Origin of the sequence: Verrucosispora sp. ts21 (assembly GCF_002879555.1) — a bacterium.
In the GTDB taxonomy this organism is placed as follows: Bacteria; Actinomycetota; Actinomycetes; order Mycobacteriales; family Micromonosporaceae; genus Micromonospora; species Micromonospora gifhornensis.
In genome coordinates, this window is the sequence record NZ_PNOZ01000014.1 from 57030 (window position 1) to 110276 (window position 53247).

Genomic DNA, 53247 nt, shown 5'->3' on the forward strand with positions numbered 1-53247 from the left:
GTCGCCGGCGCACTGATCTTCGGCAGGGCGTCGAGATCGGAATTCATGTCCTTGATCCTAAGCTGGCGGACAAAACCCGCGAATCACTCGTCACCCGGTCCTGGCAACCGGCGGCGAACCTCGGCGAGGAGATCGACCTGTGCCCGCCAGTCCGGGCCGGACAATCCGATGACCACATGGTTCGCGCCGTGGGCGGCGTACTCCGCGAGGCGTGCGGCGGCCTCGTCCGGCCCACCGGTGACGGGAAGCTCCTCGGCGTCGCGGGCGGTGTGCCGGTACGCGCCGGCCAGCCCTGCCGCCAACTCTGTACGGGAGGGCGTGCCCGGGGCGTCGCCCAACGCACCGGTGGCACCGATGGTCACCGTCGGCACCGGTCGGCCGGCAGCGGCGGCCACCGCATTGAGTCGCTCCCGGCCCTGCGCCAGTGCCGTGGGAGTGATCAGTGACGGGAACCAGCCGTCGCCCAGCCGGGCTGCCCGGTCGATCGCCAGCGTCGAGGCGTTGCCCACCCACAGCGGCGGAACCTCGACACCGGGCGAGAGGGTGACCGCGCTCCCGTCCGGCATGGTCACCGACTCGCCCGCCAACAGTCCGGGTAGCAGCCGCAGCGCGGTGTCGGTACGCGGGCCGCGCTCGCGGAAGGCGACACCCGCCGCCGCCCACTGGGCGGCACCACCACCGGAGCCGACACCGAGCAGGAGCCGGTTGCCGGAGACCAGTTGCAGGCTCGCCACCTGCTTCGCGGCCCACACCAACGGGCGGATCGCGGGAATGAAGACGCTCGCGCCGATCCGGATGCGGGCGGTGGCGGTCGCGGCGACGGCCAGGGCGATCGTGCAGTCCACGGTGGGCATCCCGACGGCGAGATGATCGCCGTGCCACACGCTGTCCAGACCAGCGTCCTCCGCGTGGCGGGCGGCGGCGGCAAGGTCGAGGGAGTCTCGCCGTTGGATGGTCAGCGAGGGCAGGATCACGCCGACCTTCATCGGACCAGGACCACCTTGCCCCGGCCGTGGCCGGTCTCCACCTCCCGATGGGCGTCGGCGGCCTTCGCCATCGGATAGGTCCGACGGACAGGGAAGCGCAGGTCACCTGTGACATAGAGGGCGGCGAGAGCAGCGAGGCGGGCAGCGGAACGCAGGTTCGGGGTGGTCCGGATGCCGAGGTCGGCAGCGCGGGCGTGCTCGGTCAGGGTGAGGATCCGGGAGCGGTCGGCGCAGAGGGCCAGGGACGCGGTGAGCGCCTCGCCGCCGGCACCGTCGAGCACCAGATCGGCGCCGTCCGGCAACAGGCCGCGGAGACGGTCGACCAGGTCAGGGCCGTAGACCACAGGCACCGCGCCGAGGGTACGCAGATAGTCCTGGTTGGCAGCACCGGCCGTGCCCACCACACGGGCTCCGGCCCGCAGCGCGAGTTGCACCGCCACCGCGCCGACGGCACCGGCCGCGCCGTGCACGAGCAGGGTTTCGCCGTACGCGGGCCGGATCTGTTCGAGGGCGATGTGCGCGGTCTGGGCCGCGCCGCTGAACCCTCCGGCGACCTCCCAGGGCATGGCGGCCGGCTTGGCGGTCACCTGGTCGGCGGGTACCACGATGAACTCGGCCGCGGCGTTCATGAAGCCGAAGCCCAGCACCTCGGCACCGACGGCCACCCCGTCGACCCCGTCACCAACCTGGTCGACCACTCCGGTGAACTCGTTACCCGGCACCGCGGGCAGTGGGGCCCGCGCCCAGTCGGGCGTAAACCCGGCGCGTACCGCGCAGTCGATGGGCTGCACGCCGGCCGCCCGCACACTCACCCGGACCTGGCCGGGGCCCGCCTGCGGCGTCTCGACCTCAGCCCACTCCAGCACCTCTGGCCCGCCGACCTGTCTGAACACCACTGCCTTCATGTGTGGCCTCCCCGTGATCCGTCGCCGCAGGAGCCAGTCTCAAACCTCAACCACAGGTGAGGTCAAGAGACGATCGCCGACCGGGGGCGCGGCAGCGATTCCTCAGGCTGCCGGCTTGGCCAGGCAGGTGGTGCCGTCCGGGCTGGCGAGCGACACCTGTCGGTACCCCTCGCTGTGGTAGAGGTCGATGTTGCGCTGGCTCCTTGCCCCGGTGAACAGCACCATGCGACGGCAGTCGGGATCGGCGGCGGCTTCGGCGGTCCGCAGCAGCCACCGGCCCAGCCCCTGGCCGCGCAGGTCAGGAGCGACAGCGAGCCGGCCCACGTGCCAGTCGGTGTCGACGCGGCGGGACCGCACCATGCCCAGTAGTCGGCCGTCCCGCCACAGGCCGGTGGCGTGCCAGCTGGTCAGCCACTCTCGCACCTGCTCCGGCGACTCGTGCAGGGCCGGTATGTCCATTGTGTCGTTGGCGAGGGCCTCGTCCACCCAGCAGCACCGCTGGAGCACCGTCACCTGGCCCGCGTCGTCGGCCGTCAGTCGTCTGGCGTAGGAACCAGGCAGCGGACCGGGGCTGGATCCGACGTGCGCGCGTTCCCGCATCGGCCGCAGCGCGTGCGCGACCCGGACCAGTTCCTCCAGCAGGCCGACACCCGCCGCGTGGTGGGCGGCGTCCGGCCGCAATCGCCCGTCCTGCATTGCCGCGCCGATACGGATCGCGACGGTGGCACCGAGCGGGACCAGGCGCAACGTGGTGACCACCTGCTTGGCGTGCTGGACCGCCCGGGTGCCGGCCGAGGTGTGGCCGTAGCTGACGAACCCGAACGGCTTCCACGCCCATTCGCGACTGAGGTAGTCCAGCGCGTTCTTCAGGGTCGCCGGCATCCCGTAGTTGTACTCCGGGGTGATCGCGATGAAGCCGTCCGCAGCGTCGACGGTCTCGCTCCAGCGCAGCGTGTGCTCGTGCCGGTAGCTGCCCGACGCCGGATGCTCCTCCTCGTCCAGGAACGGCAGGTTCAGGTCGCCGATGGCGACCGGTACGAGCTCGACGCCGAGCTCCGCAGCCCGTGGGGTGAGCGTTTCGACAAGCCACTGCCCGACGACCGGGCCGAGGGCGCCGGGGCGGGTGCTGCACACCAGGGCAAGAACACGAATCGATCTCGTTGACATGGAAACGAATCGTAGGTGCTAGATTGATTACATGTCAACGAAGCCGGCAGCGAAGCCCGTACGCTGGTTGAATCCGGACGAGGAGCGGGCGTGGCGGGCGTACCGGCGGGTGATGGTCGCCGTCTCGACCGGCACCACCGGTGATCTCGCGGCGATCGGGCTCTCCGAACCCGACTACGAGGTGCTGAGCACCCTCTCGGAACGACCCGACCAGACAAGCGGCCTGGGCGAGCAGGCCGACAAGATGGGCTGGTCACGCAGCCGACTGTCCCGGCACGCCACCCGGATGGAGGCTCGCGGTCTGCTGCGACGCACCCCCGACCCGAACGACGGTCGCGGCTGCCTGCTCACCCTCACCGCCCAGGGTCTGGCCGCACTCGAAGAGGCCGCACCGACCCACGTCGAGTCGGTACGACGTCACTTCATCGACCGACTCGACACGGAAGACTTCAGCGCCATCGAACGGATCGCCCGAAAGCTGGAAGAACCCACAGCCGACAGCTGATCCGACGCGGCGATAATGACATTCCCGTCGCAGGCAATGACGAACGCCCGAACCAGCCCTCTCTTCGGATCAGAATGCCACTGATTGGCTCGTTGTCGATGAGCCGTACTGCTATTCGACAGACCGCGGAGATCGAATTCACGCGGTCCGCAAGCGGGTCGAGGCGCCTAGCCGGCAGCGAGTGTCAGCAGCTCAAGAGCATGATGCTGCCGGCTAGGACTCTCGGTGCGTCAGCGACAAGAGGCAATTCCTTGTCGCTGACGCCGGTTCACTGACCGTCACACCGCGTTGGCCACTCCACGAACGTCACCCTTCACCGTGATCACCTCCTAGAATTAGGGACCGCGTGATGGTGAATCAGCGTACGCGCATGCCTTCACGATCGACACACGCAGCGCACGTTCTTTTCTCAGTCCGTCAAGGGCACATCAGTTCCCCTTGCCAACAACCGAGCACAGAACAGCAGGTAATGCGCTGAATGGTCGCGCTCGTCAATATCGACGCGTTACAGTCCGAACTGGACACTGCCGCGAGCCTGCTCTCGGATCAGCGGTTGTCCAGGATCAGATCGGCCGCCCGCTCCCCGATCATGAGGGTCGGTGCGGCGGTGTTGCCGGCGGGCGTGACGGGCATGACCGAGGCGTCGGCGATCCGCAGCCCTGCCACGCCGTGCACGACAAGCTGAGGATCGACGACGGCCAGCGGGTCGGTGCCGATGCGTGCCGTACCCACCTGGTGCTGGCCGCTGTCCACCGACGCCCTCACGTAGTCGCGGAGCTCGCCGCGGCTCATGCGGTCGGGCCCGGGATAGACCTCGGATTTGATCCACGTGTCGAGCGCCGGCTGCCGGGCGACATCCCGCAGTGATTCGAGATGGTCGACGAGTGCGTCCAGGTCGCGGCGGTCGGACAGGATGCCGGGGTCGATCAGCGGCGCGTCGGCGGGGTCCGCGGAGCGCAGCCGCACCTCGCCCTGACTGTGCGGGTGCAGCAGCAGGGCCAGGGCGGTGAATCCCCGGTCCGGCAGGTTCTCCGTGATGGTGGAGTAGACGAAGGAGATGAAGACCGCCTGGCGGTCGGGCTGGATCGTCCCGGTGTCCGCCGAATCGGTGATCAGCTGCGCCTCGATGCCGGTCATCCGGGGCGCCGGAACGTCGAGACGGCTCTCCCACACCATGGGGCTACCCACGTGGTCGCGGAGGTTCCGCCCGACGCCGGGCAACTCCCGCACCACCTCGATGCCGTGCTGGCGTAGGTGCTCGGGGGCGCCGATGCCGGAGAGCATGAGAAGGTGCGGGGTGCCGAAGACACCGGCGGAGAGCACGACCTCCTTCTCGGCCCGGATGACGCGCCGCTGGCCGTCGCGGACGTACTCGACGCCGACCGCCCGGCCGTTCTCGATGACGATCCTCGTCACCAACGCGTCGGTGATGACCCGCAGCGACGCGGAATCGGCGACCGGTTGCGCGTACGCCCGCCATGCGGTCACCCGCTCCCCCCGGTGAAGGGTGGCCTGCGCGTAGCTCGCGCCCCGGCTGTCCTCGACGTTGTAGTCGTCGTTGTAGGGGTGTCCGGCCTGAACAGCCGCGTCGACGAAGGCGGTCACGAGCGGGTCCGGGTCGGTGTTGTGGTGCACCCGCAGCGGCCCGTCGGTGCCTCGGCCGGCCCGGCCCGGTCCGTCGTAGTTCTCGATCCGACGGAAGTACGGTTCGACCTCCCGCCACGACCAACCGGTGGCACCGGCGGCGGCCCACGCGTCGTAGTCGCTTCGCGCGCCGCGGACGTACAGCATGCCGTTGAGGATCGTGCTGCCGCCGAGACTCCGGCCGCGAGGCTGGTAGAGAACGCGGTTGTTGGCGTGCGCCTGCGGCACTGTGGACAGCTTCCAGTCCACCTCACTGGCGAACAGGGCTCCCGCCCCGAACGGGCTGCCGATCTCGGGCCGTCCGTCCGTCGGGCCGGCCTCCAGGACGGCGACGCGATGTCCCGCGTCGATGAGCCGCCGGACGACCACCGAGCCGGCCGTGCCGGCACCGACGACGACCACGTCACTGCTGTCGATGTTTGTCACTGTTCCCCCGTCTGGTCAGTTGTTGATCGGTTCGGCACTCGATCCGGGCGTCACGGTCGTCCCGTGTCCGCCCGTCGTGCCGGGGTAGGTGGTCGCCGGGACGGTGAGCTCCCGGCGGAGAACTGGGGCGACCTCGGTGGCCAGCCGCTCCACCGACGCGAGCAGTTGCCCCTGCGGCATCCCGCCGAAGCCGATGTGCAGCAGCAACCGGCTGATCCCGTACGCCTCGTGGTAGGCCGCGACCTTGTCGATGACCTCCTGGGCGCTACCGACGACGAGGGCTCCCTGCGGGCCGGTGAAGGCGTCGAACTTCTCGGGCGTGAGCACGAATCCCTGACCCCGCTTGTGGTTGTTGTCGCGGAATCCGGCGGTGAAGTACGGGTACATCGTCCGCCGCGCCTCCTGGCTGGTGCTGCCGACGTAGCCCTGCACGCCGACCCCGACCCGCAGGGTGGCCGGGTCGTGACCGGCCTGTTCGGCTGCGCGTCGGTACAGCTCGGTGATGCCGGCGTGACTGCCGACGGTGCCGAGCAGGACGCCGAGCATCATGGGCAGCCCACGGGCACCGGTCTGCACGGCGGAGGCCGGGGTGCCGCCGACACCGACCCAGACCGGCAGTTCGTCCTGCAGGGACCGGGGTGCGATGTCGGCCTCCCGTAGCGGCGCGCGGAAGCGCCCGCCCGACCAGCTGAGCGGGTTGGTCTCACGGATCCGCAGCAGCAGGTCGAGCTTCTCCCGGAACAGCTCCGCGTAATCGGCGAGGTCGTAGCCGAACAGCGGGAAGGACTCGGTGTACGACCCGCGGCCGGCGATGATCTCGGCACGGCCACCGGAGAGCAGGTCCAGGGTGGCGAACTGTTCCCAGACGCGGACCGGGTCCTCGGAGCCGAGCACGGTGACGGCGCTGGTCAAACGGAGTCGACTGGTGTGTTCGGCCATCGCCGCCAGCACCATCGGCGGCGCCGTCGCCACGAAGTCCGAGCGGTGGTGCTCCCCCACGCCCAGAACGTCCAGGCCGCCCTGGTCGGCGACCCGGGCGAGCTCGACGAGACTCCGCAGGTGCTGGCGCGGCTCAGGCAGCCGGCCGGTGGCCGGGTCGGCGGTGAGCTCCCCGAACGTGATCAGCCCGATCTCAAACGACATCGTCGACCTTCTCTCCGGCCTGCCGGGCGACTACGGCGTGGTTGGTCATCGCTCTTCCTCCTCAGGTCATCCTGCTTCTCCAAACAAGTTATGCCGGACAGATATTCGGTGTTACAACATATGTCGCCCTCGACACACCGCTGCCGCCGGTGGGCTGCACCGGGCATGAGCGGATCGAGCGCGCGAGAACCTCCACCGCCGGGCCTCGGCCCTCTGGCGACCACGAGGAACACCACCCCGCCGAGCTGCGTCGATGCGCGCCCGACCGGGTGAAGGTTCAGTGACGGAGCGAATTGTGATCTTCGCCTCAGTAATGAACCTTAACAAATGTCGAACAGTCGATTAACCATTCACCACTTGGGTGAGGACGCTGCCCGCAGGCGGGTCGCGACCAATCGTTGGAGCTCCACAAAGGAGCATTGAAAGGAGCCTCGTGGCCAACAGCACGAGCAGGAACAGGTGCCGAAGACTGGCGTTACCAGCGCTGCTCTTCGCCCTGGTCATCGGCGTCACAGGTGTCCCCGGATCGGCGGCACCCGCAGAGCCGAGGGATGACGGCAACGGCTACTTCACCGCCGACCGGACGGCCACTCTGGCCGGCGGGGCCGACCGTCGGCCCGGTGAGAGCCGGGAGACCGGCCCGCAGGCGGCCGTGGACGAGGCCGGCACCGGCCTGTACATCGTCGAACTGGCCGAGGAGCCCTTGACCAGGTACGCCGGTGGTGTGTCAGGTCTGGCCCGCACCCGCCCTGAAGCAGGCGACCCAATCGACACGACCTCGGCGCCGTCGCGGGCGTACCGCAAGCACCTCGACTCGCAGCGGACCGCCGTCGCCACCGCCGCCGGGATCCAGGTCAGCGCGGTCTACACCACCGCCTTCAACGGGTTCTCGGCACGACTGACCGCCCAGCAGGTGAGCACGTTGCGCGCGGACAAGCGGGTCCGGGCCGTCACCGCCTCGCAGGCGCTCGGCACCCGTACGCCGTCGACGCCGGCCGCCCTCGCCACCCCGCCGTCCGGCACCCCGGCCGACGCGGACCAGCCGGAGGCGACCGGCGCCGCCGGCCCGCCGACCAAGCCCGGCAAACCCGGCCCGCCGACCAAGCCCGGCAAGCCTGGCCCGCCGACCAAGCCCGGCAAGCCTGGCCCGCCGGTCAAGCCCGGCCCTGGCACGGGCGCGGGCATGGTGATCGGCGTCCTGGACACCGGCATCTGGCCGGAGAGCCCGTCGTTCGCCAAGCGGATGGCCGCCCCCTCGACCTGGCGGGGCACCTGCCAGACCGGCGTGGCCTTCGTGGCCGAGCACTGCAACGGCAAGATCGTCGGTGCCCGGTACTTCGCCGACGCGTGGGTCGCCATCCGAGGTTCGGTACCCGAGGGCGAGATGCTGTCCCCGCGCGACATGAGCGGGCACGGAACGCACGTCGCCTCCACCGCGGCCGGTCTCCCCCTGTCGAGCGTGACGATCGACGGCCAGCGCTTCGGTCCCGTCTCCGGCGCGGCACCGGACGCCCAGATCGCCGTCTACAAGGTGCTCTGGGCCGGTGCGGGCTACGACGCCGACATCATCGCCGGAATCGACGCGGCGATCGCCGACGGCGTGCAGGTGCTCAACCTCTCGATCGGCACCGAGTTCGGTGACTGGGAGGCCAACACCCCCATCGGCGTCGCCCTGCTCAACGCCTCGCTGGCCGGAGTCTTCGTCGCGGCATCGGCGGGCAACACCGGCATCGTGAGCGGAGCGATCAGCAACGCGTCGCCCTGGGTGACCACGGTCGGCGCTGCGGTGACGAAACTCGACGAGGCCACCATCAAGCTGCACGACGGCACGAAGCTGGTCGGCAGCTCGCTGGACGCCATGCCCGGTGGCGGCCCGCGGCCCATGGTCTTCGGCGAGCAGGCCGGCTCGCTGAACCTGGGAGCCTCGTACTGCGATCCCGGCAGCCTCGACCCCGCCAAGATCAAGGGCAAAGTGGTCGCTTGCGCCATGTACGACATCTTCGGCGCCGCCGCCGAGATCAAGGCCAAGGGCGGAGTCGCGATGGTGCTCTTCGATCCGGCGGGCAACTACCGGATCAACTCCATCTTCAACTTCCCGGTGATCTCCCTGCCGACCGCACAACAGGCCGGCAAGCTGTTCAACTATCTGATGCGCCACCCCACCACGGCGACGGCGTCACTGCACACCGGCGGTGACGGGTCCAGCGTCCCCGGCCTACCCAGCGTCGCGGACTTCTCCTCCACCGGCCCGAACCGGGTGGCCACCGGCGTACTCAAGCCGGACCTGGTCGCGCCCGGTTCGAACATCATCGCCGCGGTCGCACCGCCGGGGAACTTCGGACGGGAGTACGACGCGTACTCCGGCACCTCGATGGCCTCACCGTACGTGGCCGGAGCCGCAGCGATCCTGCGCGCCACGCACCCGCACTGGTCGCCCGGCGCGGTCGCCTCCGCGCTACGCACCACCGCCACCGACACCGTCGGCACCAGCAGCCCCCTCGACCAGGGCAGCGGCCTGGTCGACCTGGCCCGGGCCACCGACCCGGGACTGGTCATCGAGCCGACGGCGGCGGAACTGATCGAGTTCAGCGAAACGGTCGAACCCGACGGCAGCGAACTCAACCTGCCCGCCATCTCGCTGCGCGAGTACGACGGGACCCGCCCGGTGCGCCTCACCCGCACCCTGACCAACGTGGGCAAGGCCCGCGAGACCTACCGGTCCTCGGTCTCCGGCCTGCCCGGCATGAAGGTCACCGTGTCACCGGCATCGGTGACCCTGGCGCCCGGTGCATCCGCGTCGGTGACCATCACGCTGAGCCGCGGCAGCGCACCCTGGGACCGCTACGTGACCGGGTCGATCACCTGGCGCGGCAAGGCCCACAGCGCCCGGATCCCGGTCGCCGCCCGTCCGTGGGGCATCACCCCCCGGTCGTACGGTGACGACGGGGAGGAGTTCGGTCGGATCACCAACGGTGCCTTCGGCTTCTTCCAGCCCGGGTTCACCGGGCCACTCGCCGGCCGCAGCACCGGTTACACGCCGATGCGGCGCGCGTCGTACTCGATGCCGGCCGGGGTCGTCGGCGGTGTCTTCGACCCGAACGCCACCGGAGTGAAGAAGGTCGACTTCACCGTGCCGGCGAACACCGCCGGCATCATCGTGCAGACCGACACCACCAACCCGAACACCAACCTGGACCTCTACCTGTACAAGGGCGACACGCTGATCCACCGCAGCAGCGGCTCCTGGACCAGCGCGGAGCAGGCGTACAAGTTCATGCCCGAGCCCGGCCGCTACACCGCGTACGTGTTTGCGCAGATACCCGGTGGCCCGGTCGTCGACTTCGAACTGCGCCACGCCATCATCAGCCGTAACGCCACGTATTCGGATGCCACCTTGACCCTGCCCTCCACCTCGCAGCGCGGCGAAAGCGTGTTCTTCACGCTGGAGCCGAACAAGCCGCTGGCCGAGGGCGACGTCTGGGCGTACACCGAGTACCGCGTCAACGGCACGCCGGTCCCCGGCAACCTCGTCTACACCCAGCAGAGTTTCTGGCCGTAACCATCAGCAGGGGTGGGGCGGTGCCTGCCGAGCGCACCGCCCCACCCGGCGTGCATGATCCCTATGGCGTCCGGCGCATCTTCGCGTACGCCAGGATGGTGGCATGCTGCGATCGCCTCGTGCGCTTCTGCTGGACTTCGGTGGCGTCCTGGCCGACGCTCCGCGACAGTCACCGGCTCCACCGGACCTGGTCCGGCGGCTGGCCGACCTGGTCGGCGACACCGTGGCGGTCGCGCAGATCATCACCGATTTGACCGAGGGCAGCAGGGCGTACGCCAGGTGGCGCGACGACAGCGGCCACCTCGACGATCCCATCGAACTGCCCCACGCCCGGGTGTGGGCGGACTTCGTCACCCACTCCTGGCCCGCGCCGGCCCGCACGGCGGTCGAGGAGGCGGCGACCCCACTGGCGTACGCCTGGGCCTGGCGATCGGATTGGCAGGTCCGCCCTGGGATCCCGGAGGCGTTGCACGCCGCGGCGGCTGCGGGTCTGCCGATGGCCGTGGTCAGCAACGCGCTCTGCGGGGCCGCGCATCGCGACTTCCTCGCGGCCGCCGGATTGTCCGACCTGTTCGCCGCCGAGTTCTACAGCGACGAAGCCGGACTCCGTAAACCCAACCCGCGGCTGGCCTGGTTGGCCGCCGACGCCATGGGCGTACCGATCGGAGAGTGCTGGTTCATCGGCGACACCGTGCACCGCGACGTCGCCTGCGCCCGACGTGCCGGTGCCGCTGCCGCGATCCTCATGCGTTCCCCTCGCACCGACCACGAACCACCGCACCCCCAGCTGCGACCGGACGCCCGCATCGACGACGGCCACGGCCTGCTCACCCTGCTGCACCAGAGCCGGGGAACGACAGGGGAAGCGTCGGCCCGAACGTGACGATGGGTCTACTCGGCCCCGCCAGGCGCCGACACCTCGGCGATGGTGCGGAACCGGACGCCGCAGCGTCGGCGGCGGCCTGCCCCGGGGCCACCGCCGACGCTGCCCCGCCGTCAGACCCGGGACGTGAAGGTGGCCAGGAAACGGTGCGGGGTGACCATGCCGGCGTTGTCGAAGCAGATCACGTCGACCTCGGCGTCAGTGGTGTACGACCAGGGTTGGGTGAGGTGGCAGTAGTTGCTGCCCGGCCCCTGCGCCACGACCTGGGCGTGCGTCTCCCTGACACCGAGCTGCGGGAAGGTCGCCAGAAAGCGGCCGGTGGGCGCCAGCGGCACCACCGTGTTGGCACCGACACCGGCCATCGAGTTGTCGTTGGTCGGTCCGCCGACGGCGGTACCCAGGTATCCGATGTAGTTCGGCGGGCCGAAGGAGCCGACCACCGACCGTCGGCGGTGGTACGAGAGGACGAAGTCGGTGTTGGTGAACGCGCCGGCCTGGTCGTAGCAGAAGACCTCCACCTGCACGTAGGTGCTGACCGGGCCCCAGGAGTTGACCTTGCATCGGCGGGGATTGGCGTTCGGATGCACGGCGGTGACCTGCACGTTGCCGGCGAGCAGGTCGGGCAGCCCCACCCCGGGCAGCCGCACCGCGTACTGGCCGACGCCGAACGCCCCGGCCGCGTTCGCCATGCCCGTGGAGTTGTACGACTGCGTCAACGCGCCGCTAGCCCACTGCACGTATGCGTAGGAGTTGCCGGCCGGCAACACGCCCGAGCTGGTGGTCCAGAGCACGGTGAACGGAGTGTCGTCGGGTGCGCCGCCGGGCCGGTGGCACTGCACCTCAACGATCTGGTCGGCACCGGACTGGCCCCAGCGGACCACCTCGCAGTAATGCCCGCTCCGGTTCACCGGGGTCACGTGCGGCACGCCCCGCGGACCGGCGCCTACCTGCGGAAAGCGGACCTGGAACCGGCCAGGTGCAAGCTTGGCACCCTGGGCCCAGGCGGTCGGGAATGCCGTCTTCCAGCTGCCCCACTGCCGGGTGGTGTCGAGCACGGTCCAGGCCGGCACGGTGGGGTTGTTGACGTAGGCGAACCCCCAACGGTCAGCGGTGGCGGCTGCGGCAGGTGCCGTCGGCATGAGTGCGCCGGCGGCGGCCAGGACCGCAGCCAGCGCTGTGCTGACGAGTGATCGGAGACGCATGTGTTCCTCCGTTCGACCGGAACATGACGCACAGGAGTGTGCGAGCTGTAACGACTGGGTCACAATCAGCAGCGCCAATGTTTCGGTGTCGTGAAACAATCACCTCCGGCATGTATCAAAGTCGGTCATCGCGACTCCTGAACAGAAGCGCTGTTTCCACCGACTACCATCGACCGGTGCTCGATCCCGAAGCCGTCTTCGACGGAGCCGACCCGCTGGAAGACCCGCTCACCGACGAGGTCCTGCGGTCGGTGCAGGCGCAGCTTGGGCGGCAACTGCCCACCGCGTACGTCGATCTGGCCCGTCGGCACAACGGCGGCTCGCTCGCCCGTACCGCCCACCCTGCACCCAGCCCGACCTCATGGGCGGAAGACCACGTCGGCGTGGACATGCTCGCCGCGATCGGTCGAACTGCTCGTTTCAGCTTGTGCGGCGAGTTCGGCAGCGCGTTCTGGGTCGCGGAATGGGGCTACCCCGACATCGGCGTCTACATCGCCGACTGCCCGTCGGCGGGCCACGACATGATCGCCCTCGACTACCGTTCGGCCGGCGAGCCGGCCGTCGTACACGTCGACCAGGAGTGGAACTACCGGATCACGGTCCTCGCCCCCGACTTCGAAACCTTCGTGGCCGGCCTCGTCGACGAATCCGAACTCGAAGCGGAGGTCCGGGCGGATCCGACACCATGACCTCGTGGCTGCAGGACCAGCACGCCCTCGGTGGGCGCCACAGGGTCACCGAGCGCGTCGGCGTCTGGCTGCAGTTCGGGGTGTAGGCAGACGGACGGCCGGGTACCTCGCGCCCAACCCCTCACCCCTGCCAGGAGGACCCCATGACCGTCGTACTCGCCGTTGTCTGCAGCGACGGGGTGGTGATCGGCGCGGACTCCCAGATCACCGAGAGCGGCCGCGGTCTGAGCTTCCCCGCCCAGAAGCTGCACCCACTGGGCACCTGCGCCGCCTGGGGCGGCAGCGGCGCACGCGGAGTACTCAACGACCTGCGCCCCCTCCTCGAGGAGTCGGCCACCGCCATCCTCGAAGCACCCGACATCGGGGACGAGTTGCAGGAGCGCGTCCTGCCCGTCTTCAAGAAGCACTACCAGAACTACATTCCGGACGTGCCCGGCGAGGGCAGCGGCGGCGGGGTGTCGGCGTACCTGCTCGCGGCCGGCTACAGCCAGGGCGGGCCGTGGATCGTGGAGATCAACCCCAACGGGCTCATCGGCCGCTACGAGGATGTGGGCTTCCACGCCATCGGCTCCGGCGCACCCATGGCCCAGCAGGCCGGCGCGCTGCTGTCCCACTTCCGGATGACCACCCGCACCGCCGAGTACGGCGTGGTGGGAGTGGCACGGGTGCTGGAGGCTCTGGAGCGGACCTCACCGTCGGTCGGCAGGCCGTTCAGCATTGCGTGCATCCGCGAGGAGGGCGCCCACCACCTCGAAGAGAAGGAAATCGTCAAGGCGTTGAAAGACGTCCAACGCTGGTGCGACCTCGAACAGGAAGCGCTCGACCGACTGTTCGACTGACGCCGTCGATGATCGGCGGCTCCCGCGAGGCACCGGGATCAGCCGGCGCGGCAACGGGCCGCGTCCAGTGGGTGTGCGACATCGTCGAAAATGTCTGCCGCGCGGTGGCGCAGTTGCCGTGCCTGCTCCGTGTCGCCTTCGGCTGCCAGGAGACGCGCGCGGGCTTCCAGCGTGGCGGCCTGCCACGCCGTACCCTCCCAGAGGGTGCTTGACCGTTCCGCAGCCGCGAGAAACGTCCGCGCCGCGTCCAGGTCGCCGATGCGGACGCAGGTGATGGCCGCAGGCACCTCGAACATGATGGCGCAGAACTCGCAGGAGTCGGTCTGGGCCATGGCGGCCTTCGCCGCGTCGATGGCCGTCCGGGCGGCCTCCGGCGAGTCCGCTGCGGCCACCGTCGTGCCGTAGATCCGTTGAATCAGGTGGGGGGCGAGCACTGAGGCACGCGCCAGGGGAAGGGCTCGACGAAGTAGCCGCGTCGCGGTGGACTGATGACCGCGGGTGAGGTGCAGCTCCGCGAGCCGCTGCAACGAGTGGGCCTCGCCGGCGGTGGCGCCGATCTCGCGGTGCAGCTCGACGGCCGTGCTGAGTTCGCGCTCGGCTTCGTCGAGATTGCCGGCGAGTAGTTCCGCCTCGCCGGCCAGTGCTCTGGCGAAGGCGACAGCCCGGAGAACGCCGGAGGACTGGGCGGTACGGCGCAGGCCTTGAGCGAGATCGATGACGTCCTCGTAGGGTGTGGGCCCGTAGAGCAGATATTCGGCGACGCAGAGGTGCGCGTCGGAGACGGTGGTGGCCAGCCCGGGGTCGTCGCGGGTACGCATCAGCTCTGCGCGCAGCGTGTGGTTCCATTCACCACGGGTGTGCGTGATCAATCCGCGCAGGGCGACCAGATTCGACTGGAGCAGGGCGGAGCCTTGGGCCGGATCGGCGCGGAGCGAATCGGCGACCGCCGCCCTGGCACCCTCGATGTCACCGGTGAAGTAGGCGAGAGCACCGTGGGCGAGGAGGACGGCCGAATCGTCCGGCCCGCCGTCGGGCTCCAGACCGTCCAGGATCGCCGCTGCCGTGTCGGTGTCCCCGGACACCACCGCGAGCTGGCCCATCCTTGCCCGCAGCACTCGAGCCTGCCGTTGGTCGGCCACCGCGAGCGCCTCACGGTAGGCGGCGAGTGCTGCGGCGTCGCCGATCGCGGCGAGCGCGTCGGCTCGCAGGGTCAGGGCCGCTACCAGGTCCTCGTCGCGGGCCGCGCCGAGAATCGACTCCACCAGGGACAGGGCGTCTCGGAAGGCGCCGACCGCCACCTCGGTCTGCGCGGCGCGCAGCACGAAAGGCACAGCGGCATCGGTGTCACCTGCGGCGATCAGATGGTGGCCGACGCGTGCCGGTGACGCGCCGAACTCGATCAGGCGGCGCGCGCAGGAGCGGTGCAGGGCCGGACGCCGGTGCGGCGGAACCGCGTCCAGCAGGGCCTCGCGGATGAGCGGATGGCGAAATCGGAAGCCGGTCAGGGTCCGCTCGATGACCAGGACGGCCAGGGCGGCGTCCAGGCAGTCGAACGCCTGTTCCTCGGGCAGATCGCTCATCGCGATGAACCCGTCGGTGTCGAAGGTGGAGCCCATGAGCGCCACGCGTTCCAGCGCCGCACGGGTGGGTGGGTCCAGCGAGCCGAGAACCGCCTCGGCGGGTGCGCGAAGTTCTCCGTCGACGGCCGAGCGGGCCAGCTCGCTGACCGTGAACGGGACTCCACCAGAAATCGACCAGATGTGTTCCACGACTTCGTCGGGCAGGTGCGGTGCCTGTGCGGCGACGAGCGCGGCGGTCTCGGACTGGGTCAGTGACGGCAGCGCGAGGTCGAGCGCGCCGGACCGGCCGAGCAGGCTGTTGCGGATCCGCTCGAAGGCGTCTGTGGTCGGCTGACGTCGGTGGGTGAGCAGGAGCACCAGCCGTTCGTCCCGGCAGGTGCGGACCAGGTAGCGCAGTAGCCGCATGGTGCCTTCGTCCGCGTCGTGGACGTCCTCGACGATGAGCAGCAGACCGGGCCCGGCTGCCGCGAGGCGTGCCAGTTGGGCCACCGCGATGAACAACCGCTGCGTGGCGCTCTGGCCGGCCCAGTTCCCGACCTCCCCGGACAATGCCCGGTCGATATCGGCCCGGTAGCGGTCGTTGAGGCCGTCGAGCAGGGTGGGATGGCGGCGGGCTAGGTCGGCAAGCGCCTCCAACACCGGAGCGAAGGGCCAGGCGCCTTCGACCGCCGAGACAACACCTTTACCGGTACGCCAGCCACGGGCGACGACCCGCTCGCGCAGCCATGCGGCGAGGGTGGACTTGCCCATGCCGGCTGCGCCGGCGAGGAGGACCACACGGCCGTGTCCCGTTGCGGCTTCCTCGATCACCCGCTCCAACTCGACTCGTTCCCGCCTCCTCCCGACCAGGGACTGGCTTGCGGCCCGCGGCGAGGTCGGGCCGATCAGCGCCTCGCGCAACGCCAGCGCCTCCGCGTCGGGCGTCGCACCGAGTTCGAGCTGACGGGCCCGGTCGAGACGCTCGAACACGCGCAGCGCACTGTGATGGTCGCCCGACGCGGCACGCTCACGCATCAGTGCCACACCGACGCGTACGTCGGTCGGGTCTGCTGCCACCAGATCGCTCCACCGCCCGGCGAGCCGACACACCTCGAGGTACGTGCGGCGCAGTCGCTCACGGTACCCCTGGGCCCACTCCTCGTAACGGTCCTCCGGTAGAAGATCACCGCCGTACGCGTCGACGGCCCGGCCGGCCGCCGCGGCGTCCTCGTGTTTCAGCGCCTCCGAAGCAAGATCATCGAACTCGACCGCGTCGATGCGGACCTCGGTCCCGGCGTTCGGGAAGAGCGAGATCAACTCCCGGTGAAGGACCACACTGTCGGGGCCGAGGACCCGGCGGGCGTAGTGGGCAGCCTTGTGCAGCCGGGGTGCCGCCTCTTCGACTGTGGAATCCGGCCAGAGTGCCGCGATGGCCTGCTCACGGTGGAGTTGTCGGTTCGGCGCGAGCGCCAACAGTTTGACAAGCGTGATCGGCTGGCGTCGGGTCCAGGCCGTGTCCGGCACCGCGACCGTGTCGACCGTCACCCCGAATCCACCAAGAAGGCGTACCTGGACGCGATTTCTCACCTTTTAAGGGTAACGCCGGTCAGCGCCTCCACCTCGGCGCTGAAAGCGGAATTCAGTCGCAGCAGCAACTCACGTACCGTTGGCACGTCCCACCGGTAGCCGGCGAGTTCATTGACGACGTCAAAAATTGGTGTCGCCAGCCGATCCCGTTCCGTCTGGTATGCGGCCAGCGCCTCATTCTCCCCAGCACCGGACACAATCGATTCGACCTGCCGCGAAAGCAGTTCTGCGTCACGCAACGCATCGGTTATCCCATTCGTGCTCAACGGGTCGATGAACTGACCGGCGTCCCCTACCAGCGCCCATCCCGGCCCGTGGGCCTGCCGCAGGTGTCCAAGACGCCCAGGGAACCCGTGCAGCCGTTGCGGCGCGAGCGACTCGGGCAGCCGCCCGGCGGCCGCCGGACCGGTCGCTTCGGCGAGCAGTCGCAGGTACGAACCCCGCAGGTCCCCACCCACCTCCTGATTGAACCTCTGGGCGCTGGTTCCGGCGAAGACACACACCTTGCCGTCGTTTGTGGGAATCATTCCTGCCGTTGCACCCGGTCGGTAGAACCACTCGTAGTCGGTGACCCCGAGCCCGTCCCAGTAGCCATAGACGATCGCGCTGCTGGCGCTTCCGACCCGCATGTTCGGTGCCCCCACCAGGCGAGCCACGGTCGACCCGGCACCGTCGGCGCCGACGGTCAGCCAGGATCGCACGCGCACCGGCGCCGACGAGTGGTCGTGCCCCACGACGGCAATGATTCGCCCGGACCGGTCACGCTCCAGGCCGGTGACGGTGACGCCGTACCGAACTGTCGCGCCGGCGTTCTCGGCGGCTTCGGCGAGAAGCCGGTCCAGAACCGTACGGCGAGGGGCGTAAAGCGCCTCCACGCCGGCAGCAGGCTTGATCGACACTGTGACCTGCTCACCCGGATAGTGGAAGCGGGTACGCCGCACCGCAGGCGTGCCGGCCACCACGATGGAATCCAGCAGACCCCATCGGGTGAGTTGGGCGACGCCCGCCCGCATCAGGGCATGCGTCGAGAGTGTGTCGGCGCCGGGCTTCGCCCGTTCCAACACCAACACCCGCAGACCCTGTTGTGCCAGCAGTAGTGCCGTCGCGGCACCCGCCGGCCTGGCCCCGACGACAACTACGTCGTAGTCCTCCGTCACGCCGACCTCCCCTACTGAATAGCTACGTGGCGACATTGATGTTTCGGTGGCGGAGCCGCACGGCGATCTGCTCGGCGAGATACGCCGCGTCGTGCCGGGCGCCGTCGACCAGAGTGGCGTTGCGTCGGTGCTGAAACCGCAACCCGACCGCGAAGAGCCCCGGCGCCTCGGTGATCCCGCGTCGGTGCCGCAGGTGACCGGCGCTGTCCAGCACCGGTACCTGCAGCCACGGGTAGTCGGGTCGGAACCCGGTGGCCCACACCACGGAACTCAGACCGGTCACCTGTCGTACCCCGCCGTCGATGACAAGGGACGGGACGTCGGCCGCGTGGGTGAAACCGGCGTACCGATCGATCGCGCCCAGCACCCGGCGCAACCGGTTCTCGGCCCGCGTCGTCGTGTCCTGGAGATCGTCCGCGAAGACCGCCCGCTGCCCTCCGTCCACTCGAACCAGACGGCCGGCCAGGTGAACTCCACGATCCCTCAGCACGCCCAGATCGAGCGCCCGGCCGGCCGCGAGCTGAAACGACGGCTCCCGGCGGGCGCGGTGCGGGTCGGGCACCTCGTCGAGAGTGCGGTCCAGGCTCCCGAGGCGGTCGAGCCAGCACAACACGTCCCAGCCGCCGTACCGCCGCGGCATCCGTGTGTGCTCGCCGACCGCCAGGGTCACCTCACGGCCGGACCGGGCCAGCTCATCGGCGATCTGCACCCCGGTCGACGACGCCCCCACCACGAGGACGCCACCGACGGGCAACTGTGTGGGATTCCGGTAGGCGGCCGCGCCGATCTGAGTGATCGTCGGCGAGAACCCGCCAGCCAGCGCCGGCACCAGCGACCGGGAGTGGTACCCGGTGGCGATGACGACGCAGCGCGTCCGCCACGTGCCCGCGTCGGTGGACACCAGATAACTCTCACCGTCACCCCGAACCCCGATGACAGTGGTGTTCTCCCGCACCGGCGCCCGGCTGATCCTGGCGTACGCGGACAGGTGGTCAGCGAAACCCGCAGCAGACATGAACCCGTCGGGGTCGTCGCCCTGGTAGGACCAGCCGGGCAACCGGGAGAGCCAGTTCGGCGTCAGTAGCCGGCATGAGTCCCACCGGCCCGACCGCCACCGCTGCGCCACCTGGCCGCGTTCGAGTACGACATGCTCGATGCCGTACCCGGTGAGGCAGTGACTCACCGCCAGCCCCGCGTGGCCCGCACCGATGATGACCGTATCGGTGGTCGGCACGGGTTACTCGGTTGTCACGTCGATGGCGACCGGTACGCCGTTGGTGAACACGTCGTAGACAGCCGAACGGCGACGTGACTGCTCGATCAACCCCCGCAGGACGTCGTCCGGGGCGTCCCCGGAAATCCGGAAGCTCACCGAAATCCCCTGGTACCCGTTACGTACCTCCTCGGACATGCCGAGAATGCCGAGCAGGTTGATGTCGCCGACGACGATCGCCTCAACCCAGTTCAGCTTCACCCCGCGGGCCGCCGCGATGTTCGCCAGGCCCGACGTGAGACACGACGCGATCGCGTGCAGCAGATACTCCACCGGCGCGGGACCGTTTCCCCCGCCCACCAGCACCTTCGGGTGATCCGAATCGTAGGTGAACGGCTCGGTGCGGCTCGCGTCCTCCTGGCCGGCGCCGTAGAAGCCCTGGATCTCGCTGCGGTTGTGGGTGCCACTGACCCACCGGTTGACCGCCCGGAACTGGAACTCCGCCAGCTCCGGCTGGCTCCGCACGGCATCGAGCGTGGCAAAAAGGGTCGGCGTGTCAACGCCATTGAGCGGAATGCGCTTCGCAGTCGTACCCACAGTCCTTCTCCCCTGGGTCGCCCGTTTCCGGACCCCGACTTCGTCGCGGTGACAACCGGAGCAGGCAACGCCGGGAAAGCTACGAACCCCGCCTTCCCACAACCTTCCCAACTCTTTGATCACCCGGTCGGGACGTCGGGAAGGTTGCGGGAAGGTGCGGCTCGTACCTTCTCAAGCCGCTTGCTGGAGCACCATTCTCAATCTTGGAGTGCGTGATGAACGTCGATGAGCTGGGCTCGATACTGGGAATCTGGGCACACCCCGACGACGAGGCGTACCTGTCGGCCGGTCTGATGGCGATGGCCCGTGACGCCGGCTCGGAGGTCGTCTGCGTCACCGCCACCCGGGGTGAACGCGGCACGCCCGACCCGTTGACATGGCCACCGGATCGACTGGCGGAGATCCGCCAGGACGAGTTGACGCGCAGCCTGCGGGTGCTCGGCGTCACGAAGCACCATTGGCTGGGCTACTCCGACGGCGAATGCGCAAACGTTGCCCCAGCCGAGCCGGTCGCCCGGCTGTCCGAGCTGATCGACGAGATCCGGCCCGACACGATCGTGACCTTCGGTCCGGATGGCCACACGGGGCACCCGGACCATCAGGCGGTGTCAGCCTGGGTCGAGAGCGCATTCCGCCGGACCGCTCCTGCCGGCACCCGGCTGCTGCACGCTGCCGTCAGCCACGACTGGGCGCACAGGTGGAGTGACGTCCACCGCGATTTCTCCATCTTCCAGGACGGATATCCGCTCGCGGTGGATCACGACCAACTCGCCGTGGAACTCCTGCTGGACGACAGAACGCTCGCCCGCAAGCTCCGTGCCCTCACCGAACAGGCGTCCCAGACGAGCGGACTGATCACACTGATGGGCCTTTCCCGCTACACCCGGTGGGTCAGTCAGGAATCGTTCGTGGAGGCGACCCTGGTCCCGGACAGCCCCGCAGCCAGATGAGACTCCAGCAGGGGCGGGATGTCGCCGCGGGAATGCGAAGCATGCTGCCGTGGCTGGTCGCGGTGGCGCCGTTCGGCCTCATCATCGGCGTCACCGCAGGGCAGGCGAGTCTCCCTTCGGCGGTCGGCTGGTTCACCGGGCCGACGATCTACGGCGGCAGCGCCCAGATCGCCGCGATCCAACTGCTGGACAGCGGAGCGGCCGCAGCCACGGTGATCGCGACCGTACTCGTCATCAACCTGCGACTTGTGCTCTACTCGGCGGCGCTCGCCCGATACTGGCGCGGGACGCCGCTGTGGTGGCGGCTGCTCGCCGCTTACCTGCTCATCGACCCGTCCTTCGTCGTCGGCATACGCCGCTACGAGCACCACCGGTGGGTGCTTGCGGCAGCCCGCCAAGGCGGCCAGCGGCTGACCCCTGACGGGGGCTTGGGAGATCTACGGTCATCGCACGCCTTCTACTCAGGCGCAGCCGTCCTACTGTGGGTGGGCTGGCTGACCGCGCTCGGCGTCGGCGCGGTCGTCGGGGCCAGCGTTCCCGAGGGTCTTCGCCTGGAGCTGCTCATGCCGCTCTACCTCGTCGGCCAGGTCGTACCGAGTCTGCGTCAGCGAGCAACCCGTCGTGCCGTCGTGGTCAGCAGCGTCGTGGCGGGCGCGTGCATCGCCGCGCCGCTGAACCTCGGCATCGTCGTCGGCATCACCGCGGGACTCGCAGCCGGATACCTCACGTCGCTCAAAGACCGCCCGGGCCCGACCGCCACGCCGGCTCCATCCACACAGGAGCACCCGCTATGAACCCCTGGCTCGTCATCCTCGTCGCCGGCATCGGCAGTTACGCGATGCGAATCTGCATGACGTTGACCGACCGGCTGATCCTCCCTCCGCGACTGGAAGCGTGCGCCGAGATGGTCGCACCAGCAGCCTTCGCCGCCCTCGCCGCAGCCAGCCTCACCGTGTTGGTGGTTTCCGCACCCGGACTTTCCGCAGCCACACCCGTCGTCCTTGCTGTTGTCGCGGCCGTCGCGGGAACCGCAGGAACAGGCAAGCCCTACGTGGCGATGCTCGCGGGAATGCCCACCTACTGGCTCGCCGACGCGCTGATGTGACCTCACCGACGCTGCTGCGCCGCCCGCGACGCTCGACGCTTCGCCCGCCACTCGACAAGGCCGTAGGCCAAGAGGGGATACGCGCCAAGCAGGAGGGCGCTACCGGCCGCGATAAGCCACGTCACGACCCTGTCCCAGTCTGACTGTTGAGCGCCGACGTCGTCCCAGGGAGGCTGCGGTTGCATAAGGAGGGGAAGGGGAGCACAGCAGCAAATTACGGTGGCCGTGATCGCCATGAAGCCACCGATGATCAGGGCAAGGCTGCTCCGAGACACAGTCACATGATCTCAGGACGCGGCGCACCGGCCGCAATGTCCGTCGCCCACCCGGTTGTCCGACATCCGGGTCGGGCGTCGCCACGAGCACCATGTCTCAGCTCTCGGCGGTGGTGACCGCCGTCTGCAATCGCATCGGTACGTAGCTGGGCGCTGCGCCGAACACGTGGAGCGGTCGCAGCACGGACGGTTGTGCAGCCGCTCAGACTATCGAGCACTGCCGCGAACACCGGATCATCTGCCACGCCGCATGCTAAGGCGTTCAGACGTTGAAGCGGAACCTAGAGCGCCTCATTCGTGGCCTGGGACGTCCGCCGCCGCTCGTACCCGTCGTCACCCAGATAGTCACCCATCCGCGGCACGGCAATAGGCCGACAGGTGCGACAGAACAAGCCGACGGGCGTCAATATTGATTCCCACCGGTCCATTGTTCGCCCTCAACGAGAGCACCTTCTCCCTTCGCTCGACATTGATGTCAAGCACAGTGCGGGTCGTCCAACCGGCTACGGTCAGGTGCAGCACATCCACCAGCGTAAGTTGGACCTGAACGACGTTGAAACCTTGATCCGCCCACTTCTTCGGTGGCGACTTGGGAAACAGGGAAAGGTCAAAGCGCAACGTAGCGCGTGGCCCATCGCGATGCAGTACCAACTCGTGAAGGTCAACCGACGTCAGCGCCGGCAGGTTCTCACCGTAAATCGCCCGGACGCCGTGCGACTCGCTCAGGAGATCAACCCAGTCAGACATCCTGGCACCTCCCGTTGCTCGTCAGAACGAGGCCAATCCTGCCATCCCGGCTGCCGCCGACGATCGCCCGCTTCAAGGTCCGCAAACCCGAGCCTGCCCGAAGGCTCCCCGCGACGTCGCCGGGTTCGACCCGTCGTTCGAGGGGCGATGATCTAGAAGAGGCCGAACTGACGCGCGAACTCCTGCTGAACGGAGCGGAAGCGGGCCGCTTCCGGGGCCTGTACTCGTCGACGCCACCCGCATCGGTCGGCTGGACATCGTCGGCGTGCAGACTCCGATCGGTGCCCAGCGCGTGCCCTCGGCGGCCTACACGAGACAGACACCGAGGTCTCACGGCAGATGCGAACGTTGACCTCAAGTCACGTTGAGCGTCGATGGTGGTCATCGACCGAGAGAACGGAGTTGTTCGGATGATCGACCCTACGGCGGCAATCCGCCTCGCTCGCCCGAGTGGTGACCTGGCCGCCGCTGAACGGTTCTACGTCGAAGGGCTCGGGCTGCACGTGCTGTACCGTGCGGTGGCCGACTCTCCTGTCGAGCATGACTTGATCATGCTCGGCTGGCCGCAGGCCTCATGGCATCTCGAACTTGTCGGAGGACCCAACCTGAAGGTTGGCCCGTCACCGACACCCGAAGACCTGCTCGTGTTGTATCTGGGCACGCCAGTCGATGAGTCAATGATCGCCGGGCTCGAAAAGGCTGGTGGCCACCGAATCGCCCAGGGTGCATATTGGGATCGATGGGGTGTGACGGTGGAGGACCCCGACGGATATCGACTCGTACTGTCCAGCCGTGCCTGGTCCAACGCCACGTAGTCGACTGCGCGCCCGCTTTTCGACACGCCCGAGCGCTCGACCTGACCTGCCCCCAAAGCAACGATCAGCCTGCGGGGCGGGGCGCGCGATCGAGCAACAGGTCGACCGCGCGCTGCGCAACTTCACCCCGGGTGCGCTGCTCGTGATCGGCGGCCAGGAAGTGCACGCCAATCGCCATGCAGAAGGCGAGCAGGGCGCGGGCCTCGATCTCCTCCGGGTCCGCATAGAAGGCGCCGATCATCTGGCGCAGCAGCGCCATCCGCCGGTTGTCCACCGCGCGCAGCCGCTCGGCGACCATCTCATCGCGCCGCGCCCAGGTGCGGATCGCGAGGTCGATCGGCAGCAACCGGCTACTTGAGAACGTGAGCACACCGGCCCGCTGGATCTGGCTGCGCGGGTCACCACCCTCACGCTGGACGCGCGCGATCACCTCGTCCGTACTCTCGCGCTCCCACACGTCGAGCATCGCGCGCAGCAGCGCATCACGGCAATATACGGCACCGTATATTGCGAATGGAGCTGTCCCATGGGCGCAGGAGCCACCGTCAGCACCATCGGGGTCGAACGTCTGCCCGCGTCGGTGCGTACCCTCAGCTCCCTGTCTCGGATCGACTACGCCGACCACTTCCTGCTGCCGACCGACGCCGCCGCACCGGTCGAATTGTGGGCCCGGGTGATGTTCGGTGACACGCCCGACGCCATCGAGCTGTTTCTGTGGCGGGGCCTGATGGGCCTGCGGCTCAGCCGGACCGTGTCGGCGGACACCGTAGCCGGCTGGCAGATCGCCGAGCAGGATGACGAATGGATCCGACTCGAAGCCACCTCTTGGTTCCTGGCTGCCAACATGGTCGTCCAAGCGACCGGTGACAGCGTGGCGCTGGGAACGTTTCTCCGCTACGACCGCTGGCTGGCGCACCTGGTCTGGCCTCCGTTGTCGATCCTGCATCGCCGGCTCGTGCCCGGCGTTCTGCGCAAGGCGGCGTCCCGGATCGCGGCGGGCAAGGTCCGAAGCGGGTGTCGAGCCGATGATGAAGGCGTTGGACCTGCCTAGGGGCTCGACAGCCTTCCCGCTAGCTGCCGCCGCTGTTGACCCACATTGCCCCCAACATCGGGTACGGACCGGGCGCGCTCAACGGCCACCGCCCATGCTGGGCGGTGGCCGTTGATTCATGTGGTGATGTCAGGGTCTAGGCAGTTGCCGTGGTTCGTTCGACTCTGTGGCTCACCAGTACTTGGGCAGATCGTAGAAGTGGTTGCCGTTCAGGTTGTCGACGGACCTGTCCGCCATCCGGTCCGCGATTCCGAAGAGGCCGGCCTGCACGACCTGGGTCAGCATGCCGTTCTGCTTCTGGCCCCACGCGTGCGACTGGCCACGCACCTCGAACAGCACCGAGGCGGTGCCGTTGAGGGCGAAGGCCGACCTGGCCTGGCCGGCGTAGTCCCGGTCGTAGCTGTATCCGTCGGCGACCTGGTAGTGGACGTAACGGCTCACCCCGCCGACGAAGGGCGAGTTGGTTCCCGATCCGTTACCCCCGTGGTCGATCATGCCGAGGGCGGCAGCCAGCGCGTGACGGCGAGAGGCATCCTGGTCGAGCAACGGCCAGTCGGCGTACCGCGGGTTGCCGTCGACCTCCGAGCCGAGCGGCGGGAAGTCCAGCGACACCGTCACGTACTGCTCGGTGTCGTTGTTCTGGTTGCACGGACCCATGTGGTGCAGGTCGACGTAGGCGTGGACCTTGCCGAACTCGTCCCGGAGGTTGACGTACAGGTCACGCAGCGCCCGGGACTCGTTGGTCAGGTACATGCCGGGAAGGGTTTCGTTCGTCGGCCGGGTCTCGGGGGACGGCTCGGCGGTGAGGTCCGCGCTGAAGTCCCGGTTGATGTCGAAGCCCTGTGCGCCGTTGCTGTAGTAGTACGGCGGGTTCGTTCCGGCCAGTTGCGGGAACTTCTCGACCACCTCGCTCCACGGGAAGTCGTTCTGCCGACGGTTCAGCTCCGCACCGTCGGGGTTGAACTTCGGGACAGCGACGATGGTCAAGTTGTCGCGGATCGCCTTGGCCTGTGGACTGCCGCTGGATCCGAGGGTCTTGAGCATCTGCAGCACGGCTTCGGGGCCGGTCTTCTCGTTGCCGTGAATCTCGCTCGTGATCAGCAGTACACGGTCACCGGTGCCGACCCGCGCCGCGTAGATGTCCCGACCCCGATGCGACTTTCCGATGACGTCCACGCTGACGCGGCCGTGGCTGGTCGCCTCGATCTGAGCGAGTCGCTTGCCGAGTTCCTCGTAGCTGGTCCACCCGGAGGTGGCCCGCTCGCCGGGAAGGTTCCTGCAGTCGGCGTTTCCGTTCTCAGCCGACGAGGACGGCGCGAAAAGCGTGACAGCACCCAACGATGCGACAATTGTCGACACGAATATGCGTCGTTTCATCATGGCCTCCTACAGTTGTACAAGTCATGAGCTGGAGCCGTTTTTCCGGTAGGGCGGCCGCGCCAATCGGATGCGACGAAGCTAAATGCGTCAGTAAGTTTGAGTGTAGCTCGGCGCCCGCATTTGAGAAAACCTTGAGCTTTCGGCGTCGAGTCAGGACCCCGGTAAAGTCGTGACGTTGTGTGACTCGTGAGACAGCAATCGGTGGGATTAGGTGAAGGCAGGAGGAGACCGAGCCGGCTTACTGATTCGGCTCACGCTCCGGGCAGTCGGCGTGCCGCCAGGTTGCCGCCAGGTCCTGGCCCGTCACGATCAGCCTCCCAGCGAGACAGACGATCTCGTGTCGGCACCCGTGTTCGTGCGGCATCACTTCGTCCAGCACCACGTCCTGAAGTTGGACCACGTCCAGCCCTTGGTCGGCCGGCTCAATCGTCAGGCTCTGCACGCCGCTGTACCGGATCGTCAGATCTTCCTCGTGCTTCCAGCAGTTGTGCCGCAGGTACAGCTCAATCCACGCGCTTCCGCCGGTTCCACCGGACGTCAGTCGTGCGGGCTTGAGGTCCTTGACGCACCGCCGACCGAAGAAGTCATAGTGGCCGGGGTCAGTGGCGAACCTGCGTGCTCCTTCGGGCAACGAGTCAGCAAGCGACGGCAACTGCCGCAGGTACGCGTCGGGATCCAGAGCAATGCCGTTGTGCGTACGCTCAACGCTGACGTATCTCACTGCCGCCCTCCACTCCCGCTACCCCGCAGCTGGTACGAGCGTCGGCATCATCGCACCTGCGGCGGAGCGCACGGGAGGCCGTCCAGCCGAACGCGTCGCCCACGTCCCGAGACTGATCTGTCACACAGGTCCTGAGACTGGAAACGGCCGACAGCCGATCTTGTAGAGAACGTGCTCAGCCAGCCCCACGTGCTGGGCCGCGCCAACGCCGCCGTACGCGTGCCAGCATTGGGCGGTCGCGGCCGACCAGCCAGCCCTTTCCGGAACTTCCGGAAAACTTCCGGAAATCATTGACGTGTTCGAAACGCCGTTGCAATACTCCGAGCGCGATGGCATCAAGCCCTGTCGATTAAAACCATGCGTCGTCAGGTGCCATCCGTCCCAAGGAGGACCTGCACATGTACGCCAGTATCGGCGGCTCCCGCCGCCCGTCCGCCCCCCGAAAATCGCGTCTCGCCGTCCGGTTGACCGCGCTCGCCTCCACCGTGGCGCTGAGTGCCGTCGGTCTCGCGGTCGCCGCCACTCCGTCCAGCGCCGCCGTCTGCAACGGGTACGTCGCCCTCACCTTCGATGACGGGCCGAACAGCAGTACCAGCGCACTGCTGTCCGTGCTTCGCGCGAACGGCGCACGGGCGACCATGTTCAACGTCGGGCAGACTGTGCAGAGCAACCCGTCCGCCGCGCGGGCCCAGGTCGACGCGGGCATGTGGGTGGCCAACCACAGTTGGAACCACGCGCACATGACCTCGATGAACCAGAGCCAGATGCAGTCGGACCTCTCCCAGACCAACGCAGCGATCCAGGCGGCGACCGGCGTCCGGCCGCAGTTGTTCCGCCCGCCCTACGGGGAGACCAACTCGACCCTCCAGTCGGTCGCCTCGTCGCTCGGCCTGCGTCAGGTGATCTGGGACGTCGACTCCCAGGACTGGAACGGCGCCAGCGTCAGCCAGATCGTCTCCAACGCCAGCCGTCTCCAGGCCGGCCAGGTGATCCTGATGCACGACGGCATTCAGAACACCCGCAACGCAATTCCGCAGATCATGGCAAACCTGACCAGCCGCAACCTCTGTACCGGCATGATCTCACCGAGCACCGGCCGAGCGGTGGCGCCGGACGACACTCCGCCCCCCACCACTCCCCCGCCGACCACTCCGCCGCCGACCACGCCTCCGCCTTCCGGCTCCGCCAGCCAGATCGTCGGCAGCCAGTCGGGTCGATGCATCGACGTACCCAACGCCTCCCAGAACAACGGCACCCGGGTACAGCTCTACGACTGCCACGGACAGACCAACCAAGCCTGGACCTACACCTCAGACAAACAACTTCGGGTGTACGGCAACATGTGCCTCGACGCAGCAGGCTCCGGCAACGGCGCCGCCGTCCAGATCTACGCCTGCCACGGCCAAGGCAACCAGCAATGGAACGTCAACTCCAACGGCACCATCAGCAACGTCCAGTCCGGACGCTGCCTGGACGCCTGGAGCACCGCCAACGGAGCACAGATCCAGCTCTACGACTGCCACGGCGGCACCAACCAGCGATTCAGCCTCGTCGCACGATGACCATCGCTGATCCACTGTTCGCCGGCGGCCAGGACGACAGCCTGGCGGGCTAGGCCAACACCGGAGAACCGGACCGAAACCGGGCGGGCTCGACCTCACGTCGGGCCCGCCCGCTCGGCACACCAGCAGGCGGCCGTGGAAGTCCGTGGCTGTGCGCCCCGGTTGTCACCCAGCTCGACTCCTGGGCATTCGGGATAGCCTCCGGGCGTGCGTTACATCACCCGGTCGTTCGTCCTCGGCGCGCTCGGTCGCATGAAGGAAGTTGAGCAGTTCGTCGGACCCATCACGCTGGCGGGCGTCCGAGGCATCCGCTGGGTCTCGGTCTGGCCCTGGCAGGACGGCTACAACGTGTCCGTCCATGACGTACAGGACTTGGACGACGAGCACGACCACGATCTCTGCATGTTCCCGCCCCTCGACCCCCAATACGAAGACGACACGGGCTATGGCCGCGTGATCGGCCACGTTCAAGACCCGGCCGAAGCGTTGGAGCTGGCGGAGCGGGACACTGGGGCCTCCCCGGAGCGGTGGGTCAACCACGGGGTTGCCGGGGAGGACTATGCGGACTTCGTGTTGGCCAGACGAGCCCAGCACCAGCCCTAACCGGCAGTTGGAAAGGTGCCTTGGCTCTCGGGCACGCCCTTACGGCGGTGCTGGTAACCAGGTCGGCTCTCCGCCCGCGGGCCTACGGTCCGGCGATGGTAGGCGCTGTTGGCGACCCTTGTTGACCGGCCTTGCGGGCACGTAGCGAGCCGGCGGGCAACTCTCCGCATGTTGCTACGGTCCGGTTATGCGACTCGACAGCCGCTTGTGGGCAGGCATCCTGGCGGTTGGGCTCGGCGTGCCTGCGGGGTGGTTTGCGGCTGGTGCTGGCGGCTCGGTTCAACGCGCCCCTGCCGCTCTCCTTGTCATGGCTGTCGGCCTCAGCGTTGCTGGCCTGCTGGTCGGCTTGGTATTGGGCCGTCGGATCCACGGAAGTTGGGCTGTGCCGGCGCTGGTGCTGCTTCTGGCTGCCTTCTACGCCGGCACATGGCTGAACTCGCCCTACCACAGCGTCGCCGGGGACGCCCTCGTCCTGGTCCTCGCCGCCATCCCCGCTTGCGTCAGCGCGGCGCTCGGGTTCGCAGTCGGCAAGTACCTCGCGGCGCGGCAGGCCCGGACCCCTTCGGTGTGAACTCTCGGCAGGCCGGTCGGATCGGGCTTGATACGAGGTCATCGGGCCTGGTGACGCTCGTCCCGGTCGGGTTCGGCTGGCACGGTTGCTGTACTTCGCTGCTGTACTTCCGACGGCTGCCTCGCCCAGCCGATGAACCGTCGGTGCAGCGCACCGGCCGGCGCCCAGGGCATGTCCTCGGCGGCCTGCACGAGACAGACGCCGAGGTAGAGGGCCAGCGACACCGGCGCGCCCGCGTACTCCGCGCGCAACTCCCGCCGCCGCGTCGGACACGGCCACGGCAGATCACAGCCACCACAACTCCAGATCGGCATCACCGGGCCGTGGGTGGTCACCGCACACCACCCAGAAACCGGGCCACGCTCGCGCGAGCCTGCCGACTGGTCGCCCACTCCACCTGCCAACACGGGTACGGCACCAGCCGCGACCACCACACCCGGCAACCAGCACACATGCCGTCGAGCCCGCGAACGTGCACGGCGAGGATCGTCCGTTCCGGCCCGCCGGTCACTGCTCACCCTCCCCAGGCCAGTGACCACGATTGATCGGAATCCGGTGCCGAGCACGGCAGGGCAGGTCGGCTCCGCAGCGGCAGACTCGCCGCCACCGCCGCCAACACCAGACCGGACGATGCCGCCGGGCAAAGGTCAACGCGGTAGCCGACAGGTACTCGTCGTACGAGACTCTCCGGTGGCCTGAGGGCGGTACGGCAGGAAAACCTGCCCGCGCTGGGCTCACCGGTGGCTCCCTGTCGCGTCCCCGGTGCGCTGATCACGCGTTGTCGGCGCGTACGGCGTGGTCTGGATCGGTTCGCGGTGCCGGTACGTGTCCCGTGACCTCTTCGCCTGGTCCAGCAGCCTCCGCTGCGCTGCGGCCTGCTCGGCGGCCTGGTGGCGTTGGCCCGTTCCGGGCGGCGGGGGTGAGTCCGCGCGTCGCAGCAGCCACCGCAGGATGTCGTACAGCTCGGACCGGATTGCCACAGGTTCCGCCTCCCTCGTCGCGGGTGGGCGGGTGACGACGGCAGCGCGGCTGTCAGGTGTCGCGCTCGGGATGACGTCGCCACCCGGCGGACACGGCCGGCGCAACGGGTGCTTCCTGCCGCCATGTCCTTATCGGAACGCTATGGACGGCACGGTGGGTGATGGCACACCTACGCACCACTACTGGGCGGAGATCCCCATACGCTCGCACAGGCCCCGCAGTTCCGTGGAAACTAGCCCGCCGCGCAGCAGCCCACGTGCGATCTCTCGTGCCGCTGTCGACGACCGGGTGTGCTGCGGGCCGACCCGTTCGGCCGCCAGCAGCATCCGCACTGCGTCTCGTTCCCGTTCAGCCGCCACCATCGCTCGGGCCATGTCCAGCCAGTAATACACCTGCCGCACGGCGGGCAGTTCCCCAACCGCCACCCCGGCAGCCGCCTGCAACGCCTCCTGCGGACGTCCGGTGTCGAGCAGGTAGGCCATCCGCCACAGCGCCACGTTGCTCGGCCCCCACAACAGGTCCCAGCTTGTCGTCTCCCCGGTGTGCGCGGCGATCCGCGCCGCCTCGTCGAGGTGCTCCTCGGCCGTGGTCTGATCCTTCGTGCCGGCGAGGTGGTGCGCGCGGGCCAGGTGCAGGAACCCGAGCACATCCAGCGCGGTGTCCGCACCGCTGCCCTCCAGGTCCGCTCCGGCCCGATCGCAGTACGCCCGCGCCGGGCCGTACGCGCCGGTGTACGCCGACACCCGAGCCCGATTCGCCGCCGCCACCCCCACCGCAACCGGGTCATCAAGCAGGTGCGCAGCCTCCGCACAACGCTCCGCTGCCAGCCAAGCGTGGGCCGAGTAACCCACGTTCAGCAACGAACCCATCGCCACCCCGTACACCGGCACCATCAACCGGTACGCCGCCCGCTGATCAGTCACACCATGCAGTGCCGGAAGGAGGTCCACCAGCCGGCGCAGGGCCCCGGCGTAATCGCACCGGCCGTACAGATCCCGCACCAGCGACGATTCCCGGGCCACCTGCTCCACAGTGGCCGCCCCGACGACCGGCGGCCCATCGAACGGATACGCCATCATCGCCCGCCACACCCGCTCGGCGTCGATACGCGCACCATCAAGCTGCCGATCAGCAGGCGTATACGGCTGCCCCGTAAGGTCGAACACCGAACACTCCAGGGCAGCGGCCAGATCAACCACCATGTACCGATCCGTACGCTGAACGCCACGCTCGATCCGCGACCACGTCGTATGCGAGATACCCGCACGACTCGCGGCATGCCGGATACTCCAGCCACGCAACTCGCGCCGGGGCCCGGATACGCTCACCCACCGACGGGTCAGCAGGTATAGCTCGGCGAGGCACAGCGATCCCCCTCGAACAACGATCAAATGCGGCAGGGAGTCAGCACGATCCGCCCTCTCGAGGAGGAGTTTTGAGGAGCAAGAACATTATGTCCGCCATCCGAAGGTATGGCATCGCCGTTTCGGCCATGACTGCCATCGTGTTGGGTGTCGCCCATCCGGCACCTGCCGTCGACGCTGGCGTCAGCAGTGCCGAGGACGTCGTGACGCGGGTGTTCAACGCTAGCGATCCGGAAGCATTCTACCGTGGGTTGTCGCCTACCGAGCGGGCTGCCTTCGACCACGTGATGATCCCCGTCACCTCCACCCTTTCAGTGGAGATCGAACCCGCCGATGCAGTCGCGCGTAACGCCGCTGCCAATGGGCAAAGCGCAGACGAGGTGTTCGATGCGCTTGCCACGGGGTGCTGGTATGGAAGGACAAGGGACGGAGCGCAAGCCGCTGCCGGCAACACCCTCTACACCTTCTGGACGAACATTTATTGGTGCGCGTCAGGCAGCACCGTCACGTCCGTGCGCATTCACGAGGCAGATGGCGAGACCAAGACCATCGGTTGGCGTTATGACGGCGTCAAGTCCTCAGGCGCTTAGGTAATTAGCAACCAGGGACGCGGCTGGGCGAAGCACCGTTTCATCCTCGGCGTTGGCGGCTGGGATGTGAGCCATCCCGAGCACTGCCTGCGCGCCAAGGGTACAGCTTCTGGTACGGCCAGCGGCGATCGGGTATGCTCTGTCCTCTAATAGTTGCCAGCACCTGGTGAGCCAGAGCAGGGGGCCCGGTTACGATGGATTTGCCGGTCGAACGAAACGCAGGGTGGAGTTCGCGTGAGCTCCTCAGTGTCGCGTTAGTTCTCGCAGCTACGGTAACGCTGGTGGTCAACTTTGTAATCGCAGTGCCAGTATCGTTAGTTGCGGCCATTGCAAGTGCCCGGGGGGCTAGGGCGTCCAAAGACCATCGAGCCCTCCACCTCGTGACGCTATCGCTCAGCCTCGTGCTGTTCGCTGCGTCCGTGATCATGGTGTTTGTGCTGCTTCCAGCCGGATCGCTCCCGCAAATCGACACGACAGTGGTGCCGGCGAGCTAATCGATTGGTCGACCGGGAACGACAAAGGCATCACTAATGATCGTGAAAGGAGCCGCAGTCGACATCCGCAGCTCCTTTCACGATCATTACATTTGATGTGGCCAGCACGGTGACAGTGTGTGGAGAGCCGTGGCGGTGGCCAAGGCGGGGCCGATCCGATTTCTCCGACATGGCCAACCCGCATGATCAGCGGGGGCTCCGCCCTCGCCCGCTGCTTCGTCCCGAAGGAATGACCAGCAACCGGGGACCTGGCCCGCGATTGTGACGTAGCTGCGGCGACGTTCCGTCAGAGTCCGTAGACGTCCGCTGCCGTTCGTCGCCGTAGTCACTCAGTTGGTCACCCTCCGGGCGTGTGCCTCAGAACCCCGGCCGCGAGCGGACCTGCTTCTCCAGCAGGTAGGTGGAGTTGTCCGACTCGTTGGCCTGCACGCTGATGACGCGCCATCCGTCGTCGGCGGCCTTGTTGAGGTGAACGGTGTCGTAGCTCTCGGCAGTCCACTCCTCCTGTCGGCCGTCCGGCCCAATGAACGCCGCCGTGCGGAAGCCGTCCTTGGAGTACGTGAAGAGCTGGGCGTAGGCGTACTGACTCATCAAACGATCTTACCGGCCTCCACCGTGGATCTGCTTCACCGCTTGCGCCCCTCCAAGCCATCCCGTCTGCCGCCGACCCGCCCGTCTGGGGAGCGGGCCACCGCCCGGCCCGCCACGTCAAGCGGACCTTGACGCACGGTCGGACGCTGGCGGGTCGGGCGGTGGTCTGCTCGGCTCGCCCGGGTCGTCGGCTGGCGGGATGGCCCGCGCAACCACCCACGGACCGTGACCCGCAGACGGAGCCCCGGCCATCCTGGAGTCGTTGCGCCCCCGCCGGAGGCGCAGTAACCGCAACCGCTCCGCCCGCCGCGACCTGCCACGCGGACCCGGCGTGCCCTCCCCTGCGCCGCGTCGCCCCGGCGCGGCGCGGCCGGCTGCCGGCGACGAATCTCTACCACTTCCACACCCGTCCCGTCTGCGGCGGCCCCCCCGGGCTTCCCGCTCTCCGCGCCAGCCGCCGGGCGTGTTGCGTGGCCGGAGTCGGAGCGCCAGCGGAGCGACGGACGCGCGCCCAGGCGGCGGCGCGTGCGGCCCGTTCAGGGCCGCCTTGATAGACGTACAGAAAGTCCTCCCACACCGGCCGGCAGCCGGCCGTCCCTCCTCGGGCCAGCGCGATTCACGACGGGTTGACGCGTCGGTACCCGGTGCTACTCTGGCGGTCGTCGAGCACGCCAGTGCGGCCTTCCTGCCGGATCGCTGGGCTCGACCACGGAGATGCTGAGCGGCCTTCCTGCCGCTGATGCGGGCCACGTCCCGCCGGTTCTCGATCACGCTGGCCGCGATGTCGGCCCGGAATCCGCTGAGTGGCCCAGCACGGCCTTCCCGCCGTCACGATGGCCCGGATTCGCTCTTCGACGGGTGGGGCTCGCCTGCGGCAACCCGCCGGATGCCGACCTTCAGGCACCCCACCCGTCCCGGCATGAACCAGCACGGCAACCGGACCGCGCCTCAACGGCGGTCGGCCACACCCGCCCTCCGGCGTCAGCCGCCCTCCACGGCGGTGCCAGGAGACACCACGAACACCACCGACGTACAGCGTTCCGACGACCGGTGGCGATTCGTCGCCCGTCCCTGCCACCCGCTCTGAGGAGAGAGACCGTGTCCACCCTGCACCGTCCCGGCGTCGCCGCCGGGCGTGACGCCCAGGCCCTGCACCGGGCCACCACCCCCGACTACTTCGGCTGGTTGGAGCACACCCGGACCGCCGGGGGCTGTGCCCGTCCGATCCGGCTGACTGGCACCATGACCGCCGTCGACCGGGGCACCGGCCGGGTCCTGGCCGAGCAGCACACCGACGAGCTGCCCGATCGGGTGCTCTACAAGGCGTGCGGCAATCGGCGTGCCGCCCAGTGCCCGGACTGCTCCTGGGTCTACGCCGGTGACGCCTTCCAGGTCGTCCGCTGCGGTCTGACCGGCGGCAAAACGGTCCCTGCCTCGGTGGCGCGGCATCCGGTCGTCTTCGCCACCTTCACCGCGCCGTCGTTCGGCGCGGTCCACCACCGGCACGTACCTCGGCACACCTGTGCCGACCGGCGGCGCTGCGACTGCCGACCGGCCCCCTGCCACGCCCGCCGCGATGCTGTCACCTGCCCGCACGGGCGGCCCGGTGGCGTGCTTCGCCCGTCATGACTCCGCTGATCCGCAGCTCGGTCGGCCGCTCTGCCTGGACTGCTACGACCACGATCACCAGGTCGTCTGGAACGTCTTCGCCGGTGAGCTGTGGCGACGCACCAAGCAGGCCGTCGAGCGGTACCTTGCCGCCCTCTGCCGCCGACGCGGCATCCCGAGGGTCGAAGTTGTCACGGACTCCGGCCGGGTTCGGCGGGTGCCGCCGGTGCGGGTGTCGCACGGGAAGGTCGCCGAGATGCAGCGCCGGGGCGCTGTGCACTTTCACATCCTGCTGCGCCTCGACGGGGTCGACCCCGACGACCGGCACGCCCTGGTCCCGCCGCCGGTCGGGATCACTGTGGACGACCTCCTTGCCGCCGTGCACGCCGCTGCCGGGCAGATCACCTTCGCTACCCCGCCGCATCCCGACCGGTCGCAGGGCTGGTCGATCGCCTGGGGTGAGCAGGTCGACGTGCGCCGTATCGGCACCGGCGACGGGGACGTGACCGACGCCAGGGTGGCCGCCTACCTGGCCAAGTACGCCACCAAGGCCACCGAGGTCACGGGCCACTGCTCCACCCGGCTCACCCCGGACAGCGTCGACGCCTACGCCGATCCGGAGGGCGACCACCTGGCCCGGCTCATCGACGCCTGCTGGCGACTCGGCCGCCCCACCCGGCACCGCACCAGCGACACCGTCGCCCAGGACGAGGACCGTCAAGGCGGCCTTGACACCACACCCGATGTCTACGCCGGGCTGCGGCGGTGGGCGCACATGCTCGGCTACGGCGGTCACTTCCTCACCAAGGCCCGCCGGTACTCGGTCACCTTCGGGCTGCTCCGCGACACCCGCGCCACCTACCGCCGCGCCGATGACAGCTCCGTCACCGTCGGCACCCTGGCCTTCGTCGGCTCCGGGTGGCTGACCGACGGGGATGCCCTGCTCGCCAACACCGCCGCCGCCCAGCACCGGGAACGCAGCCGCGTCGGCCGGGAGGAACTCGCCCACGAGCTGTGGTCGGGGGTGGCGGCGTGAACCGATCCCTCACCCCGCGCTGGTACTCCCCCGCCGAGGTCGCTGTCCTGCTCGGCTTCGGCATCTCCAAGGTCAAGATGAAGATCGCCACCGGCGAGCTGCGCTCCATCAAGGACGGCAAGTACCGCCGCATCCTCCCCGAATGGGTCGACGACTACATCCGCGACCAGGTCGAACGGCAGGAGGCCGCCTGATGCCCGGACGTTCCCGCGCCAACGGGGAAGGGTCGATCTTCCCGTACCGCAACGGCTTCGCCGCGTACGTCTGGGTCATCAAGCCGGACGGGAAGCGGACCCGCAAGTACGTCTACGGCAAGACCCGCGACGCCGTGCACGACAAGTGGATCAAACTGCACCAGCAGGCCAAGGCGGGACCGGTGGCGACAAGCGTGCCGACCGTGGGCAGCTTCCTCGCCTACTGGCTGACCGAGATCATCGAGCCGAACCGGGCGCCGCTGACCTTCGCCACCTACGAGACGTTCGTCCGGCGCTACATCGTCCCCGGCCTCGGGGGAAAGCGGCTCGATCGGCTCCAGGCGCGGGACGTGCAGACCTGGCTGAACCAGGTGGCCCGCACCTGCCAGTGCTGCGCCCAGGGCAAGGACGCCGCCCGCCGCAAGGAAATGCGCCGCTGCTGCGCGGTCGGCCGGTGCTGCCAGGCGGTCCCGTCGACACGCACGGTCAGCGACGTCCGGGCCGCGCTACGGGCCGCCCTCACCCACGCTCAGGCCGAAGACCTCATCACCAGGAACCCGGCCGTGCCGGTCACCCTGGCCACCGTCCGCCGTCGCCGCGGCAAGTCCTGGTCGAGCGACGAGGCACGCCGCTTCCTCGAATCGGCTCGCGCCGACTCCGATCCGCTCTACGCCGCGTACGCCCTGGTCCTCGTCACCGGCCTGCGCAAAGGCGAAGCCCTCGGTCTCACCTGGGCCGACGTCGACCTCGACGCCGGGGAGCTGACCATCGGCCGCCAGCTCCAACGCGTACGCGGGCAGCTCCTGCACCGCGACACCAAGACCCAGGCGTCCGACGCCACCCTCCCACTGCCCGACATCTGCCTGACCGCACTCCGACTACGCAAACACCAACGCGACGACGCACGAGCGACGGCCGGTAAGGCGTGGCACGACAACGACCTCGTCTTCACCACCCGCTACGGCACGCCAATCGAGCCGCGCAACTTCCAACGCTCCTGGCAGACCCGCTGCGACAAGGCGGCAGTCAAGCCGATCACCGTCCACGACGCGCGGCGGACCTGTGCCACCCTCCTGGCCGACCTCGACGTCCACCCGCGAGTAGCCATGCAGATCCTCCGGCACGCCCGCTTCTCGGTAACGATGGAGATCTACACGCAGGTCTCCTCGCAGGCGACCAGAGACGCCCTCAAGCGGCTCGGTGAGTCCCTGACCCGATGACGAACTGCTGTACTTCGCTGCTGTACGGGCAGCAGAAAGGCCACCTCCCGGAGCCGGGAAGTGGCCTGAGCTGCGTGGGCGATACTGGGATCGAACCAGTGACCTCTTCGGTGTGAACGAAGCGCTCTCCCGCTGAGCTAATCGCCCTCAGCGCGGATGACTCTACCCGATCGTGCGACCGGACCGCGAACCCGGGGTCAGTGCGTCGCGAAGTAGTGCATGACCTGGGCGATCACGTCGATGTCGAGGCTGAGTTTGATCGAGATCAGGGCCACTGCGCCGACGAAGACGATGCCGACGGCACCGAGCAGGAAGCGTACGGCAAGTGATTGTCGCTTCACCCAGTTGGCCCAGCCGTGGACGTGGCGGCGGGTGAAGGTGAGCAGGCGTTTGGCCCAGTGGAACTCGACGGCCCAGATGCCGAGGCCGGCGATCACGATCAGCCAGCCGGGGCCGGGTAGCGGGATGAGCAGGATGCCGACGGCGACGACGAGGGCGCCGAGCACCCCGATGATGACCCGCAGGGCGAGTCGGCCGGTGGGGTTGGATCGGATCAGTGCGAGAGTGGTGGATATCCGACGGCGCCAGCGGGGTGGGTCACGTCGTTCCGGCATGGTGACTCCCCTCCTCTCGCGCCGTACGGCCCGGCTCGCCTGCACTCGTTCATCCTGCATGAGGGGGTGGTTACCCCGTCGGGCGGGAGCTTGCCCGTTGGCAGGGCGGCGTGAATTGCGGCGGCTGCGGTCGCCGCCTGTCGGTCGGCGTTCGGCTGTTGACCGGCCGCGCTGGCCCTCCTGCTTTTCTGGCACCCCGTACCCCCGCTGTTCGTCTCGCGGATCGCGACGATCGACGGATCCGCCGTGCCGTGGGATCCACTCAGGATCACTCAGCGGCCATTTCACCACCTAGTGTGGCGCGGGCCCGTCACTGTAACGGCCGACTGGACGTTACCGGAGTAAGTCGACGACTGAACCACCCGATGCCGGGCGGGATCTACGCACTGGGCAGAACCGGAAATCCTAGATGAATTTTCACATTCTCGTGGCCTTTCCGACCCCCTTCCCACCACTGGGTGAAGTCAGCGTATGGCGGAGCGTAGCCAGGAGTAGCGGCTGAGTATGGGAAAAGCGGGACACGCGCGTTCCGCACGCGGTGCCGGGGGGAGAACGTCCATGAGTGTCATCCGACCGACGACCGTTGAGGTCGAGACGTCGCTAAGGCTAGTCGCGCCTGACGCCACCGCCTTGCCGGTGCGTGCCAGTCTGCGCTACGACCCTGCTGACCCGTATGCGGTCCATGTCCTGTTCCATGCCGAATCGGCTGGCGGCGAGGCGGTGAGTTGGTCGTTCGCCCGCGAGCTGTTGGTCACCGGGCTCGACGAACCGGCCGGCATCGGCGACGTCCGGGTCTGGCCATGGGCCACTCCGCGCGGCGACTTCGTCGCGCTGGCGCTGTCGTCGCCGGACGGCAACGCCCTGTTCGAGGTGCCGCGCAGCGTGCTGGTGCGGTTCCTGCGGCGCACCTACGTCGTCGTTCCGCGCGGTCGCGAGGCCGAGCACCTGGACGTCGACACCGCGGTCAACCGGCTGCTCGCCGGGCGCTGACCACGACCCACGCCAGGGCCGCGCAGACCTTCGGGGTCCGCGCGGCCCCAGCATGTCCGACGGTACGCGGGCAGCCTCCCGCCATCGTCCACGCACCCGGATCCCCCGCCCGGTCGCCGGCTCAGCCGTGCGTGGTGATGCCCCCGTCGACAGGGATCACCGCACCGGTCAGGTAGGCGCCGGCCCGCGACGCCAGGTAGATCGCGGTGCCCGCCATGTCCTCGGGTCGACCGATTCGTCCCAGTGGCACCTGCGACTCGATGGCGGCCCGTGACCCCGGGTCGTCAAGCGCGAACGCCATCATCCTGCTCTCGAACGGGCCGGGCGCGATCGCGTTGACGGTGATCCGCTCGCCGGCCAGCTGGTGGGCCAGGCTGCGGGTCAGCATGTGCACCGCCGCCTTGGTCGCCGAGTAGGCGTACACCTCCATCGACGGCACCCGCAGACCGTCGACCGAGCCGATGTTGATCACGCGGGCCGGGTCGTCGTCGGTGGCGGCGGCCCGCAGCACCGGCAGCAGTGCGGTGGTCAGCCGGAAGACGGCCTTGACGTTGATCGCCCAGAGCTTGTCGAACGCGCTCTCCGGGTACTCCTCCAGCGGTGCGCCCCACGTCGCGCCGGCGTTGTTGACAAGCACGTCGAGGGTGTCGACCCGCTCGCGTACCGTCTCGGCGAGCGCCTGGGCGGCCTCGTCGCGACTCAGGTCGGCGGGGATCGCCTCGCACCTGCCGTACGCGGACAGTTCCTCGGCCACCGCCGCGCAGGCCTCCGCCTTACGGGACGAAATGATCACGCGTGCGCCGGCCTCGACGAAGCCTCGGGCGATCATCAGCCCGATCCCCCGCGTCCCGCCGGTGACCAGGACCGTCTTGCCGTGGACCGAGAACAGATCGGTCATGCCCATCCTCTCGCAGGCCGGCCTGCCGGCCGGGATCGGCGACCCGGGCCCGCGCGAGCAGCACCGCGGCCGGGTCGCTATCGATCGGAACCTAGTCGTCGCGTCCGGCCGCGACAAGCCGGCACGGAGACGCGGACGCGCGGGCCGGAGAAGATGCATACCGCTGGCTGTCGGGCTAACGTCGCTGGTGATGGTCGCTCCCGGTCACCTCTCCCCCGCCCGGCTCGATCCCTCTGGCGAGATCGAAACGGTCACGCTCTGCAGTCTCGCGCCCGACCCACGGTGGCGCCGGCCGATGCTGCTCGACCGGGAGCTGATCGTGCTGGCGACCAGCGGTCACGGGTACGCCGAGGTCGACTTCCGTCCGCTGCCGTGTCGGCCCGGCACGCTGCTGCGGGTACGCCCCGGCCAGGTGTTGCGCTGCGCCCTGCCCGACCTGGACGCCACTGTCATCCGCTGGCACCCGGAGGCGCTGCACGGGTTGGACGTCGCCGACGACGACGGGCCGGCCTGGTTCCAGCTCGCCGGGGAGGACGAGGACGCGGTCATCAACGAGGTGAGCCAGTTGACCGTGGACGCCCGCCGGCACCGGGACACTCCGGCCGGTCGGAGCCTGCTGCGCCATCAACTGACCGTGCTGCTGCTGCGGTTGAGCATGCTGCCGAACGGCGACTGGCGGCCGTCGCGTCCGGAGGAGGTCACCTTCCAGCGTTTCCGGCGCGAGGTCGAGATCGGGTTCGCGCACAGCCGTCGGGTCGAGGATTACGCCGACCGGCTCGGCTGCTCGGTGCGTACGCTCACCCGGGCCTGCCTGGCGGTGACCGGGCGTAGCGCGAAACAGGTGCTCGACGAGCGGGTGGCGCTTCAGGCCGGTCGGCTGCTCGCAGCCACCGACGAGCCGATCGCGCAGATCGGTCGACAGCTCGGCTTCACCGAGCCGACCAACTTCGGTCGGTTCTTCACCCGCGAGGTCGGGGTCAGTCCGGGCTCGTTCCGCGCCGCCCGCGACCAACGCGGACCGGGTCCGATGGTCCGTCCGCGTACCCCGGTCGACGCCCGGAGCGACAGTCACCAGGGGTGACGAACGAGTTCGACCCGGCCCGGCGGCGCTGCCGGCGGGACGGATTGGGCATGATGGCAGGGTGCAGATCTCCGCGCGTGGCGACTACGCGGTACGGGCGGCGCTGAGCCTGGCGGCCGCGTACCCGGCACTGCTGTCCACCCAGACCATCTCCGCGGAGCAGGACATGCCGCGCAAGTTCCTGGAGGCGGTGCTGGCCGACCTGCGTCGGGCCGGTGTCGTCCGCGCCCAGCGCGGGGCGGAGGGCGGCTACGCCCTGGCCCGGCCGCCCCGGGAGGTGACCGTCGGCGCGGTGCTGCGGGCGGTGGAGGGGCCGCTGGCCGGCGTACGGGGTCTGCGTCCCGAGGAGACCAGCTACGAGGGTGTGGCGCAGCACCTGCCCGGCTTCTGGGTGGCCGTCCGTGCCTCACTGCGCCGGGTGGTCGACGAGGTGAGCCTGGCGGACGTGCTCGGTGGGCGGTTGCCCGCCCACGTGCGACGGCTGACCACCCAACCCGACGCCTGGGAGCCTCGCTGATCCGCCGCCGCCGTCACCCGATGGCCGGCGCCGCCGTGACGTAGCCGCCGGGCCGGTGCAGCAGTGGGTCTCCGTCGACACCGACGGAGAGCGCCAGCGGCTCGGCGACGACAAGCGTGTGGTCGCCGACGGGAATCCGGTGCACCACCCGGCAGAGCAGTCGGCCCAGCACGCCGGTCAGCAGCGGCAGCCCGAACGGGCCGGCCTCCCAGTAGGGGTACGCGGCGAACGGGTCGATGCCGGGTGTGGCGAAGACGGTCGCCGCTTCGGTCTGGTTGGCGGCGAGCAGATGTACGGCGACGTGCTCGGCCCGGTCCAGCACCGGCGCGCTGGGCGCGGCGGTGTCGTGGCTGAACGACACCCGTGGCGGGTCCAGCGACACGGTGGTGAAGCTGGTCGTGGTGAAGCCGGCTCGTGGTGTCGCGCCGAGGCCGCCCAGGCAGGCGGACCGACTGTTCCGGGCCATCGCGGTGACCACGGTGACCGTGCCGACCTGCTGCTGCCGCAGCCGGTCGAACAGATCCCGATCCACCGGTCGCAACTGGTCGACGCGGTCCCGCCCGGCGGTGCTCACGCCGGTGTCGATGTCGCGCCGCGGCAGGATGGTGTTGCTGGCGCGCAGAGGTGCGGGGTGTTGCATGAGGGGTCCTCTCCGGTGCGCGAGATCGAGCGAGCTCCCGGCACCATCAAAATGTGAGACAGATGCCGCCAGCTCCCCACAACATCGATCCAAGCAGCATTGACTGCTTGGCAAAACCCATCTGATAAATGGGATATTCGGGTTGTGGTGAGGCGACGGCCTCCACTGGAGATGAGCGGCGTTTGCCGCGTGGGCGTTACGGGCATCTTCGAGCGCGCAGGGGACGCGACGAAGGGAGGCCCGCAATGGGTCTGATGTTCCGCAAGCGCAAGAAGTTCGGGCCGCTGATCCTGAACTTCACCCAGAACGGCTTCTCGTCCTGGAGCATCAAGCTCGGACGATGGTCCTGGAACTCGCGGGCCAAGGCGCACAGGGTTGACCTACCCGGCCCGCTGTCCTGGAAACAGGACAAGTCCCAGGCGTGAGGTTCCGAGGTTGAGCGGGGCACCGGTCCGGTGCCCCGCCCTGCTGTCGGGACTCCATGTCCCGGCAGGGGAAATGACCGATCGACCCGATGCGCGACAGGCCAAATCAGACAATGGAGAGATGCCACAGAAACCGGACCATCCGAAGGAGTTTCGGCGGGCCGGGCTGGCCTGTGCCCTGCTGCTGGTGACCTACTTCGTCATACCGGTGGAGCCCGACCTCAACACCGCGCGGATCGGCGTACGCCTCGGCCTCACCCTGTCGATGGTGGGCGCGGTGGCCTGGCTGGTGACCAGCCAGGTGCGTCGCCAACTCGTCGCCGGACCGGCCCGGGAGGCCCGGTCGCTGGCGCACCTGGCGATAGCCCTGGTCGCCGGGCTGCTCGCCTTCGCCCTCGCCGACTTCGTCGTGGCCCGGGCCGCCCCGGCACAGTTCGTCGACCTGGAAACCCGGATCGACGCGCTCTACTTCGCGCTGACCACCTTGACCACCGTCGGCTACGGCGACGTGCACGCCGAGGGTCAACTGGCCCGAGGGCTGGTCATCGTGCAGATGCTGTTCAGCATCGGGGTGATCGCCACCGGGGTGTCCCTGGTGGTCAGGCAGTTGACCGGACGGCCGTGACCAGCACGTCGCCACCGAGGCGGCCCTGCTGCGGATCGCGGCTCACCTGCCCCGTGTCGAGCAGTCCGGTCAACGCCCGGACCGCGTCCGTCGCCCGGTAGGCGGTGTCGGTGACCGCGTGCCGGCGCAGTTCGGTGACCGTACGCGGGCCGTGCCGGACCAGTTCGGCAAGCAGCACACCGGCCAGCGGCGCGACGTCCACCGGCAGGTCGGCTCGCAGCGGCGCGCCGACCGGGTCACGCAGCGCCGCCCCGGTCGCCCACACCGCCTCCTTGAGCGCCTCCAGGTTGCGGTCCGAGCCGGTGCCGAACCCGATCCGCCCTGCGGTGTCGACCAATTCCACCTCGGTCACCAGCGGGAACCCGGCGTCGGCAAGGGCCGGCCGCAGCGACGTGCCCGCGCCGGAGAACACCAGCGCCTCGGCGGGCCGGCCGGTCGCGGCGGCGGAGAGCGCCGCCGGGTCCAGCGCTCCCCCGGCGCCCAGGTAGGACAGGACCGGGGCACCGGCGGCACCGGCCGCCCGCAGCGCCACCGACAGTCGACCGGGAGCGCCGGGAGCGCCCGGCATCAGGTGCACCGCCACCTGTGGCGGCAGCTGGGCCTCGACGGCACCGAGGCGGGCCGGCAGGTCTTCGGTGCCGTCGGCCAGCACCAGCACGGAGAGCCGGCAGCCGCGCAGCCGGTCGCCGTGCTCGCCGATCACCCGCAGCGCGATCTCGGCCGGGCGGGCGTCGTCCCCGGCGTACACGATGGCGAGGGTGGCCCGCCGGGCGCGCTGGCACGCCCCGGTCAACCACCCACCCAGATACCGCTCCCAGACCCGCAGACCCACCACCCTCCCGTTCTACCCCACCGAACCCGGCTGCGGCCGGTCAGGGGCCACTGAGGGGGTGATGTGGTCAGACGGGGACCGAGATGCCGACGCCGCCGCGGGTGGTGCCGCCGTAGCGGGCGATCTCGGCGGACAGGTCGAGCCGGCCGATGCGGGTGCGGGCGGCGAGCGCGGCGTCGTCGAGCCGGTCGGCGGGCACCAGCCACACGATCTCGAACTCCAGTCCGTCGGGGTCCCGACCGTAGAGGCTCTTGGTGGTGCCGTGGTCGGAGGCGCCGACGAGGGCGTCCGCTGCGGTCAGCCGGCGGGCGGTCTCGGCCAGTTCGTCGAGGGTGTCCACCTCCCAGGCCAGGTGGTACAGGCCGACGGTGGTGCGGCCGGCGGTCGAGGGACGGGCCTGCGCGCCGAGGGCGAACAGGCCGAGATCGTGATCGTTTGTGGAACCGGGCGCCTGGAGGAAGGCGGCGCCGCTGAAACCCTTCGGGGTCATCGGGACCAGTCGGAAGCCCAGCACGTCGCGGTAGAACGCGACGCTGCGGTCAAGATCGCTCACGTAGAGCACGGCGTGGTTGAGGCGGTGGATTCCCATGCCATGACATTAGCGCGATTTGATTGAGCGTTCAACTACCTCGACTATGATGGCGGTCATGACCCGCTGGCTTGATCCGGACGAGCAGCGCACCTGGCGTGCGTTCCTGGCCGCCTCCCGGGCGTTGATGGACACCCTCGACCGTGAACTGCAACGCGACGCCGGGATGCCGCACGCCTACTACGAGATCCTGGTCCGGCTCTCCGAGGCACCCGAGCGTCGGCTGCGGATGAGCGAACTGGCCGACGTCACCGGCTCCTCCCGCAGCCGGCTGTCCCACGCGGTGACCCGGCTCGAAGCGGCCGGCTGGGTGCGCCGCGAGGACTGCCCGACCGACCGACGTGGGCAGATCGCCTGGCTCACCGACGACGGTTTCGCCACCCTGGCCGCCGCCGCGCCCGGCCACGTCGAAGGCGTACGCCGACACCTCTTCGACGCACTCAGCCCAGCTCAGGTGGACCAGCTGCGGCGCATCAGCGAGGCGCTGACCGATCACCTGAACCAGCCATGACCGGATCCTGACCGAACCGCTACGGCGCGGGACTTGTACATAACGTCGTCGGATGAGCACGATGGGGCGTGCCTTCCGGCTTCGGTGAACTGACTGATCAGGCTCACGACCTGGTCTCCGCCGGCGACCTCGCCGGCGCCCAACGGCTGCTCGCCGACGCGTTGACCGGCGCTGACCCGCGCCCGGCCCACGCCACACCCGAGCTGGCCGAGGCGGCGAGCCTGCATGCCCGCGTCCTGGTCGCGCTCGGCGAACCACACTCGGCCCGAGGCTGGGCCGCCTTCGCGTACGCCGCCACCACCGGTCTGCACGGCCGCTCAGACCCGCGTACGGTCGCCGCCGCCGCGACCCTCGCCGCGGTGCTGCATCGGGTCGGCAGCTGGTCCCGAGCCGCGCGGCTCTACCAGGAAGTCATCATCGAACTCACCGCGACCGACGGCCCCGAGTCACTGCGGGTGCTGGCCGCGCACGCCGACCTGGCGACCGTGGAGTACGCCCGCGGCCAGTGCCAGGTCGCCCGCGACCGCCTGCAGGACGCCTGGGAACTGCACCGCGAGGTATACGGCGACGGTCACCCGAGCGGAATCAAGATGCTGGCCCGGCTCGGCTCCATGCAACGCGACTGCGGGCAGTTCAGCGAGGCACACGACAACCTCGCTCTCGCCCGCGAGTTGAGCCGCCAGCACCTGGCCCCGGACGACCCGCTGACCGCACAGGTGGCGGCCCTGGCCCGCGCCGCGGCCAACCCGGATCACGTCTGCGCCGACAACCCGCCGGTCAGCAACGAGGACCCGGTCGTGCCGGCCGCCCGCACCCCACCGCCGGGCGACACCCCACCGACACCACAGTGGCCGGTCGACCCACCGGAGCCCGCCACCGCCCCGCCCGCCGACGGTCCGGTGTGGCCCACTGACGGTCCGCCCGCTGACGATCCGGCCTGGCCCACTGACGGTCCTCCCGCCGACGGTCCGGCCTGGCCCGCTGACGACTCGGGGTGGCCGGCGCAGCAGGATCCGGCGACGTCCCACCCTTCGGTCGAGGAACAGCACCCCGTCGAGGGCTACCACCCCAGCCACGGGTACCACCCGGGGAGCCCACCACCTGCCGGCGCAGCCTCGCCGGTCCCCACGCCACGCCAGCCCGCCGAGGGCCCGGCCGGTCCACCGGACGACTGGTGGACGCCACCGACCACCGACCAGCACCCCGACCCGTACCCCGGCACCGACCGGGACGCGTACGCCGATGCGTACGCGGACACCGCCCGGGACCCGTATGCCGACCCGTACCCGGACACCGCCGCGGACCCGTACACCGACCGGGATCCCTACGCCGCACCGGACCCGTACGCCGCACCGGACCCGTACCGCACCGACCGGGACTCGTATGCCGCGGCGGATCCGTATGCCGACGAGAGCGGGCGGACGGCGGGGGCGGCCGACCCGTACGCCGACCGGAGCACCTCGGTCCCGCCGAGCGTGGTGGGCCTGACCGGGCCCGCGCCGCAGGCGCCCGGGGTCTACCGGCTGCGTCGGGTCGACGAGCCGCCGCAGTCCGGGCCGCCGTCGCGGCTGCTCCCGGTGCCGGTGCGCCGCGCCGCCCCGCCGACCCCGCGCCAGCCCAACCGGATGGTGCCGATCGTGGCCGCCGGGGTGGCCGTGGTGCTGCTCGGGACCGCCGCGGTCATCGCCGGGATGTCCCGGCTCGACAGCGGCACCGACCCGGGCGCGCCCGCCACCAGCGGCGTCCCGGGCAGTGCGCCGGTCACCACGGCGCCGCAGGCGTCCATCTCCCCCGGTGCCCCGCCCACCGGGCTCGCGTTGCGCGACAACCGGGACAGCGTGACGTTGAGTTGGGAATACCCGGCCGGCAGCGAGGGGCCGGTGATCGTCTCCGGAGGCCGGGCGGGGCAGCCGCCCAGCCCGTTCGCCGATCTGCCCGCCGGCACCGACAGCTTCGTGGTGTACGGGTTGAACCGCAGCCTCGACTACTGCTTCACGGTGGCGGTCGCCTGGTCCACCGACGTGGTGGCCCGCTCGGAGCAGGTCTGCACCGACCGTAGCTGACGGTCACCGCCGTGGCCGCGCACGCGAGGGTGTGACGGTCACCCGCCGACTGGTTTCGTCGGTGCCCGGCGCGGTATCTTTATCCGTTCAGGCAACAAAAAGAACGGCGATAAAAGCCGTTCCTATCTCGGAGACTAGCCAATTGGGAGACGGATTGTCAAGGCACTCCGACGGTTCGCCGTCCGACGACGAGATCGGCCGCGAGCAGGAGTACGTCTCGATGCTCTACCAGCGCCTGGACGGCCTGCGGGAGCAGGCGTCGCAGCGGCTGACCGAGGAACTGCGGCTGACCGGTGGCACATTGCAGGCCCGTTCCCAACGCGACAGCGCGGTACGGATGTACGCCGACCAGGTCGAGCAGTTCTCGGCGGTGGAGAACGGTCTGTGTTTCGGCCGGCTGGACACCGACGACGGCGCACGCCACTACATCGGCCGGATCGGCATTTTCGACACCGACGGTGACTACGATCCGCTGCTGATGGACTGGCGCGCCCCGGCCGCCCGCGCCTTCTACCTCGCCACCGCCGCCAACCCGCAGGGCATCCGGCGGCGGCGGCACCTGCGGACCCGGCAACGCAAGGTGATCGGCCTCAACGACGAGGTGCTCGACCTGAACACCGCCTCCCCCACCGCCCACGAGGAGTTGACCGGCGAGGCGTCGCTGCTTGCCGCGTTGAACGCCGGCCGTACCGGGCGGATGCGCGACATCGTCGAGACCATCCAGGCCGAGCAGGACCGCATCATCCGCGCCGACCTGCCCGGGGTGATGGTGGTGCAGGGTGGCCCCGGCACCGGCAAGACGGCGGTGGCGCTGCACCGGGCGGCGTACCTGCTCTACACCCACCGGCGGGAACTGTCGACCCGCGGCGTCCTGCTGGTCGGCCCGAACCTCACCTTCCTGCATTACATCTCCCAGGTGCTGCCCGCGCTGGCCGAGACGGGCGTGCTGCTGCGTACCCAGGCCGATCTGTTCCCCGGGGTGAACGCGCGGCGTGCGGAGCCGGCCACCACCGCGGCCGTGAAGGGTCGGCCGGTGATGGTCGAGGTCCTGACCAACGCGGTACGCGACCGGCAGCGGGTGCCCGACGAGCCGCTGGAGATCGAACTGCCGCAGCGGGAGATCCTGGTGCTCGATCCGGCGACCGTGCAGGCGGCCCGGGACCGGGCCCGCCGCAGCGGCCGGCCGCACAACCTGGCCCGCGCCGTCTTCGACATCGAGATCATCCACGCGCTGGCCGACCAGGTCGCCGAACGCATCGGCGCCGACCCGCTCGGCGGGGAGAACCTGCTCGAGGAAGCAGACCTCGCCGAGATTCGCCGGGAACTGCGCGAGGAGCCCGAGGTACGCGCCACCCTCGACGAACTGTGGCCGGTGCTCACCCCGCAACGCCTGCTCGCCGACCTGTACGCCGACACCGACCGGATCGCCACCGCCGCGCCGATGCTCACCGCCGACGAGCGGGCCGCGCTGCACCGCGAACCGGGCGGCTGGACTCCGGCCGACGTGCCGCTGCTGGACGAGGCGGCGGAGCTGCTCGGCGAGGACGATCGGGCCGCCGCCGCCCGCCGGGAACGCCTGCGCGCCATGCAACGCGAGTACGCCGAGGGCGTGCTGGAGATCGCCCGGGGCTCCCGGTCGATCGACGTGGAGGACGAGGCCGACGGCGGTGAGATCCTCGGCGTGACCGACCTGCTCGACGCCGACCAGCTGCTCGAACGTCAGGAGGAAGCCGACCGGCTGACCACCGCACAGCGGGCGGCGGCCGACCGGTCCTGGGCGTTCGGCCATGTGATCGTCGACGAGGCGCAGGAACTCAGCCCGATGGCGTGGCGGCTGCTGATGCGCCGCTGCCCGAGCCGGTCGATGACCATCGTCGGTGACGTGGCGCAGACCGGCGCGCTGGCCGGCACCCCGTCGTGGGCGCAGGCGTTGGCGCCCTACGTGGCCGACAGGTGGCGGCTGACGGAGCTGACCGTCAGCTACCGCACCCCGGCCGAGATCATGGCGGTCGCGGCGGAGGTGCTGGCCGAGATCGACCCGACCCTGCAACCACCCCGCGCCGTACGCTCCAGCGGCCGTACGCCTGTCGCTCGCCACGCCCCGGCCGACCGGCTGCCGGCGGAGTTGGTCGAGATCGTCACGGCGGAGGCCGCCGCACTCACCGACGGACGCCTCGGCGTGATCGTGCCGGCCGCCCGCGTCGACGACCTCGGTGCGACGGTGACCACGGCGCTTCCCGAAGCCACCGTCGGCGAACAACCCGACCTGGAGAGCCGGGTGGTCATCCTGACCGTCGCCGAAGCCAAGGGCCTCGAATTCGACTCCGTCATCGTGGTCGACCCCGACCAGATCGTCGCCGAGTCTCCCCGAGGCCGCAGCGACCTCTACGTGGCCCTCACCCGGGCCACCCAGCACCTCACCACCCTCACCCCTACCCCCTGACCCACCCCACCCTCGGTCGATCATGAGGTGGCGCGATCTGCACGTCGCCGCCTCATGATCGGTGCCGTGGGGCGGGGTGGGTGGGGCGGGTGGGTCAGTCGAAGTTGCCGACGTGGGTGGCGGGGGTCGACTGGTCGCTTGTGGAGCCGCCGCGTGGAGTGCTCATGCCACCGGTGGTGGCGTCACCCGTGGTGGTCGGGGCCACCTTGCCCCGGTGGCGCTCCGGTTGGCGGGCCACCCGCCGTACGCTCGCCGGACCGGCCGTACCTCCGGTGGTGGTGATCGCACCCTGTCCGCGGGTCGGACCGCCGTCACGCAGCACGTTGGGGTCGATCGGCACCTTCGCCGGATCGTCCGGGTCATCGCGCTGGATGGCGCTGTTCACGTCGGTGGGCGGCACCGTCACCTCGTCCAGCGCACCCTCGCCGTACACGCCGGCGGTGAGCCGCTCCTCGGCCCGACGGGCAGCGTCCTGTCGCAGGTCGTCCTCACGCATGATCCATCACCTCGCTCACGTGTCGATCCCTGAAGCGTGCCCGGCGACCACCCGGACAAACCCCGGACCCGCTGCTCGAACAGCCTTCACACCCGACCGGCAGGACAGGTGACGCGAGGCGGGACCGGACATTCGGCGGAGTCGGCGCGATGCCGGCCACAGGTGGACACCGGACGGGTCTGGCCGGCGGTTCCGGGGTTACTGCTGTCGAGCCACCGGGTAGACCCGTCGTGCCCCCGCCAGTACGCGAACCGTGCCGTGGCCGAAACGCGGTAGCGGGGCGAGGGATCGCAGGACTCATCGCATCCTGAGGAGGACAGATGAGCACGCAGGCTGCATCCACCAGGCCGATGAACCGTCCGGCGCAGGACGTTCAGCATCGTCAGGCCATGCAGGACATGCCCACCCGGCAGATGCCGGCGTACGACGGTCATCGGGAGCCGGCGCAGGCGCCCGGTACGGAGACCAAGCAGTCGTTCCTGACGACGGAATTCTGGATCTACGCGGCGGCCGTGGCTGCTGTGGTGATCGCAGCGTTCTGGCGAGGCACGACGGCCAACGGCCTGAACCTGAACAACCCGGGCCAGGCGTGGTTCTTCATCACCCTGCTGACCCTGGGTTACCTGGGTAGCCGTGGCCTGGCCAAGGCCGGTAGCCCCAAGCGTTCGGCCGAGGAGCGTAAGCGGGGGCGTTGATCGGGAAGCCCCAGCGGGCGTAGCAGACAGCCCCAGCGGGCGTTGAGCCCCGAGCATGACGCACGGTGGCCCTCCGGGAACGATCCCGGAGGGCCACCGTCCACTGTCGCCTGATCTGCACCCCGGCTCGACCGGGAGGCCGTCGGCTCCTAGAACTCCTCGAAGCCGCCGAAGTCGCCGCCGAAGTCCTCGCCACCGAAGTCACCGGCGGCCTCGGCGATCTCCTCTTCGCCACCCTCCAGGGCGTTGCCGATCATGTGACCGGCCACCATGCCGCCCATGGCGCCGAGCGCCGCGCCCGCGACGATCCCGCCCATGCCGGGGCCGCTGCGGTGGTGCTGCTGCGGGTGGCCGTACTTGTTGGGCGGGCCGTATCCGGGCGGAGCGCCGTAACCCTGCTGCGGGTAACCCTGGGCAGCGTGCGGGGCCGGGTAGCCCTGCGGCGGGTACCCCTGCGGTGGCACACCCTGCGGCGGGTAGCCGGGCGCGCCGCCGTAGCCCGGCTGCGGACCGTAACCCTGCGGCGGGCCGTACCCGGGCGCAGCGAAGTGCTGGCTGCGCATGCTGCCGTACCGTCCGACCGTCTCACCCAGCCAGCCGTCGACGACCTGCACCCAGTCCGGCCGGTCGGCCTCGGCGTGCGAGACCTGGTACCGGCCGAAGACGTCGTGACCCGGGTTGAGGAAGCCGCCGCGCTTGTCGCACTCCAGCACCACGTCCACGCCGTGCGGGTTGGTGACGAAGGTCAGCTCCAGCTCGTTGATGGTCTGCGCGTACTGCGGCGCGGCGAAGAACTCGATCTCCTGGTAGAACGGCAACGTCTGCTGTACGCCGTGGATGCGACCACGCTCCAGGTCGGCCGACTTGAACCGGAAGCCGAGCTGGAGGAACGCCTCCAGGATGCGCTCGTGCACCGGCAGCGGGTGCACGCTGACCTGGTCGAGGTCGCCCTTGTCGACCGCACGGGCGATGGACAGCTCGGTGCGCAGCCCCATCGTCATGCCGCGCAGCCGCTGGCCGTACACGTCGGTGATGGGGGTTTCCCAGGGCACCACCAGCTGGAACGGGATGGAGAGCTGCTGCTTGGGTGCGAGCTGGAACGCGCCGCTGATCGGGTGCCGGTGGAACTCCATGACCCCGGCGTACTCGCTGTCGCCGCTCTCGATCTCGACCCGGGTGACCAGACCGACGGCGATGTGCTCGATGTTCGCCGGGGCTTCCCCGCCTGTCAGGTTGACCTGGCCGTCGAGGGGCTGCCCTGGCCGGGTATGCGGATTGGCCAGGACGGTGTCCACACTGGGACCGCCCACCCCGAGCGCGCTCAACATCTTCTTGAAGACCATCGGTACTCCCGCTGGGGTCTGGTGCCCGGTCTCCCTTGAGGAGCGGACGCTGACGCTGGCACCCTATCGACTGCCGCTGTGAGGTCGCTGAAAACCGGCACGACACACAGCAAAAGCGGTCGGTACAGCCCCACCGGGCGCGGCGCTCGGCGGTGTTGCGGTGTCGGGAGCAACCCCGCCGGTGGCCGGGTCCTCCCGGACCCGGCCACCGGGGTCGTCAGCTCGCGGTGCAGGTCACCGTGGGTACGGAGTTGGTACCGGCCCAGCCGCCGATGAAGCCGAAGCTGGTGCTGGCACCGGCACCGAGCCGGCCGTTGTAGTCGACGTTACGGGCGGTCACCGTCGAGCCGCTGGTGCTGACCGTGGCGTTCCACGACTGGGTCACCGACTGGCCGTTGGCGTACGTCCACCGCACCGTCCAGCCGTTGATGGCGTTGAGCCCGGCGGTCACCCGTACATCGCCCTGGAAACCGCCCTGCCACTGGTTGGTGATCGCGTACGTGGCGGTGCAGCCGGCGCCCGGCGACGGGGTGACCGGCGGGGGCGTGGTCGGCGGGGGCGAGGTG

At 69.5% G+C, this 53247-nt stretch carries 52 protein-coding genes, 1 tRNA gene and 2 pseudogenes (1 of these 55 cut by a window edge); 26 read left to right on the top strand and 29 right to left on the bottom strand.

Going from position 1 to position 53247, the window contains the following annotated elements:
• The 4 genes from C1A38_RS08480 to C1A38_RS08495 form a co-directional block, all read right to left on the bottom strand.
• Positions 1 to 47, bottom strand: the start of a protein-coding gene (locus tag C1A38_RS08480) for a helix-hairpin-helix domain-containing protein (RefSeq protein ID WP_102657275.1). The gene continues 151 nt to the left of window position 1, outside the view; only the first 47 of its 198 coding nucleotides appear in the window; its start codon is at positions 45 to 47; its stop codon lies off the left edge, out of view.
• 36 nt (positions 48 to 83) lie between these two features.
• Positions 84 to 986: an LLM class flavin-dependent oxidoreductase gene (locus C1A38_RS08485; protein ID WP_102657276.1), complete on the bottom strand. Its 903-nt coding sequence runs from the start codon at positions 984 to 986 to the stop codon at positions 84 to 86.
• Positions 983 to 1891, bottom strand: coding sequence for an NADP-dependent oxidoreductase (locus tag C1A38_RS08490; protein WP_102657277.1), 909 nt, complete (start codon positions 1889 to 1891; stop codon positions 983 to 985). The genes C1A38_RS08485 and C1A38_RS08490 overlap by 4 nt, the downstream gene beginning before the upstream one ends.
• Before the next feature lie 102 nt (positions 1892 to 1993).
• On the bottom strand, positions 1994 to 3058 hold the full coding sequence (locus C1A38_RS08495) for a bifunctional NAD(P)H-dependent oxidoreductase/GNAT family N-acetyltransferase (protein ID WP_102657278.1): 1065 nt from the start codon (positions 3056 to 3058) through the stop codon (positions 1994 to 1996).
• A 31-nt stretch (positions 3059 to 3089) separates the two neighbouring features.
• Between C1A38_RS08495 and C1A38_RS08500 the strand changes: the two genes are divergently transcribed.
• Positions 3090 to 3563 (top strand): MarR family winged helix-turn-helix transcriptional regulator, encoded by a 474-nt coding sequence (locus C1A38_RS08500; protein ID WP_102657279.1) that lies wholly within the window; start codon positions 3090 to 3092, stop codon positions 3561 to 3563.
• A 546-nt stretch (positions 3564 to 4109) separates the two neighbouring features.
• Here C1A38_RS08500 and C1A38_RS08505 read toward each other — a convergent pair.
• Both C1A38_RS08505 and C1A38_RS08510 read right to left on the bottom strand, forming a co-directional pair.
• Complete coding sequence (locus C1A38_RS08505; protein ID WP_102657280.1) at positions 4110 to 5633, bottom strand: GMC family oxidoreductase; 1524 nt, start codon at positions 5631 to 5633, stop codon at positions 4110 to 4112.
• A 15-nt stretch (positions 5634 to 5648) separates the two neighbouring features.
• Entirely contained in the window at positions 5649 to 6776 is a 1128-nt protein-coding gene (locus tag C1A38_RS08510; protein ID WP_102657281.1) for an LLM class flavin-dependent oxidoreductase, read from the bottom strand.
• A gap of 433 nt (positions 6777 to 7209) precedes the next feature.
• On the opposite strand from C1A38_RS08510, the gene C1A38_RS08515 reads away from it, so the two are divergent.
• Entirely contained in the window at positions 7210 to 10335 is a 3126-nt protein-coding gene (locus C1A38_RS08515; protein ID WP_102657282.1) for a S8 family serine peptidase, read from the top strand.
• 103 nt (positions 10336 to 10438) lie between these two features.
• Positions 10439 to 11218: an HAD family hydrolase gene (locus C1A38_RS08520; RefSeq protein WP_102657283.1), complete on the top strand. Its 780-nt coding sequence runs from the start codon at positions 10439 to 10441 to the stop codon at positions 11216 to 11218.
• A gap of 113 nt (positions 11219 to 11331) precedes the next feature.
• Here the strand turns inward: C1A38_RS08520 and C1A38_RS08525 are convergent, their stop codons facing one another.
• The gene (locus C1A38_RS08525) at positions 11332 to 12420 is read right to left on the bottom strand and encodes a hypothetical protein (RefSeq protein WP_102657284.1); all 1089 of its coding nucleotides are present in this window, start codon (positions 12418 to 12420) and stop codon (positions 11332 to 11334) included.
• 176 nt (positions 12421 to 12596) lie between these two features.
• On the opposite strand from C1A38_RS08525, the gene C1A38_RS08530 reads away from it, so the two are divergent.
• Positions 12597 to 13109: an SMI1/KNR4 family protein gene (locus C1A38_RS08530; protein WP_199180134.1), complete on the top strand. Its 513-nt coding sequence runs from the start codon at positions 12597 to 12599 to the stop codon at positions 13107 to 13109.
• Between the two features lie 143 nt (positions 13110 to 13252).
• Positions 13253 to 13948, top strand: a complete 696-nt coding sequence (locus tag C1A38_RS08535; RefSeq protein ID WP_102657286.1) for an Ntn hydrolase family protein — start codon at positions 13253 to 13255, stop codon at positions 13946 to 13948.
• Positions 13949 to 13986: 38 nt separating this feature from the next.
• Here C1A38_RS08535 and C1A38_RS08540 read toward each other — a convergent pair whose 3' ends face one another.
• From C1A38_RS08540 to C1A38_RS08555, 4 genes are read right to left on the bottom strand one after another with little or no spacing between them, the layout of a single operon-like run.
• Positions 13987 to 17094 carry an ATP-binding protein gene (locus C1A38_RS08540; protein WP_146017485.1) on the bottom strand — a complete coding sequence of 1036 codons (3108 nt, stop codon included), beginning with the start codon at positions 17092 to 17094 and terminating at the stop codon, positions 13987 to 13989.
• A complete protein-coding gene (locus C1A38_RS08545) occupies positions 17091 to 18287 on the bottom strand; it encodes an NAD(P)/FAD-dependent oxidoreductase (RefSeq protein WP_199180135.1) in 1197 nt (398 codons plus the stop codon). Before C1A38_RS08545 ends, C1A38_RS08540 begins: the two co-directional genes overlap by 4 nt.
• Positions 18274 to 19485 (bottom strand): NAD(P)-binding domain-containing protein, encoded by a 1212-nt coding sequence (locus tag C1A38_RS08550; protein WP_102657289.1) that lies wholly within the window; start codon positions 19483 to 19485, stop codon positions 18274 to 18276. The genes C1A38_RS08545 and C1A38_RS08550 overlap by 14 nt, the downstream gene beginning before the upstream one ends.
• Before the next feature lie 3 nt (positions 19486 to 19488).
• Entirely contained in the window at positions 19489 to 20061 is a 573-nt protein-coding gene (locus C1A38_RS08555) for an OsmC family protein (protein WP_233196712.1), read from the bottom strand.
• Between the two features lie 215 nt (positions 20062 to 20276).
• Between C1A38_RS08555 and C1A38_RS08560 the strand changes: the two genes are divergently transcribed.
• Genes C1A38_RS08560 through C1A38_RS08570 form a run of 3 tightly spaced genes read left to right on the top strand, consistent with a single transcriptional unit; the run spans position 20277 to position 22116 of the window.
• A complete protein-coding gene (locus C1A38_RS08560; protein WP_102657290.1) occupies positions 20277 to 21011 on the top strand; it encodes a PIG-L deacetylase family protein in 735 nt (244 codons plus the stop codon).
• Positions 21008 to 21805 (top strand): AzlC family ABC transporter permease, encoded by a 798-nt coding sequence (locus C1A38_RS08565; protein WP_102657291.1) that lies wholly within the window; start codon positions 21008 to 21010, stop codon positions 21803 to 21805. Before C1A38_RS08560 ends, C1A38_RS08565 begins: the two co-directional genes overlap by 4 nt.
• Positions 21802 to 22116, top strand: a complete 315-nt coding sequence (locus C1A38_RS08570) for an AzlD domain-containing protein (RefSeq protein ID WP_102657292.1) — start codon at positions 21802 to 21804, stop codon at positions 22114 to 22116. Before C1A38_RS08565 ends, C1A38_RS08570 begins: the two co-directional genes overlap by 4 nt.
• 620 nt (positions 22117 to 22736) lie before the next feature.
• On the opposite strand, the gene C1A38_RS08580 is transcribed toward C1A38_RS08570, so the two are convergent.
• Complete coding sequence (locus C1A38_RS08580) at positions 22737 to 23138, bottom strand: Imm50 family immunity protein (RefSeq protein ID WP_102657294.1); 402 nt, start codon at positions 23136 to 23138, stop codon at positions 22737 to 22739.
• Positions 23139 to 23512: 374 nt separating this feature from the next.
• Between C1A38_RS08580 and C1A38_RS08585 the strand changes: the two genes are divergently transcribed.
• Positions 23513 to 23953, top strand: a complete 441-nt coding sequence (locus C1A38_RS08585) for a VOC family protein (RefSeq protein WP_502696925.1) — start codon at positions 23513 to 23515, stop codon at positions 23951 to 23953.
• A gap of 64 nt (positions 23954 to 24017) precedes the next feature.
• On the opposite strand, the gene C1A38_RS08590 is transcribed toward C1A38_RS08585, so the two are convergent.
• A complete protein-coding gene (locus C1A38_RS08590; RefSeq protein WP_199180136.1) occupies positions 24018 to 24419 on the bottom strand; it encodes a hypothetical protein in 402 nt (133 codons plus the stop codon).
• Positions 24420 to 24479: 60 nt separating this feature from the next.
• Here C1A38_RS08590 and C1A38_RS08595 point away from each other — a divergent pair, with 60 nt between their 5' ends.
• Positions 24480 to 25004 (top strand): hypothetical protein, encoded by a 525-nt coding sequence (locus tag C1A38_RS08595; RefSeq protein ID WP_102657296.1) that lies wholly within the window; start codon positions 24480 to 24482, stop codon positions 25002 to 25004.
• A 171-nt stretch (positions 25005 to 25175) separates the two neighbouring features.
• Here the strand turns inward: C1A38_RS08595 and C1A38_RS08600 are convergent, their stop codons facing one another.
• Both C1A38_RS08600 and C1A38_RS08605 read right to left on the bottom strand, forming a co-directional pair.
• A complete protein-coding gene (locus C1A38_RS08600) occupies positions 25176 to 26381 on the bottom strand; it encodes a M14 family zinc carboxypeptidase (protein WP_199180137.1) in 1206 nt (401 codons plus the stop codon).
• Positions 26382 to 26622: 241 nt separating this feature from the next.
• A complete protein-coding gene (locus C1A38_RS08605) occupies positions 26623 to 27105 on the bottom strand; it encodes a hypothetical protein (RefSeq protein WP_102657298.1) in 483 nt (160 codons plus the stop codon).
• A gap of 398 nt (positions 27106 to 27503) precedes the next feature.
• Between C1A38_RS08605 and C1A38_RS08610 the strand changes: the two genes are divergently transcribed.
• The 3 genes from C1A38_RS08610 to C1A38_RS08620 all read left to right on the top strand — a co-directional run bounded on the left by C1A38_RS08610 (position 27504) and on the right by C1A38_RS08620 (position 29841).
• Positions 27504 to 28667, top strand: a complete 1164-nt coding sequence (locus tag C1A38_RS08610; protein WP_102657299.1) for a polysaccharide deacetylase family protein — start codon at positions 27504 to 27506, stop codon at positions 28665 to 28667.
• A 207-nt stretch (positions 28668 to 28874) separates the two neighbouring features.
• The gene (locus tag C1A38_RS08615; RefSeq protein ID WP_102657300.1) at positions 28875 to 29270 is read left to right on the top strand and encodes a hypothetical protein; all 396 of its coding nucleotides are present in this window, start codon (positions 28875 to 28877) and stop codon (positions 29268 to 29270) included.
• A gap of 187 nt (positions 29271 to 29457) precedes the next feature.
• Complete coding sequence (locus C1A38_RS08620) at positions 29458 to 29841, top strand: hypothetical protein (protein ID WP_102657301.1); 384 nt, start codon at positions 29458 to 29460, stop codon at positions 29839 to 29841.
• A gap of 38 nt (positions 29842 to 29879) precedes the next feature.
• Here C1A38_RS08620 and C1A38_RS08625 read toward each other — a convergent pair whose 3' ends face one another.
• The 4 genes and pseudogenes from C1A38_RS08625 to C1A38_RS08645 all read right to left on the bottom strand — a co-directional run bounded on the left by C1A38_RS08625 (position 29880) and on the right by C1A38_RS08645 (position 32081).
• Positions 29880 to 30176 carry a hypothetical protein gene (locus tag C1A38_RS08625; protein WP_102657302.1) on the bottom strand — a complete coding sequence of 99 codons (297 nt, stop codon included), beginning with the start codon at positions 30174 to 30176 and terminating at the stop codon, positions 29880 to 29882.
• Positions 30173 to 30616 (bottom strand): annotated as a pseudogene (locus C1A38_RS32385) (hypothetical protein). Before C1A38_RS32385 ends, C1A38_RS08625 begins: the two are co-directional and overlap by 4 nt.
• Complete coding sequence (locus tag C1A38_RS08640; RefSeq protein ID WP_102657305.1) at positions 30576 to 30821, bottom strand: hypothetical protein; 246 nt, start codon at positions 30819 to 30821, stop codon at positions 30576 to 30578. Before C1A38_RS08640 ends, C1A38_RS32385 begins: the two are co-directional and overlap by 41 nt.
• Positions 30822 to 31001: 180 nt before the next feature.
• Entirely contained in the window at positions 31002 to 32081 is a 1080-nt protein-coding gene (locus C1A38_RS08645; protein WP_233196714.1) for an XRE family transcriptional regulator, read from the bottom strand.
• Between the two features lie 176 nt (positions 32082 to 32257).
• Here C1A38_RS08645 and C1A38_RS08650 point away from each other — a divergent pair, with 176 nt between their 5' ends.
• Positions 32258 to 32776, top strand: a complete 519-nt coding sequence (locus C1A38_RS08650) for a hypothetical protein (protein ID WP_102657306.1) — start codon at positions 32258 to 32260, stop codon at positions 32774 to 32776.
• Positions 32777 to 33627: 851 nt separating this feature from the next.
• Here the strand turns inward: C1A38_RS08650 and C1A38_RS08655 are convergent.
• Positions 33628 to 33861 (bottom strand): hypothetical protein, encoded by a 234-nt coding sequence (locus tag C1A38_RS08655; RefSeq protein WP_102657307.1) that lies wholly within the window; start codon positions 33859 to 33861, stop codon positions 33628 to 33630.
• A gap of 1098 nt (positions 33862 to 34959) precedes the next feature.
• Between C1A38_RS08655 and C1A38_RS08660 the strand changes: the two are divergent.
• The 3 genes and pseudogenes from C1A38_RS08660 (at position 34960) to C1A38_RS08670 (ending at position 37919) form a co-directional block, all read left to right on the top strand.
• Positions 34960 to 36505: pseudogene (locus tag C1A38_RS08660) on the top strand (replication initiator).
• Positions 36502 to 36699: an excisionase family DNA-binding protein gene (locus C1A38_RS08665; RefSeq protein ID WP_102657333.1), complete on the top strand. Its 198-nt coding sequence runs from the start codon at positions 36502 to 36504 to the stop codon at positions 36697 to 36699. Before C1A38_RS08660 ends, C1A38_RS08665 begins: the two are co-directional and overlap by 4 nt.
• Positions 36699 to 37919, top strand: coding sequence for a tyrosine-type recombinase/integrase (locus C1A38_RS08670; RefSeq protein ID WP_102657308.1), 1221 nt, complete (start codon positions 36699 to 36701; stop codon positions 37917 to 37919). Before C1A38_RS08665 ends, C1A38_RS08670 begins: the two co-directional genes overlap by 1 nt.
• A gap of 75 nt (positions 37920 to 37994) precedes the next feature.
• On the opposite strand, the gene C1A38_RS08675 is transcribed toward C1A38_RS08670, so the two are convergent.
• Both C1A38_RS08675 and C1A38_RS32565 read right to left on the bottom strand, forming a co-directional pair.
• Positions 37995 to 38066: transfer RNA gene (locus C1A38_RS08675), tRNA-Val, on the bottom strand.
• 50 nt (positions 38067 to 38116) lie between these two features.
• A complete protein-coding gene (locus C1A38_RS32565; RefSeq protein WP_377680322.1) occupies positions 38117 to 38791 on the bottom strand; it encodes a TIGR02611 family protein in 675 nt (224 codons plus the stop codon).
• Positions 38792 to 39091: 300 nt separating this feature from the next.
• Between C1A38_RS32565 and C1A38_RS08685 the strand changes: the two genes are divergently transcribed.
• Positions 39092 to 39523, top strand: coding sequence for an SsgA family sporulation/cell division regulator (locus C1A38_RS08685; RefSeq protein WP_007457244.1), 432 nt, complete (start codon positions 39092 to 39094; stop codon positions 39521 to 39523).
• 121 nt (positions 39524 to 39644) lie between these two features.
• On the opposite strand, the gene C1A38_RS08690 is transcribed toward C1A38_RS08685, so the two are convergent.
• Positions 39645 to 40421: a glucose 1-dehydrogenase gene (locus tag C1A38_RS08690; RefSeq protein WP_102657334.1), complete on the bottom strand. Its 777-nt coding sequence runs from the start codon at positions 40419 to 40421 to the stop codon at positions 39645 to 39647.
• Between the two features lie 190 nt (positions 40422 to 40611).
• Here C1A38_RS08690 and C1A38_RS08695 point away from each other — a divergent pair, with 190 nt between their 5' ends.
• Both C1A38_RS08695 and C1A38_RS08700 read left to right on the top strand, forming a co-directional pair.
• Entirely contained in the window at positions 40612 to 41502 is an 891-nt protein-coding gene (locus C1A38_RS08695) for a helix-turn-helix domain-containing protein (RefSeq protein ID WP_102657310.1), read from the top strand.
• Between the two features lie 61 nt (positions 41503 to 41563).
• Positions 41564 to 42019, top strand: coding sequence for an RrF2 family transcriptional regulator (locus tag C1A38_RS08700; protein ID WP_102657311.1), 456 nt, complete (start codon positions 41564 to 41566; stop codon positions 42017 to 42019).
• A 13-nt stretch (positions 42020 to 42032) separates the two neighbouring features.
• On the opposite strand, the gene C1A38_RS08705 is transcribed toward C1A38_RS08700, so the two are convergent.
• Positions 42033 to 42659, bottom strand: a complete 627-nt coding sequence (locus tag C1A38_RS08705) for a flavin reductase family protein (protein ID WP_102657312.1) — start codon at positions 42657 to 42659, stop codon at positions 42033 to 42035.
• Between the two features lie 245 nt (positions 42660 to 42904).
• On the opposite strand from C1A38_RS08705, the gene C1A38_RS08710 reads away from it, so the two are divergent.
• Together C1A38_RS08710 and C1A38_RS08715 are read left to right on the top strand one after the other, a co-directional pair.
• Positions 42905 to 43084, top strand: coding sequence for a DUF4236 domain-containing protein (locus C1A38_RS08710; protein WP_013732429.1), 180 nt, complete (start codon positions 42905 to 42907; stop codon positions 43082 to 43084).
• 121 nt (positions 43085 to 43205) lie between these two features.
• Positions 43206 to 43709 (top strand): potassium channel family protein, encoded by a 504-nt coding sequence (locus C1A38_RS08715; protein WP_102657313.1) that lies wholly within the window; start codon positions 43206 to 43208, stop codon positions 43707 to 43709.
• Here C1A38_RS08715 and C1A38_RS08720 read toward each other — a convergent pair.
• Both C1A38_RS08720 and C1A38_RS08725 read right to left on the bottom strand, forming a co-directional pair.
• Entirely contained in the window at positions 43684 to 44544 is an 861-nt protein-coding gene (locus C1A38_RS08720; protein ID WP_102657314.1) for a hypothetical protein, read from the bottom strand. The genes C1A38_RS08715 and C1A38_RS08720 overlap by 26 nt on opposite strands.
• A gap of 64 nt (positions 44545 to 44608) precedes the next feature.
• Positions 44609 to 45130: a VOC family protein gene (locus C1A38_RS08725; protein ID WP_102657315.1), complete on the bottom strand. Its 522-nt coding sequence runs from the start codon at positions 45128 to 45130 to the stop codon at positions 44609 to 44611.
• A gap of 49 nt (positions 45131 to 45179) precedes the next feature.
• Here C1A38_RS08725 and C1A38_RS08730 point away from each other — a divergent pair, with 49 nt between their 5' ends.
• The 3 genes from C1A38_RS08730 (at position 45180) to C1A38_RS08740 (ending at position 50147) form a co-directional block, all read left to right on the top strand.
• Entirely contained in the window at positions 45180 to 45641 is a 462-nt protein-coding gene (locus C1A38_RS08730) for a MarR family winged helix-turn-helix transcriptional regulator (protein WP_102657335.1), read from the top strand.
• Between the two features lie 68 nt (positions 45642 to 45709).
• Positions 45710 to 47704 carry a tetratricopeptide repeat protein gene (locus C1A38_RS08735; RefSeq protein ID WP_102657316.1) on the top strand — a complete coding sequence of 665 codons (1995 nt, stop codon included), beginning with the start codon at positions 45710 to 45712 and terminating at the stop codon, positions 47702 to 47704.
• 154 nt (positions 47705 to 47858) lie between these two features.
• Positions 47859 to 50147: a HelD family protein gene (locus tag C1A38_RS08740; RefSeq protein WP_102657317.1), complete on the top strand. Its 2289-nt coding sequence runs from the start codon at positions 47859 to 47861 to the stop codon at positions 50145 to 50147.
• A gap of 94 nt (positions 50148 to 50241) precedes the next feature.
• Here the strand turns inward: C1A38_RS08740 and C1A38_RS08745 are convergent, their stop codons facing one another.
• Positions 50242 to 50643 (bottom strand): hypothetical protein, encoded by a 402-nt coding sequence (locus C1A38_RS08745; RefSeq protein WP_102657318.1) that lies wholly within the window; start codon positions 50641 to 50643, stop codon positions 50242 to 50244.
• A gap of 320 nt (positions 50644 to 50963) precedes the next feature.
• On the opposite strand from C1A38_RS08745, the gene C1A38_RS08750 reads away from it, so the two are divergent.
• Positions 50964 to 51338, top strand: coding sequence for a hypothetical protein (locus C1A38_RS08750; protein ID WP_102657319.1), 375 nt, complete (start codon positions 50964 to 50966; stop codon positions 51336 to 51338).
• A 149-nt stretch (positions 51339 to 51487) separates the two neighbouring features.
• Here C1A38_RS08750 and C1A38_RS08755 read toward each other — a convergent pair whose 3' ends face one another.
• On the bottom strand, positions 51488 to 52681 hold the full coding sequence (locus C1A38_RS08755; protein WP_102657320.1) for a sporulation protein: 1194 nt from the start codon (positions 52679 to 52681) through the stop codon (positions 51488 to 51490).
• 217 nt (positions 52682 to 52898) lie between these two features.
• Positions 52899 to 53247, bottom strand: a 349-nt coding sequence (locus tag C1A38_RS08760) for a cellulose binding domain-containing protein (protein WP_199180138.1), incomplete at its 5' end; no start/stop codon positions are given.

What these genes read in the sequence shown, in the direction of transcription:
- C1A38_RS08670 (WP_102657308.1), top strand. Translation starts at nt 36,699, where the DNA reads ATGCCCGGACGTTCCCGCGCCAACGGGGAAGGGTCGATCTTCCCGTAC.
- C1A38_RS08525 (WP_102657284.1), bottom strand. Translation starts at nt 12,420, where the DNA reads ATGCGTCTCCGATCACTCGTCAGCACAGCGCTGGCTGCGGTCCTGGCC.
- C1A38_RS08690 (WP_102657334.1), bottom strand. Translation starts at nt 40,421, where the DNA reads ATGACCGATCTGTTCTCGGTCCACGGCAAGACGGTCCTGGTCACCGGC.
- C1A38_RS08580 (WP_102657294.1), bottom strand. Translation starts at nt 23,138, where the DNA reads ATGTCTGACTGGGTTGATCTCCTGAGCGAGTCGCACGGCGTCCGGGCG.
- C1A38_RS08610 (WP_102657299.1), top strand. Translation starts at nt 27,504, where the DNA reads ATGTACGCCAGTATCGGCGGCTCCCGCCGCCCGTCCGCCCCCCGAAAA.
- C1A38_RS08590 (WP_199180136.1), bottom strand. Translation starts at nt 24,419, where the DNA reads ATGCTCGACGTGTGGGAGCGCGAGAGTACGGACGAGGTGATCGCGCGC.
- C1A38_RS08565 (WP_102657291.1), top strand. Translation starts at nt 21,008, where the DNA reads ATGAGACTCCAGCAGGGGCGGGATGTCGCCGCGGGAATGCGAAGCATG.
- C1A38_RS08655 (WP_102657307.1), bottom strand. Translation starts at nt 33,861, where the DNA reads ATGAGTCAGTACGCCTACGCCCAGCTCTTCACGTACTCCAAGGACGGC.
- C1A38_RS08570 (WP_102657292.1), top strand. Translation starts at nt 21,802, where the DNA reads ATGAACCCCTGGCTCGTCATCCTCGTCGCCGGCATCGGCAGTTACGCG.
- C1A38_RS08535 (WP_102657286.1), top strand. Translation starts at nt 13,253, where the DNA reads ATGACCGTCGTACTCGCCGTTGTCTGCAGCGACGGGGTGGTGATCGGC.
- C1A38_RS08715 (WP_102657313.1), top strand. Translation starts at nt 43,206, where the DNA reads ATGCCACAGAAACCGGACCATCCGAAGGAGTTTCGGCGGGCCGGGCTG.
- C1A38_RS08730 (WP_102657335.1), top strand. Translation starts at nt 45,180, where the DNA reads ATGGCGGTCATGACCCGCTGGCTTGATCCGGACGAGCAGCGCACCTGG.
- C1A38_RS08585 (WP_502696925.1), top strand. Translation starts at nt 23,513, where the DNA reads ATGGTGGTCATCGACCGAGAGAACGGAGTTGTTCGGATGATCGACCCT.
- C1A38_RS08510 (WP_102657281.1), bottom strand. Translation starts at nt 6,776, where the DNA reads ATGTCGTTTGAGATCGGGCTGATCACGTTCGGGGAGCTCACCGCCGAC.
- C1A38_RS08755 (WP_102657320.1), bottom strand. Translation starts at nt 52,681, where the DNA reads ATGGTCTTCAAGAAGATGTTGAGCGCGCTCGGGGTGGGCGGTCCCAGT.
- C1A38_RS08560 (WP_102657290.1), top strand. Translation starts at nt 20,277, where the DNA reads ATGAACGTCGATGAGCTGGGCTCGATACTGGGAATCTGGGCACACCCC.
- C1A38_RS08545 (WP_199180135.1), bottom strand. Translation starts at nt 18,287, where the DNA reads ATGTCGCCACGTAGCTATTCAGTAGGGGAGGTCGGCGTGACGGAGGAC.
- C1A38_RS08620 (WP_102657301.1), top strand. Translation starts at nt 29,458, where the DNA reads ATGCGACTCGACAGCCGCTTGTGGGCAGGCATCCTGGCGGTTGGGCTC.
- C1A38_RS08695 (WP_102657310.1), top strand. Translation starts at nt 40,612, where the DNA reads ATGGTCGCTCCCGGTCACCTCTCCCCCGCCCGGCTCGATCCCTCTGGC.
- C1A38_RS08490 (WP_102657277.1), bottom strand. Translation starts at nt 1,891, where the DNA reads ATGAAGGCAGTGGTGTTCAGACAGGTCGGCGGGCCAGAGGTGCTGGAG.
- C1A38_RS08745 (WP_102657318.1), bottom strand. Translation starts at nt 50,643, where the DNA reads ATGCGTGAGGACGACCTGCGACAGGACGCTGCCCGTCGGGCCGAGGAG.
- C1A38_RS08705 (WP_102657312.1), bottom strand. Translation starts at nt 42,659, where the DNA reads ATGCAACACCCCGCACCTCTGCGCGCCAGCAACACCATCCTGCCGCGG.
- C1A38_RS08495 (WP_102657278.1), bottom strand. Translation starts at nt 3,058, where the DNA reads ATGTCAACGAGATCGATTCGTGTTCTTGCCCTGGTGTGCAGCACCCGC.
- C1A38_RS08595 (WP_102657296.1), top strand. Translation starts at nt 24,480, where the DNA reads ATGGGCGCAGGAGCCACCGTCAGCACCATCGGGGTCGAACGTCTGCCC.
- C1A38_RS08750 (WP_102657319.1), top strand. Translation starts at nt 50,964, where the DNA reads ATGAGCACGCAGGCTGCATCCACCAGGCCGATGAACCGTCCGGCGCAG.
- C1A38_RS08485 (WP_102657276.1), bottom strand. Translation starts at nt 986, where the DNA reads ATGAAGGTCGGCGTGATCCTGCCCTCGCTGACCATCCAACGGCGAGAC.
- C1A38_RS08710 (WP_013732429.1), top strand. Translation starts at nt 42,905, where the DNA reads ATGGGTCTGATGTTCCGCAAGCGCAAGAAGTTCGGGCCGCTGATCCTG.
- C1A38_RS08600 (WP_199180137.1), bottom strand. Translation starts at nt 26,381, where the DNA reads ATGAAACGACGCATATTCGTGTCGACAATTGTCGCATCGTTGGGTGCT.
- C1A38_RS08685 (WP_007457244.1), top strand. Translation starts at nt 39,092, where the DNA reads ATGAGTGTCATCCGACCGACGACCGTTGAGGTCGAGACGTCGCTAAGG.
- C1A38_RS08725 (WP_102657315.1), bottom strand. Translation starts at nt 45,130, where the DNA reads ATGGGAATCCACCGCCTCAACCACGCCGTGCTCTACGTGAGCGATCTT.
- C1A38_RS08520 (WP_102657283.1), top strand. Translation starts at nt 10,439, where the DNA reads ATGCTGCGATCGCCTCGTGCGCTTCTGCTGGACTTCGGTGGCGTCCTG.
- C1A38_RS08500 (WP_102657279.1), top strand. Translation starts at nt 3,090, where the DNA reads ATGTCAACGAAGCCGGCAGCGAAGCCCGTACGCTGGTTGAATCCGGAC.